At 62.9% G+C, this 55,990-nt stretch carries 53 protein-coding genes (2 of these 53 only partly in view); 19 read left to right on the top strand and 34 right to left on the bottom strand.

Going from position 1 to position 55,990, the window contains the following annotated elements; translation table 11 throughout:
* The 3 genes in view from ABXR19_RS11765 to phnN are tightly spaced (each overlapping or abutting the next) and all read left to right on the top strand, a layout consistent with a single transcriptional unit that may run on beyond the window.
* Positions 1-907 carry the 3' portion of an alpha-D-ribose 1-methylphosphonate 5-triphosphate diphosphatase gene (locus ABXR19_RS11765; RefSeq protein ID WP_354601326.1) on the top strand. It extends 251 nt beyond the left edge of the window, so only the last 907 of its 1,158 coding nucleotides appear in the window; the start codon falls outside the window, past its left edge; its stop codon occupies positions 905-907.
* On the top strand, positions 900-1,622 hold the full coding sequence (locus ABXR19_RS11760) for a DUF1045 domain-containing protein (protein WP_354601325.1): 723 nt from the start codon (positions 900-902) through the stop codon (positions 1,620-1,622). Before ABXR19_RS11765 ends, ABXR19_RS11760 begins: the two co-directional genes overlap by 8 nt.
* The gene (phnN, locus tag ABXR19_RS11755; protein ID WP_354601324.1) at positions 1,619-2,164 is read left to right on the top strand and encodes a phosphonate metabolism protein/1,5-bisphosphokinase (PRPP-forming) PhnN; all 546 of its coding nucleotides are present in this window, start codon (positions 1,619-1,621) and stop codon (positions 2,162-2,164) included. Before ABXR19_RS11760 ends, phnN begins: the two co-directional genes overlap by 4 nt.
* 312 nt (positions 2,165-2,476) lie before the next feature.
* Here phnN and ABXR19_RS11750 read toward each other — a convergent pair whose 3' ends face one another.
* From ABXR19_RS11750 to ABXR19_RS11725, 6 genes are all read right to left on the bottom strand, one after another.
* Entirely contained in the window at positions 2,477-4,489 is a 2,013-nt protein-coding gene (locus tag ABXR19_RS11750) for a methyl-accepting chemotaxis protein (protein ID WP_354601323.1), read from the bottom strand.
* A 181-nt stretch (positions 4,490-4,670) separates the two neighbouring features.
* Positions 4,671-5,084 carry an ExbD/TolR family protein gene (locus tag ABXR19_RS11745; protein ID WP_354601322.1) on the bottom strand — a complete coding sequence of 138 codons (414 nt, stop codon included), beginning with the start codon at positions 5,082-5,084 and terminating at the stop codon, positions 4,671-4,673.
* Positions 5,085-5,086: 2 nt separating this feature from the next.
* Positions 5,087-5,740 (bottom strand): MotA/TolQ/ExbB proton channel family protein, encoded by a 654-nt coding sequence (locus ABXR19_RS11740; protein WP_354601321.1) that lies wholly within the window; start codon positions 5,738-5,740, stop codon positions 5,087-5,089.
* A 3-nt stretch (positions 5,741-5,743) separates the two neighbouring features.
* Positions 5,744-6,409, bottom strand: a complete 666-nt coding sequence (locus ABXR19_RS11735; protein WP_354601320.1) for an energy transducer TonB — start codon at positions 6,407-6,409, stop codon at positions 5,744-5,746.
* A complete protein-coding gene (locus ABXR19_RS11730) occupies positions 6,406-8,229 on the bottom strand; it encodes a phytase (protein ID WP_354601319.1) in 1,824 nt (607 codons plus the stop codon). The genes ABXR19_RS11735 and ABXR19_RS11730 overlap by 4 nt, the downstream gene beginning before the upstream one ends.
* A 48-nt stretch (positions 8,230-8,277) precedes the next feature.
* Positions 8,278-10,824, bottom strand: a complete 2,547-nt coding sequence (locus ABXR19_RS11725) for a TonB-dependent receptor (protein WP_354601318.1) — start codon at positions 10,822-10,824, stop codon at positions 8,278-8,280.
* Between the two features lie 321 nt (positions 10,825-11,145).
* Between ABXR19_RS11725 and ABXR19_RS11720 the strand changes: the two genes are divergently transcribed.
* The 3 genes from ABXR19_RS11720 (at position 11,146) to ABXR19_RS11710 (ending at position 14,077) form a co-directional block, all read left to right on the top strand.
* A complete protein-coding gene (locus ABXR19_RS11720; protein WP_354601317.1) occupies positions 11,146-12,051 on the top strand; it encodes a GGDEF domain-containing protein in 906 nt (301 codons plus the stop codon).
* Between the two features lie 14 nt (positions 12,052-12,065).
* Positions 12,066-13,094 (top strand): AraC family transcriptional regulator, encoded by a 1,029-nt coding sequence (locus ABXR19_RS11715; RefSeq protein WP_354601316.1) that lies wholly within the window; start codon positions 12,066-12,068, stop codon positions 13,092-13,094.
* A 461-nt stretch (positions 13,095-13,555) separates the two neighbouring features.
* Positions 13,556-14,077 carry a hypothetical protein gene (locus ABXR19_RS11710; protein WP_354601315.1) on the top strand — a complete coding sequence of 174 codons (522 nt, stop codon included), beginning with the start codon at positions 13,556-13,558 and terminating at the stop codon, positions 14,075-14,077.
* A 300-nt stretch (positions 14,078-14,377) separates the two neighbouring features.
* On the opposite strand, the gene ABXR19_RS11705 is transcribed toward ABXR19_RS11710, so the two are convergent.
* From ABXR19_RS11705 to ABXR19_RS11675, 7 genes are all read right to left on the bottom strand, one after another.
* Entirely contained in the window at positions 14,378-15,034 is a 657-nt protein-coding gene (locus tag ABXR19_RS11705) for a DapH/DapD/GlmU-related protein (RefSeq protein WP_354601314.1), read from the bottom strand.
* A gap of 2 nt (positions 15,035-15,036) precedes the next feature.
* Complete coding sequence (locus ABXR19_RS11700; protein ID WP_354601313.1) at positions 15,037-15,483, bottom strand: GNAT family N-acetyltransferase; 447 nt, start codon at positions 15,481-15,483, stop codon at positions 15,037-15,039.
* The gene (gene phnE / locus ABXR19_RS11695; RefSeq protein WP_354601312.1) at positions 15,480-16,280 is read right to left on the bottom strand and encodes a phosphonate ABC transporter, permease protein PhnE; all 801 of its coding nucleotides are present in this window, start codon (positions 16,278-16,280) and stop codon (positions 15,480-15,482) included. The genes ABXR19_RS11700 and phnE overlap by 4 nt, the downstream gene beginning before the upstream one ends.
* 68 nt (positions 16,281-16,348) lie before the next feature.
* Positions 16,349-17,329 carry a phosphonate ABC transporter substrate-binding protein gene (gene phnD, locus ABXR19_RS11690; protein ID WP_354601311.1) on the bottom strand — a complete coding sequence of 327 codons (981 nt, stop codon included), beginning with the start codon at positions 17,327-17,329 and terminating at the stop codon, positions 16,349-16,351.
* Between the two features lie 32 nt (positions 17,330-17,361).
* Positions 17,362-18,180 carry a phosphonate ABC transporter ATP-binding protein gene (gene phnC / locus ABXR19_RS11685; protein ID WP_354601310.1) on the bottom strand — a complete coding sequence of 273 codons (819 nt, stop codon included), beginning with the start codon at positions 18,178-18,180 and terminating at the stop codon, positions 17,362-17,364.
* Positions 18,181-18,362: 182 nt separating this feature from the next.
* Positions 18,363-19,166 (bottom strand): type I methionyl aminopeptidase, encoded by an 804-nt coding sequence (gene map / locus ABXR19_RS11680; protein ID WP_354601309.1) that lies wholly within the window; start codon positions 19,164-19,166, stop codon positions 18,363-18,365.
* On the bottom strand, positions 19,163-19,393 hold the full coding sequence (locus ABXR19_RS11675; RefSeq protein ID WP_354601371.1) for a ParD-like family protein: 231 nt from the start codon (positions 19,391-19,393) through the stop codon (positions 19,163-19,165). Before ABXR19_RS11675 ends, map begins: the two co-directional genes overlap by 4 nt.
* Positions 19,394-19,556: 163 nt before the next feature.
* Between ABXR19_RS11675 and ABXR19_RS11670 the strand changes: the two genes are divergently transcribed.
* On the top strand, positions 19,557-19,784 hold the full coding sequence (locus ABXR19_RS11670) for a DUF2835 family protein (protein ID WP_354601308.1): 228 nt from the start codon (positions 19,557-19,559) through the stop codon (positions 19,782-19,784).
* A gap of 285 nt (positions 19,785-20,069) precedes the next feature.
* Here the strand turns inward: ABXR19_RS11670 and ABXR19_RS11665 are convergent, their stop codons facing one another.
* The 8 genes from ABXR19_RS11665 to ABXR19_RS11630 form a co-directional block, all read right to left on the bottom strand.
* Positions 20,070-20,990, bottom strand: a complete 921-nt coding sequence (locus ABXR19_RS11665; protein ID WP_354601307.1) for a DUF2971 domain-containing protein — start codon at positions 20,988-20,990, stop codon at positions 20,070-20,072.
* 290 nt (positions 20,991-21,280) lie between these two features.
* On the bottom strand, positions 21,281-21,955 hold the full coding sequence (locus ABXR19_RS11660) for a DUF799 domain-containing protein (RefSeq protein ID WP_354601306.1): 675 nt from the start codon (positions 21,953-21,955) through the stop codon (positions 21,281-21,283).
* Positions 21,952-22,314 (bottom strand): DUF4810 domain-containing protein, encoded by a 363-nt coding sequence (locus tag ABXR19_RS11655; protein ID WP_354601305.1) that lies wholly within the window; start codon positions 22,312-22,314, stop codon positions 21,952-21,954. The genes ABXR19_RS11660 and ABXR19_RS11655 overlap by 4 nt, the downstream gene beginning before the upstream one ends.
* A gap of 17 nt (positions 22,315-22,331) precedes the next feature.
* Positions 22,332-23,003 carry a CsgG/HfaB family protein gene (locus ABXR19_RS11650; protein WP_354601304.1) on the bottom strand — a complete coding sequence of 224 codons (672 nt, stop codon included), beginning with the start codon at positions 23,001-23,003 and terminating at the stop codon, positions 22,332-22,334.
* Between the two features lie 219 nt (positions 23,004-23,222).
* On the bottom strand, positions 23,223-23,432 hold the full coding sequence (locus ABXR19_RS11645; RefSeq protein ID WP_354601303.1) for a hypothetical protein: 210 nt from the start codon (positions 23,430-23,432) through the stop codon (positions 23,223-23,225).
* Between the two features lie 29 nt (positions 23,433-23,461).
* Positions 23,462-25,006: a DHA2 family efflux MFS transporter permease subunit gene (locus tag ABXR19_RS11640; RefSeq protein ID WP_354601302.1), complete on the bottom strand. Its 1,545-nt coding sequence runs from the start codon at positions 25,004-25,006 to the stop codon at positions 23,462-23,464.
* Between the two features lie 10 nt (positions 25,007-25,016).
* On the bottom strand, positions 25,017-26,165 hold the full coding sequence (locus ABXR19_RS11635; protein ID WP_354601301.1) for an HlyD family secretion protein: 1,149 nt from the start codon (positions 26,163-26,165) through the stop codon (positions 25,017-25,019).
* Between the two features lie 38 nt (positions 26,166-26,203).
* Positions 26,204-27,655: an efflux transporter outer membrane subunit gene (locus tag ABXR19_RS11630; RefSeq protein ID WP_354601300.1), complete on the bottom strand. Its 1,452-nt coding sequence runs from the start codon at positions 27,653-27,655 to the stop codon at positions 26,204-26,206.
* Between ABXR19_RS11630 and ABXR19_RS11625 the strand changes: the two genes are divergently transcribed.
* Complete coding sequence (locus ABXR19_RS11625) at positions 27,634-28,368, top strand: TetR/AcrR family transcriptional regulator (RefSeq protein ID WP_354601299.1); 735 nt, start codon at positions 27,634-27,636, stop codon at positions 28,366-28,368. The two genes, ABXR19_RS11630 and ABXR19_RS11625, sit on opposite strands and share 22 nt — an antisense overlap.
* Before the next feature lie 83 nt (positions 28,369-28,451).
* Here ABXR19_RS11625 and nifJ read toward each other — a convergent pair whose 3' ends face one another.
* Positions 28,452-32,030 (bottom strand): pyruvate:ferredoxin (flavodoxin) oxidoreductase, encoded by a 3,579-nt coding sequence (nifJ, locus tag ABXR19_RS11620; RefSeq protein WP_354601298.1) that lies wholly within the window; start codon positions 32,028-32,030, stop codon positions 28,452-28,454.
* A 244-nt stretch (positions 32,031-32,274) separates the two neighbouring features.
* Between nifJ and ABXR19_RS11615 the strand changes: the two genes are divergently transcribed.
* Complete coding sequence (locus ABXR19_RS11615; protein ID WP_354601297.1) at positions 32,275-33,513, top strand: cystathionine gamma-synthase family protein; 1,239 nt, start codon at positions 32,275-32,277, stop codon at positions 33,511-33,513.
* Positions 33,514-33,560: 47 nt separating this feature from the next.
* Here the strand turns inward: ABXR19_RS11615 and ABXR19_RS11610 are convergent, their stop codons facing one another.
* Positions 33,561-33,836: a metal/formaldehyde-sensitive transcriptional repressor gene (locus ABXR19_RS11610; protein ID WP_354601296.1), complete on the bottom strand. Its 276-nt coding sequence runs from the start codon at positions 33,834-33,836 to the stop codon at positions 33,561-33,563.
* Between the two features lie 60 nt (positions 33,837-33,896).
* On the opposite strand from ABXR19_RS11610, the gene dmeF reads away from it, so the two are divergent.
* Complete coding sequence (gene dmeF / locus ABXR19_RS11605; protein WP_354601295.1) at positions 33,897-34,835, top strand: CDF family Co(II)/Ni(II) efflux transporter DmeF; 939 nt, start codon at positions 33,897-33,899, stop codon at positions 34,833-34,835.
* Between the two features lie 205 nt (positions 34,836-35,040).
* On the opposite strand, the gene ABXR19_RS11600 is transcribed toward dmeF, so the two are convergent.
* On the bottom strand, positions 35,041-36,012 hold the full coding sequence (locus ABXR19_RS11600; protein ID WP_354601294.1) for a magnesium transporter CorA family protein: 972 nt from the start codon (positions 36,010-36,012) through the stop codon (positions 35,041-35,043).
* Between the two features lie 159 nt (positions 36,013-36,171).
* Between ABXR19_RS11600 and ABXR19_RS11595 the strand changes: the two genes are divergently transcribed.
* Positions 36,172-36,873 carry a hypothetical protein gene (locus ABXR19_RS11595; protein ID WP_354601293.1) on the top strand — a complete coding sequence of 234 codons (702 nt, stop codon included), beginning with the start codon at positions 36,172-36,174 and terminating at the stop codon, positions 36,871-36,873.
* 106 nt (positions 36,874-36,979) lie between these two features.
* Here the strand turns inward: ABXR19_RS11595 and ABXR19_RS11590 are convergent, their stop codons facing one another.
* The 5 genes from ABXR19_RS11590 to ABXR19_RS11570 form a co-directional block, all read right to left on the bottom strand.
* Positions 36,980-37,777 (bottom strand): DUF481 domain-containing protein, encoded by a 798-nt coding sequence (locus ABXR19_RS11590; protein WP_354601292.1) that lies wholly within the window; start codon positions 37,775-37,777, stop codon positions 36,980-36,982.
* A 253-nt stretch (positions 37,778-38,030) separates the two neighbouring features.
* Positions 38,031-40,679 (bottom strand): DNA topoisomerase III, encoded by a 2,649-nt coding sequence (locus ABXR19_RS11585; protein WP_354601291.1) that lies wholly within the window; start codon positions 40,677-40,679, stop codon positions 38,031-38,033.
* A 99-nt stretch (positions 40,680-40,778) separates the two neighbouring features.
* Complete coding sequence (locus tag ABXR19_RS11580) at positions 40,779-41,267, bottom strand: Smg family protein (RefSeq protein WP_354601290.1); 489 nt, start codon at positions 41,265-41,267, stop codon at positions 40,779-40,781.
* Positions 41,268-41,301: 34 nt separating this feature from the next.
* On the bottom strand, positions 41,302-42,348 hold the full coding sequence (gene dprA, locus ABXR19_RS11575) for a DNA-processing protein DprA (protein WP_435594323.1): 1,047 nt from the start codon (positions 42,346-42,348) through the stop codon (positions 41,302-41,304).
* Positions 42,349-42,392: 44 nt separating this feature from the next.
* The gene (locus ABXR19_RS11570) at positions 42,393-43,448 is read right to left on the bottom strand and encodes a LysM peptidoglycan-binding domain-containing protein (RefSeq protein ID WP_354601289.1); all 1,056 of its coding nucleotides are present in this window, start codon (positions 43,446-43,448) and stop codon (positions 42,393-42,395) included.
* 187 nt (positions 43,449-43,635) lie between these two features.
* Between ABXR19_RS11570 and def the strand changes: the two genes are divergently transcribed.
* The 4 genes from def to htpX all read left to right on the top strand — a co-directional run bounded on the left by def (position 43,636) and on the right by htpX (position 46,896).
* Positions 43,636-44,139: a peptide deformylase gene (gene def / locus ABXR19_RS11565; RefSeq protein WP_354601288.1), complete on the top strand. Its 504-nt coding sequence runs from the start codon at positions 43,636-43,638 to the stop codon at positions 44,137-44,139.
* 65 nt (positions 44,140-44,204) lie between these two features.
* Positions 44,205-45,140 (top strand): methionyl-tRNA formyltransferase, encoded by a 936-nt coding sequence (gene fmt, locus ABXR19_RS11560; protein ID WP_354601287.1) that lies wholly within the window; start codon positions 44,205-44,207, stop codon positions 45,138-45,140.
* An 80-nt stretch (positions 45,141-45,220) separates the two neighbouring features.
* Positions 45,221-45,922, top strand: a complete 702-nt coding sequence (aqpZ, locus tag ABXR19_RS11555; protein WP_354601286.1) for an aquaporin Z — start codon at positions 45,221-45,223, stop codon at positions 45,920-45,922.
* Between the two features lie 134 nt (positions 45,923-46,056).
* Positions 46,057-46,896 carry a zinc metalloprotease HtpX gene (htpX, locus tag ABXR19_RS11550; RefSeq protein ID WP_354601285.1) on the top strand — a complete coding sequence of 280 codons (840 nt, stop codon included), beginning with the start codon at positions 46,057-46,059 and terminating at the stop codon, positions 46,894-46,896.
* Between the two features lie 305 nt (positions 46,897-47,201).
* On the opposite strand, the gene ABXR19_RS11545 is transcribed toward htpX, so the two are convergent.
* The 3 genes from ABXR19_RS11545 to ABXR19_RS11535 are packed head-to-tail and all read right to left on the bottom strand — an operon-like array spanning position 47,202 to position 50,350.
* Positions 47,202-48,251 (bottom strand): protein-glutamate methylesterase/protein-glutamine glutaminase, encoded by a 1,050-nt coding sequence (locus tag ABXR19_RS11545; RefSeq protein WP_354601284.1) that lies wholly within the window; start codon positions 48,249-48,251, stop codon positions 47,202-47,204.
* A 17-nt stretch (positions 48,252-48,268) separates the two neighbouring features.
* Positions 48,269-50,020, bottom strand: coding sequence for a chemotaxis protein CheA (locus ABXR19_RS11540; RefSeq protein ID WP_354601283.1), 1,752 nt, complete (start codon positions 50,018-50,020; stop codon positions 48,269-48,271).
* 33 nt (positions 50,021-50,053) lie between these two features.
* Positions 50,054-50,350: an STAS domain-containing protein gene (locus ABXR19_RS11535; RefSeq protein WP_354601282.1), complete on the bottom strand. Its 297-nt coding sequence runs from the start codon at positions 50,348-50,350 to the stop codon at positions 50,054-50,056.
* Between the two features lie 148 nt (positions 50,351-50,498).
* Between ABXR19_RS11535 and ABXR19_RS11530 the strand changes: the two genes are divergently transcribed.
* From ABXR19_RS11530 to ABXR19_RS11515, 4 genes are all read left to right on the top strand, one after another.
* On the top strand, positions 50,499-51,377 hold the full coding sequence (locus ABXR19_RS11530; protein ID WP_354601281.1) for a spermine/spermidine synthase domain-containing protein: 879 nt from the start codon (positions 50,499-50,501) through the stop codon (positions 51,375-51,377).
* Between the two features lie 5 nt (positions 51,378-51,382).
* The gene (gene hemW / locus ABXR19_RS11525) at positions 51,383-52,588 is read left to right on the top strand and encodes a radical SAM family heme chaperone HemW (protein WP_354601280.1); all 1,206 of its coding nucleotides are present in this window, start codon (positions 51,383-51,385) and stop codon (positions 52,586-52,588) included.
* Between the two features lie 12 nt (positions 52,589-52,600).
* The gene (locus ABXR19_RS11520) at positions 52,601-53,125 is read left to right on the top strand and encodes a GNAT family N-acetyltransferase (protein WP_354601279.1); all 525 of its coding nucleotides are present in this window, start codon (positions 52,601-52,603) and stop codon (positions 53,123-53,125) included.
* 215 nt (positions 53,126-53,340) lie between these two features.
* Positions 53,341-55,035, top strand: coding sequence for a cation:proton antiporter domain-containing protein (locus tag ABXR19_RS11515; protein ID WP_354601278.1), 1,695 nt, complete (start codon positions 53,341-53,343; stop codon positions 55,033-55,035).
* 129 nt (positions 55,036-55,164) lie between these two features.
* On the opposite strand, the gene ABXR19_RS11510 is transcribed toward ABXR19_RS11515, so the two are convergent.
* Both ABXR19_RS11510 and ABXR19_RS11505 read right to left on the bottom strand, forming a co-directional pair.
* Positions 55,165-55,986, bottom strand: a complete 822-nt coding sequence (locus ABXR19_RS11510; RefSeq protein ID WP_354601277.1) for a polysaccharide lyase family 7 protein — start codon at positions 55,984-55,986, stop codon at positions 55,165-55,167.
* A 3-nt stretch (positions 55,987-55,989) separates the two neighbouring features.
* Position 55,990 carries a 1-nt sliver of a hypothetical protein gene (locus ABXR19_RS11505; protein WP_354601276.1) on the bottom strand. The gene runs 392 nt beyond the window's last position, so only 1 of the gene's 393 nt is visible here; its start codon lies beyond the right edge, outside the window; only part of the stop codon is in view: it crosses the right edge, with 1 base visible at position 55,990.

The following is a 55,990-nucleotide window of genomic DNA, read 5'->3' as shown; positions in this document are numbered from 1 at the left end:
GGAGACAGATCGCCAGCTGGCCGCGAATGGCATCACGACGGCCTTGCATGGCGTGACGCATTCCTGGGAAGGCGGGCTGCGGGGCGAGGCGACGGCGCGGGTGCTGTTCGCAGCGCTGGACCGGCTGGCGCCGCGTTTTCTGGTGGAGCACAAGGTGCATCTGCGCTACGAGGGGCATCACCTGGCGGGCGAGGCGGAGGCGCTGGGCTGGCTGAGTTCGGGGCGGGTGAGTCTGCTGGCTTTCAATGATCATCTGCCGGGCATGCGGCGCAAGCCGCAGAAGTGGCAGGAATGGGCGGATCGCGCCGAGACGGATCTGGTCGGTTTTGAGCAACGTCTGGAGGCCGCTGAGGCACGGGGCGCGGAGGTGCCGGGTCTGGTCGGGCGTCTCGCGGCGCATGCCCGTCTGCATGGTGTGCCGATGGCCTCGCACGATGATCAAAGCATCAGCGTGCGGGGAAGTTTTCAGAGTCTGGCGTGCCGGATTTCGGAATTTCCGCTGACCCTGAGCGTGGCCGAACATGCCCGCGCGCAGGGCTCGCCGGTGGTCTGCGGCGCGCCGAACGTGTTGCGCGGTGGCAGCCATGTGGGGGCTCCACGCGCGGCGGATCTGGCGCGTGACGGCTTGTGCAGCATTCTGGCCTCAGACTATTACTATCCGGCGCCGCTGCATGCCGCCTGCTTGTTGGCGGCTGATGAACTGTTGCCGCTGGAAGCGGCCTGGGCGCTGGTGTCGAAGAACCCGGCAGCGGCTCTGGGCTTTGAGGATCGCGGTGAAATTGCCGTCGGCAAACGCGCTGACCTGATCGTGCTGGATGTGCAGGATCTGCGCGCGCCGCGTCTGGTCGCCACCTTGAGCGGCGGGCGCATTGTTTATCTGGCTGAAGGAGAACGTCTGCATGGCTGAGCCCCGATATGCGGTGCATTACGCGCCACCGGAAGACTGCGCACTGGCGCAGGCCAGCGCGCGCTGGCTGGGGCGGGATGCGTTTTCAGGTGAGCTCTTCGAGCAGCCGGCCTTCGGCGCCATCAGCCCGGCGCGTCTGGCCGAGCTGACCGCATCGCCCCGGCGCTATGGTTTGCACGGCACGCTGAAGCCGCCGATCAGCCTGCGCGCAGGGCGCACGCTGGCCGAATTCGATCAGGCGGTGGCCGCGCTGGCCGCGCGCCAGGAAGCGTTCTCCTTCGAGGTGGAGATTGCACAGCTGTCAAAATTTCTGGCCTGGCGCCCACTCACCGAAGCGGCAAGGATCTCTGCGGTGGCCGCGGCCTGTGTGACGGAGCTGGACGAATTCCGCGCGCCAGCAGGGGAAACCGAGCTGGTAAGGCGCCGCGCGGCAGGCCTGAGCGAGCAGCAGGAATTGATGCTGCAGCGCTGGGGCTATCCGTATGTGCTGGATGAATTCCGTTTCCACCTGACCCTGAGCGAATCACTGCAAGGCGAGGAGGCGCGCCAGATGCTGGCGATGCTCAAGGCGGGCGGCGCCGGGCTGGCCATCGGGCCGCTGCGCTTCGATTCGCTGGTGATGCTGATGGAGCCCGCGCCGGGCGCGGATTTCCGCGCGATTGCGCGCTATGGCTTTGATGGCAGCGTGCGCCGTTACCCGGGCTGGCCGGCATGAGTGGCGCGGGCCTGGTCTATGTGGTTGGCGCCTCGGGTGTTGGCAAGGACAGTGTGCTGGCGCAATTACGAGAGCTGCTGCAGCTAGAGGACCGGGTCGCCGTGGCGCACCGCTACATCACTCGCGCCGCACACGCAGGCGGCGAGAATCATGTCGCCCTGAGTCAGCCTGAATTCCTGCTGCGGCGCGCGGCCGGTTGCTTTGCGCTGGACTGGGAAAGCCACGGCCTGCATTACGGCATCGGCCGCGAGATCGAACTGTGGCTCGCCCGCGGCATGCAGGTGCTGATCAATGGATCAAGAGCGCATGCCGTCGTGCTGCGCGAACGCTACCCGGCGGCCCGAGTGGTCGAGATCGTGGCGGATGAAGCGGTGCTGCGATCACGCCTGCTGGCGCGCGGGCGCGAAGATGCGAGCGCGGTGGAAGCCCGCCTGGCGCGCAATCGCCAACTGGCTCCCTGCCCGGTCGATCTGCAAATTGCCAATGAAGGCCCGCTGGAAGACGCCGCGCAGGCCTTGCTGCGCTTTGCGCGGGAGATCTGATCCTGAAGCGCATGCAAGGTGCGCGGCCATGGGTGAAAACCTTGGGCTTGAGGGTAGTCCCGTTTATTCAAGCTTTTGACATCAAAATTCCGTCGTTCCCGCCCTTCGACAAGCTCAGGACAGGCCGGGCTTTGCCCGAGCGGGAATCCTGTGGCGTTCGCGAAGTCACTGGGTTCCCGCCTTCGCGGGAACGACGTGGGAGTGCTTGTTTGTTCTTAAGTGGACTGTCTTCGGGCTTGAGGGGATTTTCGCCGGTCTTTGGTTGTAGTTTGTAAGTCCTCATGCCTTTCGAAAGGAGCGCGAGCCCTCCGCTCAGGGCGCCGTCTGGAAACGATCAATCCAGGCCTGCAGCTGATCGGCCAGCACCAGCAACTGGCGACTTTCGGCTTCGCTGGCCCGCGTGGCCTGTGCGTTGGCATGCGCATCCTGAACAATCTGACGCATGCTCGTCGCGATGTCTCCGGTGAGTTGCTGCTGTGCGCTGACCGCACTGCGCACGACGTTGGCGGCCTGATCGGCATGCTCGGCCTCGCCGTGAATGGTCTGGATCGCGTCCTGCAAACCGTCCAGTTCCTGCATGCCGGACAGTAGCTTGTCCGTCTCGCTGCGGATGCTGAGCACACTCGCGACGATGGCATCGGCAATCCCGGCAATCGTATTGTTGATTTCATGTGCCGCGCTGGAGCTGCGCTCGGCGAGGGTGCGCACCTCGTCCGCCACCACTGCGAAGCCCCGGCCATGCTCACCGGCGCGTGCCGCTTCGATGGCGGCATTCAAGGCCAGCAGATTGGTCTGCCGGGCCAGTTGCTCGATCAGGCCGGTGATCGAACGGATCTCGTCGGCCCGCTCTGCCAGGGCTTCTACATCGCGTGCGGCCTCGTCAAAGGAAGCAGCGGTGCGCTGCATGGTGGTGACCACACCGAACACCGCCTCGCCGCCCAGGCGGGTCTGCTCGCTGGTGCGACTGGCGGCGGCCCGGGTGGCCTGGGCCGATTCGTCGAGATTGCCGATATTCCCTTCCAGCCCGGCCACATGCACAGTGACTGCGGCCGCGATGACTTCGGTGCGTCCTGAGGCCTCCGCCAGCGCCTGGGTGGACGTCGACACCCGATCAGCCGCCACGCGCACCTGGCGCGCCCCCTGAGCGACCGCTGCGAGCAGCTCGCGCATGCTGGTCTGTGCCGCGTTGAGGGAGCACGCAACGGCACCGAGCTCATCGCGACTCTTCACCATGATCGCGCCGGAAAAGTCTCCATTCGCCATGCGTTCGGTCGCTGCGCACAGTGCCTTAACGCTCTGCCGGATATCGCTCTGCATGCCAAGGAAGAGATACAGCAGCAGCGCGACCAGGGTCAGCGCAAACAGGCTTTGCAGCAGGATCTGGCGCTCCAGTGCAGCCTGACGCTTGTCGATGCTCGATTCCAGCAGGGCTGAAGCCAGGCCCGAGACGGCCGCCACGGCCGCGCGCGCCTCGGCGACAGTGGTCTCGATGCCACTGGCGGGCACCGCGAAGTTTTCCTGCAAGGGCCCCAGACGCAGGGCTTCAATCGCCGCGGTCGCCTGGTTGAACAAGTGGTTCTGCGCTTCCAGCAAGGCATCGGCGCGCGTGCCATGCAGCGCGACAAGGAAGCGGATGCGCGCATCGGCCTCGGCCAGGCCACGCTCGATCAGGATGGTGGCGGCCAGCAGTTGCTGGCGATCACGCTCCACCAGGGTGGCGCTACGCATTGCGCTGACGCCCACGGCGCGCGCTTCTGCCAGCTGAAGATCCAGTTGCGGCAGGCTGTGCTGCACCAGCCCGGCGCTCAGATCGAAATCATGCAGCCGCGTGGCGAGCGCCTGCACGCCTTCGCTCAACTGCTGCTCCTCGCTGCGAAACCCCTGGTGGATCTTCCAGGCCTTCAAGGGCCGCGTATCCGCAGCCTGCGGCCCGATCTCCTGCCAGCGCGCCAGCGCCACTTCCGCCAGCGGACGCACAGAGTCGCTGGCCTGCACCAGCGGATCCGCCAGTATCTGTTGCAGACGCGCCTGCAGGCTGTCAGCCAGCTGATTGCGTTGCGCCGGGTCCGGCTGACTCATGCCGCCAACATCATGAGCAATGATCTCGCGGCGCAAGCGCTGGGCCTCGTTCATGCTGCGACTCAGCGTCAGGCTCTGCCGAGCTTCGGCCACCGCAGCGAGGCTTTGCCATTCCTGTCTGGCCAGCTCAATGATCGCCGGCAGGGAAGCCAAGGCCAGCAAGGCGCCGAGCAGGATGAACTTGTGCGCAAAGCGCAGGCGCTCAGACAGAAAGCGCGCGGGTTGGAATACTGCAGAGAAAGCCATAAAAGCCCCGGAATGATGTTCTTGGATGGAAGGGTCGAGCGCTTCACAGCAACGACCTCCGGGCTGGCCTCTGAAGGGCTGAAACAGATTAAATATTCGTGACAGCAAGCCCCTTACACGCATTTTTCGGCACGTGGTCTACGCTATTTCAGCGTGCATCAAGCGTGCTGCAGAAATGCCATCAGGATTCAGGCCGGGTCACGAAACCGATCTTGCTCAGCCCCGCCTGCGCGGCCTGGCTCATGATTTTCGCCAGCGGCTCGTAACGCGCGGCCTTGTCGGCATGCAGATGAACCTCGGTGAGCGGCTTCTCGCGGCCCAGCGCAGCCAGGCGTGCGGCCAGCTCGTCAGCCAGAAGCGGCTGTGTGTTCCAGTAGAGCTGCCCGGCTGCGTCGATGGAAATGTCTACTTTGTCGGCAGGCGGCTGATGGCTGGAGCTGGCACGTGGCAGGTCGAGTTTGACGGCGTGCGTGAGCAGCGGTGCGGTGATCATGAAGATCACCAGCAGCACCAGCATCACGTCGATCAGCGGAATCATGTTGATCTCGGCGCGCGGCACGCCGCGCCCGGCGGCACCGGGAGTGAGGAAGGCCATGCTCAGCCCTCCCGCACACAGGCCGGCAGGGGCTGGCCGGTGATCAGGTAGTGATGCAGATCGTGCGCCAGTGCATCGAGCTCGGCCAGCAGGTGCTGGCTATTGCGCGAGAAGGCGTTGTAGGCCAGCAGCGCCGGGATTGCCACCGCGAGGCCCAGCGCGGTCATGATCAGCGCTTCGCCGACCGGGCCGGCGATCTGTTCCAGCGAGGCGGCGCCAGATGAGCCAATCGCGGCCAACGCGTTATGCACGCCCCACACCGTGCCGAACAGGCCGATGAAGGGTGCCACAGCGGCGACTGTAGCGAGCAGGGTCTGCCCGTTGTCGAGCTTGGCGCCCTCTTCGCCGACCACGCGGTTCATGCAGCGCAGGAGCAGGTCTTCCTCTTTGCCGCTGCCGCTACGGGCGACTTCTTCGTGCACCTGCAAGGAAATGCGTGCCAGTCGTGCAAAGGGGTGAGACGCGGCGACTGCGGCCTCGCGCTCGCTGCCCCAGAAGGCTTGTTGAAAGCCGCGCGCGCGCTGGAAGAGCTGCCACATGCTGAAGGATTTGGAAAAGATGCAGCCCCAGGACAACAAGGACATCAGCGCCAGCAGGCAGAACAGGGTGGCGCCCAGGGCGTCGGTGTGGGCAAAGAAAAATTCGATGAGTTGCATGACTTACTCCAATGTGAAATCAACGGGGATCTGGACAAGGCTGGCGACAGCCCGCTCGCCCTCGCGAGCCGGATCGAAGCGCCAGTTGCGCACGGCCTCGGTGGCGGCCATGTCCAGACGCGGATAGCCGCTGCTGATATGCAGCTTGACTGACTGGGCGCGGCCTTCAGCGCTGATGGCCACCTCAAGCATGACCCGCCCGGTCTCGCCGGCCCGGCGCGACATGGGCGGATAAGCCGGCTCGGGATTATTGAGATAGGCCGCGCGATACACCGCCGGCCGCAAGGCCGGCGCAGCTGGCTTTGCCACTGGCGTTTCTGCGGGGGCGACTGCTTTGGCGACCGGCTCGGGCGGCGCGGGCGCTGCTTGAACTGCCGCCGCGCTTGGCTGGGCTGCCGTACTGGCCAGCACCGGAGCCGGGGCGGCGGGCGTGGCACGCGGCACCGGCTGGGCGCTTGCAGGGGCGGGCTGCACTGGCGCCACAGGCGGAGCGAGCTCGACCTGCGGCGCTGTCGGCAACAAGGCCATCATCACGGGCGGTGGCGCAGCAGGACGCGGAGCCTGCAGCGGCCCGATCAGCAACAGCACCAATGCATGCAGCGCCAGCGCCAGAAGCCAGGCGGCCCACTGCAAGCGCCTGCCCGGCAGGGTTTGTTTGCTTCGACTCACTTCAGGTCCAGACTCCGTGCGATGTCGCGCCAGGGCACGTACTTGAAGTTCTGCGCCGCATCCGGCAGACGCTTGTAGCCATCCTGCAGCACCAGCATGCCTTCGCTGAACGCGCCGCCGAAATTCCGTGCGCTGACTTCCAGCCCGTCGGTATCCGACACGCCATCGATGCCGGCCTGCGCATTGATGCCGACCCGGAAGCCGCCGCGATAGCGATAAGGCGGCGCGGCATCGACCACCACGTAGCTGTCATTGCCCTGGCTGGAGGCAATCAGATAGCTTGCGGACGCGCCGTGATAAATCGCCAGGCCTTCCACATCGGCCACCAGCTCACGGCCTACGCTCATGACGAGTTGCGGCGCATCCTTGCTGTCGGCCCGCGCCGATACGGCCCAGATGCCGCGATCTTCTTCGCCAACGAAGAGGCGTGCCGCACGGTCATCCACCACGCAGCCTTCGGGCTGGGTCGCCACGCGCAGCTCGCGCAATTTGCGGCCGCTGAAACGTTCGCCATCGAAGTCGATGCGGTAGTGCGCGATGCGCCCGTCCTTGTCGTTGACGAAGGCTTCCAGGCCACCCTCGGTGGGCTGATACAGACACACGCCGTAGATGTTTTCCAGCCCGGTCGCAATCCGCCCGGCATCACGCACCTGGCCGTTGGCATCGATCTGGAACAGGGCCAGGGCCAGTTCATCTCGCTGGGTGGCAACCGCTAGGTCGAGCTGCTGCGCACCGAAGCGCACCTGCTGGCGCACGTCCACATTGTTCAGCCGGCCGGCTTCGAGCAGCTGGGTCTCGCGGCCCTGCAGGTCGTAGCTCAGGAGGCCCTGTTTCTTGTTGGTGCCCAGCACGCGCGACAGTTTCGGATCGCCCGGGTGAATCCAGATTGCCGGATCGTCGGCCGCATCGCCGAAGCGCTGCACCGGATCGGTCTGCACCAGCGGCGCGATCACGGGCAGGTTGGCAACTGCCCGGCGTGCGCCCGGCAGCGGCAGGTTCTGGGCGCGCCAGCCCGCGGCTTCTTCGCGCAGCCACAACTGGCCGTCGATCAGCGCCATCGCTTCACTCGCCGGCACACGCCGGCTGTGCTGGATGCGCCAGCCCTGGGCCGTGCGCGTGAGCAGATGCAGACGTTCGCCGCCCGCCTCCAGCAAAGCCAGCCCGCCGGGCAGCACGGTGACCGCACCCGCACCCGCCTGCAGCTTGCCCAAAGGCTTAGGTGCAGCGATCACGCTGCGCGCAGGCACGCCCTCGCCGCCAGCGGCATAAGCCCATAGTGCGGCGCCCTGCTCGGCCACGTAGAGGATCTGACGGGCATCGTCGGCACTGCAGGAATCCGCCTGTGGCGGCAGCGCCAGCTCGCGCAGCAGACGCGCCGGGCCGCCGCTGAGCAGCCATTGCTGGGCGCGACCATCCTTGCCCAGCAGGTAAAGGTGATCGAGCTGTTGCACATCGCGGAACAGGCACAGGCTTTCCACCGACCAGGCGGGGGAAGGAATGCGGCCGCGCTCGGTGAGCTTGCCGCCCTGTACATCAAGCAGCAGGGTCTGCTGGCTGTCCGAATCGAGCAGCACGGCCAAGGCGCCCTGTGCCTGCGCCCGGGTTTCCAGATGCTTGCCGCGCACGGCCAGACTGGCCTGGGGATTGCCGCCAGCGTCGAGCAGACTCAGCCCCTTCTTGCCGGCAAGCAGCCAGCCGCCATCGGGCAAGCGCGCGATCTCGTCAGCCTTGCGCGCGGCATCGGGCAGGCTGGCCGCAGCCACCAGGCTGGAAACGAGCCCGCAAAACAGGCCCAGACAAATCAGAATGAAACGGTGCATGCGTATTTATCCTTGTCGCCCCGGCCGAGCCGGGGCGATTCATGACATTTAAAAAACGGTCTTCAAACCGAGCTTGTAGGTGCGGCCGTAGGATTCGTACTGCGCATTGCGGCTGGCATTGCCGGCATACACGTAGTACTTCTCGTCGCTCAGGTTGAGCGCCTCGAACACCACCTGCACTTGCTTGGTCACGCTGTAGCGGGCCGAGAAGTCGTAATGCGTCTGGGCGTCGACGTACTGGTCCTTGTCCGCATCGCCGATATCAACCACTTCGAGCAGGTATTTCGATTTGTGGTTGGCTGCCAGGCGCAGGTTCCAGGGCCCCTGGTCATAGCCGAGGGTGAAGTTGAGCGCACGCTTGGACTGGCTGGGCAGCGGGATATCCCGCGCGGCGGCGCTGCCACCCGACTGACCGGCGATGCGCGCCGAGGACTGGCTGAAGGTGGCGTTCGTGCCCACCAGCAAGCCATTCCAGGGCGCCGGCAGGAAGCGCAGCGGCTGGGAAAATGCCAACTCCAGACCGGTGACTTGCGCCTGATCCCCGTTGGCATAGGTATGGGCCGCATCGAAGCTGGCCCAATCACCCGTGCCGGCCAGATCGGTGTTGTAGACAAAGTTGCGGATCTGCTTGTGGAAGGCGTAGGCCGAGACCACCCCGGCATAGCCCAGACGGCGCTCGATGCCCAGATCAAAGTTGCCGGATTTCATCGGCTTCAGATCCGGATTGCCGAACTCGGCCTCGTCGCCGTCGATCACAAAACCCGGGGCGAGTTGCTCGAAGGTGGGACGCACCACCGAGTTGCTCCAGGCTGCGCGTACCGTGGTGTCATTGTCCAGATCGCGACGCACATGCAGGGCGGGCAACCAGTCGCGATGGCCACTACGGGCCTGGGTGGCGACGAAATCGCCATCGCGCACGCCGGTGCCTTCGGCCTGGAAGCGCGTGGCCTGATAACGCACGCCGCCGAGAATGCGCCACAGGCCGATGCTGTAGGTGTTCTGCAGATAGGCCGCATCGGTCTTCTCGCGCATCGTGAAATCATTCACGCGGGATTGTTCATCATCCAGGTAGTCCGCGAGGTTCACGCCGTTCAGCAAGCCCTTGACGCCCGTATCACTGATGCCGGGGCCATAGTCGCCCCAGGCGTAGTCGACATTGCTGCTCAGGCCGCTGAGGCTCGGGTTGCCCAGATCGCCGCCATCCACGTCCCATACGGTGAGTTCGTTGGTCTTGGTGCGCCGGCTCGATTTGGCGCCGAACTTGACCTGGTTGTCGCCGCCCATGGCCTTGAATTTGCGGCTGAGGTCGAAGCGCAGGTTGCGCTCGGTGTCGCGGGTGTTCTGTTCTTCAAGCTCGATCGAATCCAGTTCGTAGTCAGCCGCATTGTTGATGGCGCTGCTGCTCAGCAGTTCGGGGCGCTGCGAATTGCTGAAACCAGCGGTATAGGTCTCACCCGATTCAAACTTGGCCGCCGCGATATGGCGTGGGCTCTTCTCGCTGGCCCGGCTGAAACCACCCACCAGCGCCAGATCCCACAGGCCCAGCGTGCGCTCGCCACCGAGCACGATGGACTGGATATCCTGCGTCTCCTTGCGCGCCTTCAGTTCGCGCGAGGACTCGGCATCGCCCAGCTGGCCTTCGGCCTGCGCATCGTCGAACTCGATATTGTGACGCTGACGCACTTCCTCATCTTTGTAGCGGCTCAGCAGGGTGCGCAGGTAGTACTGCTGGCCCTTCTCCGGGCGGAAATCGAAATTCACGCCACCGCCCACGCGCTCACGGGTGATCTGGTAGTCACGACGCTGGAATTCTTCCAGCTTGTCGCCGTCCCAGGCACCGCCAGTCTCGGTATTGGTGGAGCCGAACTTGCGCTGCGAGGCGCTCAGTGCAGCGGCCACGCCGAGCTTGTCGCCCAGAAAACGGTTGCTCCAGGCTGCGCCCATATTGGGGCTGGTCTTGCTGACCAGGGTGTCGTGGCTCGCGCCCGCTTCGACCGATGCAAACTGGCCCGGATGATCAAATGCGGACAAGGTTTTCACGTCCACCGTGCCACCGATGGAATTGGCGTCCTGATCGGGCGTGAGCGTTTTGCTCACTTCAAGCGAACGGATCAGACCGGCCGGCAGCACGTCCAGCGCCACGGCGCGGCGGCCGCTCTCGGGCGAAGGCACCAGGCTGCCGTTGATGGTTACGGAATTGAGATCCGGCCCCAGGCCACGGATACGCACATAGCGGCCTTCGCCCTGATCGCGTTCCACCGAAACCCCGGGCACACGCTGCAGCGCTTCGGCGGCATTGCTGTCCGGCAGCTGGCCGATGGCGTCGGCATGGACCACGCTCACCACGTTGTCCGCCATCTGCTGCACGTCCAGCGCGCTATCGAGGCTGGCGGCCTGACCGACCACCTTCACCTCTTTCATCACCTGCACTTTTTCCTTGGTCGCGGCAGGCGCCGGCTTGGCCTTGTCGCCAGCCGGTGTCGCCGTCTGCGCCAAAGCCGGGCCGGCCAGCGCCAGGCTCAAGGCCACGAAGATCGCCTTGCGGCGCAGCCCGGCAGCGGTGGCTGCGGACGAAGTATTCTGTTGCTGATACACGGTGCTTCTCCCTGAACGCGGGAGGCTCTGAGCGGCCACCCTTGATTGCGAAAGATGCGCAGCCTAGGGAGACCTGATTACAGTCCGGTTACACCTTTAGTCGTATGCAGCCCGAAACCCGTCATTCCGGACGATTCAGGACGGGTTCTGAGCTTTAATGCCCCGGCTAAGGCCTGTGCAGTCCGCATTGGAGCGATGCCTGCGTGATTTCGCGCAAAACAACTGAGCTGAATTCACCCCCCGGAGTGAATTCAGCTCAATTGCAACGCAACTGTCACATCCGCTTCATACGATGGCGCACCTTTCTGCACCACCTGCGCCATGCCCATCCTGCCCCGCTCTGCCCTCATCGTGATGCTCGTCGTCAGCTGCCTGTGCGCGCTGCTCTATGGCAGCCTCGGCACCGCCAAGGCCATGGCCGTCTGGAACTGGATGGATATCGTCGGCGAAGGCGGCACGGCCGTGATGTCGGCTATCTGGGCCTTGCTGATCCTCGGCTCACGGCCCAGAGGACGCGTCACTTCACTGCTGGCTGGCGGGCTCGCGGCGATCATGCTCGGTGCCTGGGTAGATTGTCTGGATGAATTCTTCAGCATCCCGCAGCAACAGCTGTGGGACAACTGGCTCGAATCCCTGCTCACCCCCGGCGGCATGCTGGCCCTCACCGCCGGCCTGTATCACTGGCGGCAAGAGCAATGGTCGCTTAACGAGCACATGCAGAAACGCGAGCGTTTATTCCGCGAGCATCGTTCCTTCGACCGCATCACCCAGCTCGCCAACGCCGATTACCTCCATCGCCAGCTGCGCATGGAGCAGGCCCGCCAGCCCGATGCCACGTGCGCGCTGATCCTGCTCGACCTCGATCAGTTTCACCGCATCAACCGCGAGCACGGCCAGCGCGAAGGCGACCGCCTGCTGCAAGCGGTGAGCCACCTGCTGCTGCTGAACATGCGCCCACAGGATCTGATCTGCCGCTATGCCGGCGACCGCTTCGCCATCCTCCTGCCAGCCACCACGGCAGGCCAAGCCGCGCAAATCGCCCTCCACCTGCAGCGCGCGCTGGCGGGGCTGGCCCACCACACCCGCACGGGCGAGCACTGTCTGCGCATCACGGCGCGCAGCGTCTGGGGCGTGCCGGGGGACGACCTGGAAGCCTTCCTCGCCGGACTCAACGCCCGCCTCGAAGACGACAGCCCGGCCATGGCCGCCGGCCTGGCCAGCGCCTGAAGCACGGAGCCGACGTGCTGCCTTGCTATCAACTCCACACCCGCTTCATCCCGGCGCGTTACCAGGCCGCGCTGCTGCTGGAGTACGCCGACGCACAGGATCTTTCGTCGCAGCAGGTGCTGGCTGGCAGCGGCCTGCACGAAGCCGCTCTGCTCAGCCCCGACGCCCGCCTCAGCCCCGCCGAATACCTGCATCTGCTGCACCGGATCAACCAGTTGCTGCCCGGTGCAGAAACCGCCTTGCAGCTAGGCCAGCAACTGCTGCCCGGCCAGCTCGGCCCGATCAGCCATGCCCTGCTGCAAGCACCCAGTCTGGGGCATGCCCTTGACCTGCTGCTGCGCCAGCAAACCTGGCTCAGCCCCTTGCTGGCACCGCACCTGATGCAGCTGGGTGACCAGACGCTGCTCTACTGGACCGATGCCTGCATCAGCCCGCGTTTGCGTGGCTTCGTAGTGGACATGATGATGGCGGCCGTCACCGGCATGAGCCGCTGGCTCAGCGGTGAACGCCTGCCCTGGCGCTATCGATTCAACCGCACCCGCCCGGCCAGCCTGGAGCAATACACGGTGCATCTGGGCAGCGCACTGCAATTTGACGACTGCCTCAACGCCATGAGCATTCCCACCACCTGGCTCGCCCAAGCCTGGCCGCGTGGCAGCCAGGCGCGCATGCAGCTCGCCCTGGATGAAGCAAGCCTGCTCACGGCAGGCGGCCCACGGGAAAGCCTGCTGGCCGCGCTCTACGCTCATCTCTCCCGCCAGCTCCGCAACACCCCCTGCCTGGAGCAGGCCAGCGCCGCCTTCGCCACCAGCCCGGCCACCTTCAAGCGCCATCTGGCCCTGCATGGCACCCATTTCCAGGCCGAGCTGGATCAGGTACGCACCCATGTCACCCTGCAACTGATCCACAACCAGGGCTACTCCAACGAGCAGATCGCCGCCTGGCTGGGCTTTCACGACGCCACCAACTTCCGCCGCTCCTTCAAGCGCTGGACCGGGCTGACCCCCTCCGTGCTACGCAGCCGTCTGCTGCCGGGAATCTAGAAGCCGCCTGAAAAGCCTGCACAAGGCATGGCTGAAGAGCCGCTTGCAGCCTTGATCTACAGGCAGGCACGCCCACAACGCTCGTCCGTATTGCATATCCAGGCATGCAAGCCGAAGAAGTCCATCCGGTGCGGCTCTTCAGGCATATCGAAATCAAATCCCTTCCCTCTACGTGTCCTTGCCGGCTACGCGCGGCGCCTCCGTGGGCTGTCGTACAGACTCCGTGAGCCGCACCCGCCAGAGCGGCATTGACGAAGAATTGCTCGAGGTCGTGGCCGGGTTCGACACCACGACGCCCAATTTCTGTCACGTGCGGTTCGGTAACGAACAGTCAAGCAAGCTTAAGAAGACTATTTTGCTTCCCTAATCAGGCATTTCACATTTGCCGCAGAGGACGCCGTGTCTTTTATTGCGCGGATACGTTTGATGCAATTGACCTGCATGCAACCCAAGGAACCATCATGAACATCCGTGCCTTCTCCCTGACCCTCATCCTGGCTTTTGTCTTGTTGGCTGCGTTCGCGAGCCTGAACTGGTTGGCATTGGCAGCCCCCAGCACCCTGGATCTGGGGTTTAGTGAAGTCAACGCCCCGCTCGGCTTGATCATGCTGGCGTTCTCTACGGCCATCAGCGGCCTGTTCATCGTATACATCGTGCTCATGCAAGCTGGCGTCATCCTCGAAGAGCGACGCCTGACGAAGGAGCTCAAGGCCCAACGCGAGCTTGCAGACACGGCAGAGACTTCTCGCTTCACAGAGCTGCGGGTCTTGCTGGAGGACGAACTGCGCAGGATCGAAGCGCAGAGTGCCGAATCCAGCCGCGAATTCGACGCCAGGATGGAGCTGTCGGAACGGGGCATGCAGCAGAATCTGAATGAAGCAACCGCAACTTTGTCGGCCTATCTTGGCGAAATCGAGGACAAGCTCGATCGCGTGCTGGTTCCGGGACACGCATTGGGCATGACACCGCAAGCAACGCGCTGAGCGCTGCCGGAGCGCGTCGCCGCCGTATCGGCCGGCATGCGGTGCACGCGCGGTGCACACCCTAGTATTATTTCAACAAGACCTGCCTGAAGACCCGCTCGCAGCCTTGACCTACAGGCAGGCATGGGAAACACGTCCGCCCACAGGGCATCTGCAGGTATGCATGCCGAAGAAGTCCGTCCGCAATCCAGGGTGGGGCATGGCCGCAACGACAACCCACCATGGGCATTCGACGAATCGTGGTGGATTGCTTCGCAAAGAGGTGAACGGCATTGCCGCCCTTACCGCTTTCGCCAATCCTCAAGCGCTGCGAGGAGGCTCAACGTACTTGGCAAGAAAGCGGCGCATGTCGCGCAGGTCGTCCATGCGCTCGGTCAGCGTCGCGTGGTCCCAATCCCACCAAGCGGTTTTTTCGACGGCCTCGGCAATCGCGCGGGGCAGGCGCGGCTTGATGGCGCGGGCCGGGTTGCCGCCGACGATGGTGTAAGCCGGCACATCACGGGTAACGATGCTGCCGCTGCCGATGACCGCGCCATTGCCCACACGCACCCCGGGCATGATCACCGCGCCGTGGCCGATCCATACGTCGTGGCCGATGCTGACGCGCTGCAGACGGCGCCAGTGGAAGAGTTCGGGATCGTCTTCGCCCATGCCGTACATCGAGGCGCGATACAGCATGTGATGCTGGCTGGGGCGCTCGGTGGGGTGAAAGCCGGGGTTGATGCGCACCATCGCGGCGATGTTGACGAACTTGCCGATGTCAGTCGCCATGACATCGCAATGGTGGCCGATGTAGCTGTAGTCGCCGAACACGCTGTGGCTGATCAGGCTGGAAGCCCCGACCTCGGTATAGCGGCCGAAGTGGCTGCTGCGGATGCGGGCATCCGGCGCAAAGCTTGGCGCTTCGGACAAGTGCAGCGTTGTGGAGGGGTTCAGGTTTTCGACGTAGGTGCTCATGATCAAAGTCCGGTATCGATGGCAAAGCTCACGCCGTGGCGCTTGAAACCCATGCCGTCGTAGAAGCGGTGCGCATCCAGACGACGCAGGTTGCTTGAGAGCGCGAGTTTGTAGGCGCCTTTATCCGCGGCGATCTGCATGGCCGCACGCAACATGGCGCGGCCCAGCCCTTTGCCACGATGCGCCGGGCGGATCACGACCGCTTCCACCACCGCTTCGCTGGAGAGTCCGTGGGCGAAAACGGGGAAGATCAGCAGGCTCAGACAACCGACAATCTCGCCATCGCTTTCGGCAAAGTAGCCGTCGTAGTCGGGATAGCGCCGCATGGCATCCCAAGTCATGCGCACACTGTCGAGGGGCAAGGGTGCATCACCATCGAGTTCGGCCAGTATTTCGGCGAGCAGCGGCAGTTCGTCTTCGCGCAGCGGGCGCAGATTCAAGGCACTCATATCAGCACCTTGCGGATGCGCGCCGAGATGATGTCGATGCAGGTGACGAAGACGATGATGATCAGCATGACGGCGGCGGTCTGAGCGTATTCAAAGCTGCGAATGACTTCGTACAGGATCACGCCGATGCCGCCTGCGCCGACCATGCCGACCACGGAAGCCGAGCGTATATTCGATTCGAAGCGATACAGCGTGTAGGAAACCCACAAGGGAATGACTTGCGGGATGACGCCGTAGACGATCTCTTCGAGGGCATTGGCACCGGTGGCGCGAATGCCCTCGACCGGGCGCGGGTCGATGGATTCCACGGCCTCGGAAAACAGCTTGGCGAGAATGCCGGTGGTATGCACCCACAGGGCCAGCACGCCGGCAAAGGGGCCGAGGCCGACGGCGACGATGAAGAGCATGGCGAACACCATCTCGTTGATGGCGCGTGCGGCGTCCATCAGGCGGCGCACCGGCTGATGAATCCACGGCGGCGTGATGTTGGCTGCGCACAGCAGGCTGAAGGGGACGGCACAGATCACGGCCAGCAGCGTGCCCCACAGGGCGACTTGCATGGTCACGATCATTTCGGCGACGTAGATGCGCCAGTCCGTGAAATCGGGCGGAAAGAAGTCACCGGCAAAGCTGGCCATGTTTGCCGAATCGGCAATCAAGGCCATCGGGCGAATGTCTGCGCCGCGCCAGGACCATGCGAGAACGCCAAAGGCCAGCGCCCACAGCACCAGGGCGAGGATTGACTTGCGCGGAATGCCACCGCTGGGATCTGCAGGATTGGTTGTGACTGTTTGCATGTTCGGAATGCCGGATGTGGCGTGAAGAAACGAAAGGGGCCGAGCGTGTGCTCAGCCCCTCAAGCGATTTACTTCGCGGAGGCGATCTGCGCCTGCAGCTCAGCCAGCTTCTTGTTGATTTCGGCCAGCTTGGCTTGCTTGGCGGCCGGATCCATCCGGTCATCGTTGTCCAGCTTGGCCTTGTCCTTGAACAGCTCCAGCTGACGGAAAGGCACCAACTGCTTGTTGCTCGACTCGTTGAAGTTGCCGAAGGTCAGCTTGTTCATGTTGGCCAGTTCGCGCTTGGCGTCTGCCGAATCGCCACGGCCATAAGTCAGGAAAAAGGCTTTGACCTTGGCTTTCATGTCGGGCGACAGATCGTTACGCCAGACCATCGGGTCGGCTGCAATCAGCGGTGATTTCCACAGGATCTGGATGTTCTTGGCTTTGTCGGCTTCACGCTTCTGGAATTTTTCCCACACTTCGGTATTGGTAATCGCCACATCCACTTGCTTGGCGGCCGTGGCCATCAGGTTGGATTCGTGATTACCTACGCGCATGGCTTTGTAATGCGTCTTCGGATCGATGCCATTCAGTGCGTACAGGTAGTAGCCAGGCACCAGCGTGCCAGAGGTGGAGTTCGGATCACCCGCCCCGTAGTTGATCTCCTTGCCGCGCTTGAGCACATCATCCAGGGTCTTGTAGACGCTGTCCTTGTGGGTGACGAGCAAGGACCAGTAACCCGGCGAACCATCCGCGTAGGTCATTTGCGCGAAGACTTCACCGTTGGCGCGATCAACCGCTTCCATGGCGGATTTGTTGCCCATCCAGGCCATCTGCACCTTGTTGAAGCGCATGGCTTCGATGATGCCGGCGTAATCATTGGCGAAGAAGGCCTTGATCTTGTAGCCGGTCTTTTTCTCCATGTCTTCCAGCACGGGTTGCCAGTCGGCCTTGAGGTTGGCGGCGGATTCAGTCGAAATGACGCCGAAATTAATTTCCGGATCGGCAGCGTGGGCTGCGGTGCAGGCCAGGCTCGCCAGGGCGATGGACAAGAGTTTGCGCAACATGGGAATTTCTCCTTGAAAAACGGGGTGGAAGGTCAAGCTGCTGCCGCGACGGCAACGGGTTGGAAAAGAGGCGTGACATTGCTGTCTTCGGCATAAGGTGCATCGTTCTCGCCGCGGTACAGCTCTGCCAGAAAGGCCGGACTCAGGTTTGCGCTGGGGCCGTCATACACGATGCGGCCCTGCTGCATGGCGATGATGCGCGGGCAGAATTTGATGGCGATCTCGACCTGATGCAGTGACACCAGCACGGCGCAACCGTGGTCGCGATTGACGCGGGTCAGCATCTCCATGACCTTGCGCGAGGACTCCGGATCGAGTGAGGCAATCGGTTCATCAGCCAGCACGACTCTGGCGCCTTGCACCAGCGCACGGGCGATGGCGGCGCGCTGCTGCTGGCCACCCGACAGCGTCGAGGCGCGCTGAAAGGCATAGTCGTCTATACCAACTTCGGCTAAAGCCTTGAGGCCGAACGCGCGTTCTGCAGCGGTAAACAGCCTGAACAGCGAGCGGTGATTCGGAATGCGGTGCAGCTGCCCCGTCAGCACATTGCTCAGCAAGCTCAAACGCCCCACCAGGTTAAACTGCTGGAACACAAAGCCGATCTGGGCGCGCACCGCACGAATGTTGCGGGCAATCCGTCCATCCGTCTGGATCAGCTCGCCGTGCACACGAATCTCGCCCGCGTCCGCCGCCACAAAGCCGGAAAGGTGACGCAGCAGGGTGGACTTGCCGGAGCCCGAGGCACCGATCAGCGCCACCATCTCGCCGGGGGCGACCGACAGGCTGACATCGTCGAGCGCGCGGCGCTTGCCGAAGGTTTTACTCAGATTACTGACACTGATTGCCTGCATGAAAGCTCCCGATTCCGAATGAACGCGGCAGATGCTAGGCAATCAATGTTAAGGATACGTGTCAGGCAGAAGAAGAGTTTGGCGGGGACGACACAGATCAGTTTGGGGCTGGTAACCGCGTTCAACGTGTCCGAGTGGGGCACAAAGCCCTGGCAAAGCACACCGCCCCTGCGCTCTGCGGGCTATCCTGGCAGGATGGGCGCGTAATCCCCGTAGCCATCCGGCCAGGGCGTAAGAACTTCGAAGCCACTCTCGGTCACGGCCACCATGTGTTCCCACTGCGCCGAAAGGGAGCGGTCCTTGGTGACGACCGTCCAGCCATCGGGCAAGTGCCTGACGGCTGCTTTGCCGGCGTTGATCATGGGTTCGATGGTGAACACCATGCCCGCCTCCAGCCTCAGGCCTTCACCCGGCCGGCCGTAGTGCGTGACCTGTGGCGCGTCATGATAGATCTGCCCAATCCCGTGGCCACAGTATTCACGCACCACGCTGAAGCCCTCCCGCTGGGCGACCGTCTGGATGGCGTGGCCGACATCCCCGAGCGTGGCGCCCGGGCGCACCTGCAGAATCCCCGCGCGCATGGCGTCATAAGTCGTACGGACCAGGCGTTTCGCCAGGATGCCGGGTTCGCCGACGAAGTACATGCGGCTGGTGTCGCCAAACCAGCCATCCTTGATGATGGCCACGTCAATGTTGAGGATGTCCCCATTCTTCAGCTTCTTGTCCGCAGGAATGCCATGGCAGATGACGTGATTCAGCGAAGCACAGATGGTCTTGGGGTAGCCGTGATAACCGATATTGGCCGGAATCGCCTGCTGCACCTTGACGATGTAGTCATGGCACAGCTTGTCCAGCTCATCGGTCGTGACGCCGGGTTTAACGTGTTCGGCAATCATCTGCAGAACATCCGCAGCCAGTTTGCCGGCACGCCGGGCCATGGCGATTTCGTCCGCGGACCTGATGCTCACGCGTCTGGACTCAGTCATGCGGCCGCTGCCGATACAGCAAGAAATGCGCTCGTTTCAGCGGCCGCTTGCTGTTCCGCCTGTATCAGCAATTGGCAGATTTCCCCGTAGCAAAGCTTCGGATTCAGCTCCGCAAGCATGCCGACACGCAGCCAATGCTCGGCCTGCGCATTGATGGAGCGGCTCAAGGCTCCACTGGTCAGACGCAAATTCTCATGCATCTGTTCTGAAATTTTGACGATTCCCACCGCGATCACCTTGTATATGGTTTGCAGTCGTTTCATATACTAACAAAACCGCAGGCGAATCGCCTGAAAAAACCCGGACGCCCTGATTTTCCACCGCAGGCCTCTGCAGCACTGGCATTCAGCCACCATCGTGAATCACTTGCTGCAGTGGCAGAATGCCTGCATGAAACGCTTTGAATTCCGCCTGAACATTTCGCCCGAGCAATACCTGCCCTATTACCGGGGCGAAGTGCGCATGGTCGTGGTGTCACTGCCCAACGGCCAGTCCATCAGCTTCCCGGCCAGCTTGTTACGCAAGTTCCTGCACGCCGAAGGCATTCACGGCGACTTCATCCTGAGTTGCGACGACCAGAACAGAGGCGCCGAACTGCAGCGCAAGCCGGCCGAATGAGGCGTTAGCCAGAACGGAAGGCTTTAGCAACAACAAAAAGCCCGCAGCGCAGCGGGATTTTTTGTAGGTGGCTGAAGAGCCGCGCGGGGCGGGCGTCTTGAGCTGGCCTGCTTGCACAGGCATGTCAGGAGCGGCTCTTCAGGCAGGCGTCGTTCCAAACGACGACCCACGCTGATCGGCAGAAGACGACCCATTACAAACACTCGGAAAGTTGAAAAGCGGACGTTTGAACGTCGGTATTGAGCGGCACGCGCAGCAAAACGCGCCACATCCACGCAGATTTCTTTAGCGAAGTGGTTCATCCGCAAGTTTGGACCTTTCGATAGGAACCGTGATTCCATGCGCCGTCGTTGCGGCCATCACTACGTTAAAGAACCAATCCTCAGCAAGCGGTGATACGACGACACGAGCAATCAGCTCGCTCAACCGACAAGGCACCACGACACCGGAAGACGGTTTGAGAGCTTCGATTTCGATCTCCGAACGACCAACAGTGATCTGCCCGGAACCACTTACATCTGGAACGATGTGATCTTCCCAGGTGAAGACTCCATTCATCGCATTGATCTTCTTGTGCGTGACGGAAGTATCCCAATGCACGAGACGATACTCACGTTCATGTGCAAAGCTTTGGCGCTTGCACAACACCGGTCTAAACGCATTTCCGTCGTCAATGGTGAACTCTCCGCTGCCGTAGTCCCCGTACTGCACACACCCCCCGTATACCTCGATTGGCGTTGCCCCAAGCGCAACTCGAATTCGAGCCTCGGATGAGACTATTGCGATGCCCTCGTTGGCCCGGGAGTAGAGAGACCACATTGCAGCTGATTCGTGCTCATTTTGGTGCCAGCAGTTCAAGAAAAATGAGCGGCGGTACGCGTAAGCTTGCCGAATGCGCAACTCATGAAGGTCTAACAACCGAGTAAATGCAATGCTCAGGTCTGTCTCACCTCGCTTCAAGTAGCCTGGAAGCTTTGATCTAACCTCTGGCGGTAGTTGCTCAAGTGACCTCCATGCACGGTGTGCGAATCGAGTGGGAGGCAAGGTCCCTTCAAACGGGTCGGATCGTGCCAAGAACTCAAGGCTGGAAAAGAACAGTGCCTGCTGCTGCAGCAGTGACAAGAACTTTGGCAAGCTTAGGTAGCGCCACAAGGCTGCGTCCGGCGTGACAGCAGGAGCAAATTCCTTGTGCGGGAGCAGAGGCATTACTAGGTTCCTACTCGTTAATGAATTGAGGTGAGAGACCGCCGCAGGCGAAGGGGACTCAAAGCGCACCGCGTACGGCGCATACCAAATATTCCGGCACGACTCGTAGGGCGTCAATGAACGAAGCGAATTGCGCCGTATGAACATACGCGCCATCACTCCATCCGGCGCAATTCGCTTCGCTCATCGTTCCCTGCGGCGCCCTACGAATGACCGCTTGTGGCTCGCACATTGACCATCCGTTGATGGCCGATTGTACGCATTCGCCATTAGCTCCAAATACGCCACCCTCACCTCCCCGCCGCCTCATCCTTGCCGTAATACGGTGAGCGCGGGCCGTACAACACGCCGTAAGGGCGGGCCAGCAGCAGGCGCTGACTGGTGATGCCGGCAACCACGTGCCCTTGCTCGGTCAGGGTATTGACGATCTGGTCGATGGCCGCTTTGACCAGCATGCCGATCAGGCCGTTGTTGTTGTTCTGGTTCTCATTGTTGGAGGCCGAGGCCGCGCCGCTCCACAGGGTCTCACCGGTTTTCAGATCGACCAACTTGGCGTTGGCGGCGACGATGGTGTCGCTGGAGAGCACCATGTAGCGGGTGCCGTACTGGGTGATCTCGATATACAGCGCGGTGTCGGCGCCGAAGATTTCGCGCAGCTTGGCCGGTACCACGGCATGGATTTCTTCGGGCGCATTCAGGCCGTTCTGGCGGAAAACTTCATCCACCACAGCAACCGGGAACACGTAGTAGCCAGACTCGGCCAGCGGGTAGCTGGTGTAGGACAGAAAGCTGTAGCTGGCCTTGATGTCGGGCGATTTGTTGACCGGCGGCAGCACCAGAATCGACTTCGGATTGCTGCGCTTGAAGGCGCTGTAGTCGTAGGGCTTCTGCGTGGCACAACCGGTGACGAACGTTGCCAACAGCAGCACGGCGGCCAGCTTGAACAGGCGGATCGATTGGCTCATTTCTTCTCTCCGCTCATTTTGGCGAGCATGAAATCCATGAACGCAGCGGACTCCGGGAAGAGCGCTTTCTCGGTCTCCAGTTCCTGACGCGCCAGCTCCGGCTTGCCTTCGGAAATCTGCAGCATCGCCAGATGGGCGTGAAAGCCCGGCGGCACGGATTTGTTGGCGGCGCGGGCCTGCTGGATGATTTTCTCCAGCGCGAGGATCTGCTCGGCGTGGCTCTTGCCCTGCCCCTTCAGATACTCATACACCTGCGGCTGGTAATCGCCCCAGTAGTACAGCGTGGGCTTGCTGGCACAGCCGCTGGCGAGCAGCGCGCAGGCCAGCAGGCTTGCCGGCAGAAACTTTCTTGTCATCATCGTGCTGACGACTCCGCTCACTTGGCCGGGCGCCAGGCGCCGCTCTCGACGCCGCGCACCAGATTGTTGACCGCTTCGCGGATCGCCAGATCGAGCACCTTGCCGTTGAGGGTGGAGTCATAGCTGGCGGTGCCGCCGAAGCCGATGACTTCGCGGTTGGACAGGCTATATTCGCCGGCGCCCTGCGCCGAGAACACGACTTCGGAGGTCTGCACATTGACGATATTCAGATTCACCTTGGCATAGGCGACCTGTTCCTTGCCGCGCCCGAGGATGCCGAAGAGCTGGTGATCGCCAACTTCCTTGCGGCCGAATTCGCTGACATCACCGGTCACCACGTAGTCGGCGCCCTTGATGGCCTGATTCTGTTTATTGAAGCCGGCTTCCTGCGCGGTTTCCTTCAGGTTCTCGCGGTCCAGCACCATGAAGCGCCCGGTCTGCTGCAGATGGGTAATCAGGATGGTCTTGGCCTGACTGCCGAGGCGATCGACGTTGTCGGAGAAGATGCCGCGCATGTAGCTGGAGCGGTTGTCGAACTTGCCCACCGACAGCGGGCTGCGCACGCCGGCGTAAGGCTGGTTGGCGCTGTTGACCTTGGCGACGTCGAGCGAGCGCGAAGACTCGGTGGCGCAGCCGCTCAGCGTGAAGAGCATGACCAGCAGCAGCGGAAACAGGGAATTTTTTGGCATTTTCAGGCCCTCGGCAGAATCGGAAAAACGGCGCTGCGCCCATGCATAGCGACGAGCGCAGCGAGAAGGCCGGAAGCATACCCGATCCGACCGGCGACTCGCCTGCCTGTGCGCGAAAGTCAGCCTTTTTGGCAGCTTGCTGGAGAGCCTCTCCCAGCGCGGCTCTCCGGACAGAAATGCGGGAGAGGAAGGCGGGAAGCGGCTCTTCAGGCAGCCTCTTTATGGTCGCAAGCAATGCGCATCGGCCTGACAGGCTGACTGACGAGCCTGCTGCTGGTCACGCTCCTGTTCGCGGCCGACCATGCAGCCTCCGACGTAGGCGGCGAACAGCAGGGCCAGCAGCAACACCGCTACGCCGTACCAGTTGAATGCCGGCACACGCCAGCCCTGCAGGGGTGCGATGACACGGGGCGATTCATCAGGGCACATGGCTTGTCCTCCGGAAAATTTACGCTGCATCAATGCGCCGCCCCCGCGTCTACCACGCGTGTCGCGCGCGGGGCCAGCCAGATGCTGCAGGCCGCCACGAACAGGACCACGGCAATCAGCATGAACAGCTGATTGGTGGCGAGCATCACGCTCTGGCCTTCAACCATGCGTTCGAGCGCGCCGAGCATGCCGGCATCCTGCAGGCTCTGGGCGGCCGAACCGACAATATCGACCTGGTTGGTCGGATCGATACGCGCCACGATGTCCGCACGATTGAGCTGGATGCGATCTTCCCAACTCGCGGTGGTCATCGAGGTCGCAAAGGCCCCTGCCAGCGTGCGCAGGAAGTTCATCAAACCGGCGGCCGAAGCGGTTTCACGCTCTTCCACACTGCCCAGGATCTGACCGGTAAGCGGCACGAAGAAGAAGGGCATACCGACACCCATCACCAGCAGCGGCAGGGCGACCTGCCAGTAAGTCATGTCGGTGGTGCCGAAGGCACGCCACAGCGTAATCATCCCCAGCCAGGAAACGCCGAAGAAAACCAGCGGACGCGAATCTATCTTGCTGGAGAGCATGGCCGCCATCGGTGCGCACAACACGGCCAGCACGCCGCTCCAGGCCGTGGCCATACCGGACCAGGTGGCCGTGTAGCCCATGTGCTGCTGCAGCCACAGCGGGGTCAGCACGTTGGCCCCAAAGAAAGCGCCGAAGGCCAGAACCAGCGTGAGCACCCCAAATGAGTAGCCGCGATGACGGAATACACGCAGGTCCACAATCGGATAACGCTCGGTCAGCTCCCAGATCAGGAAGGCGATGAAGCCGATCGCCGCCACGACGGCCAAGGTGACGATAAGCGGCGAGGAGAACCAGTCGAGATTTTTGCCTTCGTCGAGCATGATCTGCAGCGCACCGACCCACACCACCAGCAGGGCAAGACCAACCTTGTCGATCGGTGCTTTTTCCAGCCCGGTCTCGTAGCGCTTGAGCAGACCCCAGCCGAACCAGGCGCAGATCAGCGCAATCGGCACATTGATGTTGAAGATCCAGGACCAGTGGCTCTGGTCACAGATCACGCCACCGACGATGGGGCCGAGGATCGGGGCGATCAGAGTGGTCATCGCCCACAGGGCGGTGGCCAGCGCGGCCTTGTCCTTGGGGAAAATGCGCAGCAACAGGGTCTGCGACAACGGCATGAGCGGGCCACCGGCCAGCCCCTGCAGCACGCGTGCGGCCACCAGCATGCCCAGCGAATTGGAGAAACCGCAGAGCATGGATGCCAGGCCGAACAGGGCCATGGACGTCACGAAGACGCGCACCGCACCGAAACGCCCGGCCAGCCAGCCGGTAAGCGGCACGGTGATGGCCTCGGCCACCGCGTAGGAGGTGATCACCCAGGTGCCCTGGCTGCTGGTGACGCCGAGGCTGCCGGCAATGGTTGCGACCGAGACATTGGCGATGGTCATGTCCAGCACGGCGATGAAGTTCGCCAGCGCCAGCACCAGCGCACCGAGGATCAGCATGCCGCCACGCAGCGGTTGCTCGCCATTCGGAAGAAGAGCTTGGGTACTCATGCGGGCAGCCTCAGTTTGCGCTACGGGTGTCGATGCTGGCGTGCATGGAAAGACCAACCTGCAGCGGATGCGCGGCAAGGTCTGTCGGGTCAAGCGCGATGCGCACCGGCAGGCGCTGCACGACCTTGATCCAGTTACCGCTGGCGTTTTGCGCCGGGATCGTCGCGAAAGCGGCGCCCGTGCCGCCGGAGAAGCCGGTCACGGTGCCGTGGTAGGTCACCTTGTCGCCGTAGATGTCTGCACGCAACTCGACCTTCTGGCCCAGGCGCACATCCTGCAGCTGAACTTCCTTGTAGTTGGCATCGACGTGCATGCGCCCCACCGGCACCACGGCAAGCAAGGACGCGCCCGCCTGAACACGCTGGCCGACCTGCACGGTGCGCTTGGCTACCACCCCATCCACCGGAGCACGGACCACGGTTCGCTCCAGATCGATGCGGGCCTGGTCTCGACGGGCACGCGCCAGTGCCACTTCCGGGTTGGTGTCCAGCGTGGCATCGTCGATCAGCACCGTGTTGGCGCTGCGTGAGCCGATCGCGGCAGTGCGATTGGCGCGGGCCTGCGCAGACCCGGCGCGGGCCACTTCCAGATTGGCGCGCGCCGTGGAAAACGCATTCTGGGCCCGCGTCAATTCATCGCCGGATACCGAGCCGGAGCCCGCCAATGCCTCGCGACGCTGCAGATCGATGCGGGCGCGCTCGAAGTCGGACTCGGCAGCGCCCAGCTGGGCGGCGGCACGCAACTCATCGGCATCCCGCGCGGCGACCTGCGCGACCAGACCGGTGTCATTGGCCTGAAAACCCCGCACCTTGCGCACGGCGCGGCCGTATTCGGCATCGGCCTGGGCGAGCAGCAGACGCGCATCGGCATCGTCGATGACCACCAGCACCTCGCCCTGCTTCACGGCCTGGGTATCGACCACTTTGACTTCGCGCACCGTGCCGCCCACCGAGGGCGTGACCTGCGAGATTTCGACGGCAGCGTAAGCATTGTCGGTGCTGACGAAATGGGACGCATGGAGGTACCAGTAACTGCCATAGGCAATGGCGGCGACAGCCACGACACCGCCCAGGGCACTGAACAGACGGCGGCGGCGTTGGCCGTTACGGGCGTCGATTTCGGCAACGGCGTGGGTTTCAATCGGAGAGATTTGGGACATGATGATTTCCTTGAAAACGAATTCGGGGGGAGAAGTTTTTATTCAGCGCGGTAGCCGCCGCCCAGCGCGCGCACCAGCGCGACATCGAGGCTGAAGGCGCGCGACTGCAGATCGGTCAGGCTGCGCAGATTGGCCAGCAGGCTGTCTTCGGCGCTGAGCACATCGAGATAGTTTGAAAGCCCGCCGTCGTAGCGGTTGCGGGCGATCTGCCAGGCCTCGCGGGCGGCATCGACGGCCGCGTTGCCACGCTCAAGCTGACGGCCCAGCGCGCGCTGGCTGACGCTGGCATCGGCCACGTCATGCAGGGCCTGGGTCACCGTCGCTTCGTAGTTCGCCACCGCTTCGTCGTAATCGGCGCGACGGCCCTTGTACTGCGCCTTGAGGCGACCGCTGCTGAAGATCGGCAGCGAAATCGCCGGGCCAGCGCTGCCGATGTCCGAGCCGGACTTGAACAGCTTGTCCAGACCGAGTGACTGCGCGCCGATGAAAGCCGACAGGTTCACGTTCGGGTAGAACTCGGCCTGCGCCGCATCAATGCGCTTGGCGGCGGCCTCGGCGCGCAGGCGGGAGGCCACCACATCCGGTCGGCGCCCGAGCAGATCCAGTGCAAGCCTTTCCGGCAAGCCGGGCGCTTGATCCAGCCGGATCGCCGGACGCGTGATGGCCAGACCACGATCCGGCCCGGCGCCCATCAGCGCGGCCAGGCGATTGCGCTGCAGGGCAATCTGTTCATTGACCGCCAGCAAGTCGCCCTCGGCGCTTGCCTGTCGCGCATCGGCCTGACGCACGCTGCCCAGGGTTTCCATGCCGTTATCGAAACGCTCGTGGAACAGGCTTGCCGTCTTGCTGCGCACTTCCCCGGCAGCGGCGGCCGTGTCGCGTGCGGCGAACAGCCGTGCCAGTTCGGCGTAAGCGCTGGCAATCGAGGTGCCGAGCACCAGACGGGCCTGCGCGGCATCGGCCACCGCGGCTTCGCGATCCGACGTGGCGGCGGCCAGTGCAGCGCGGTTGCGGCCCCAGAAATCCAGCTCCCAGCTGAAATCCAGAGTCATCCGGCCGTAATCGTTCCAGCCCACCGGGGACATGCTCCTGGGGGTCAGGTAGTTGTAGCTCTGCTTGGCCTCACTGGCCGAGGCATTGGCGCTGAGCTGCGGGCCGGAAGCTGCGTTGCTGGTTTGCACGCCAGCGTCAGCGCGATGCAGGCGGGCCTCCGCCACGCGCAGGCTGGGCGCGCTGCTGACCGCCTCCGCGATCAAGGCATCGAGCTGGGCATCGCCGTAGGACTGAAACCAGTTTTCCGCCGGCCATTGGCGGACTGACGCGCCTTGAGTCTGAGTGGCAGACCACGCGCTGGCGGGCTTGATCTGTGGCTGGGCCCCCATCTCTGGCACTTGGGCACAAGCACCCAGGGTCAGGACGGCCATCAGCGCGAGGGGGTAGCGCAAAACCGGGGCGGTGATAAATCGGATTGGAAAAGGGGCTTGGGTCATCGCTGCATCCATTAACTGAACTGTACGGTACAGTATTAGTTGACACAAAGCAGCTGTCAAGCAAAACTGTACTGACTAGTACAAAAAAGGTTTCAGCCATGCGCTGCAAGAGCGAGACAAAGCGCCAAAGCATCATCGACACCGCTGATGCGGTCTTCCGCGAACTGGGTTTCGAGGCCACTTCAATGTCCGAAATTGCCGCGCGGGTGGGCGGATCGAAGGCCACGCTGTACAACTACTTCAGCTCCAAGGACGAGCTGTTTGTCGCCACCATTCTCCAGTTTGCCCAAACGCATATGGAAGGCGTGTTCCGGCTGCTCGACCCGAATCAAGCCCTGGAGCACAGCCTGCGGACGTTCGGCGAAGCCTTCCTGCAGACGATCTGCCGCCCCGAGCTGGTCAGCGTTCAGCGCAACTTGCTTGCCGAATCCGGGAGAAGTGATGTGGGCCGCATTTTCTATGCGCATGGACCGCAGCAGGGGCAGGAACTTCTTGCTGCCTTCCTTGAAAAACGTATTGCGCAGGGCCGGCTGCGCCCGGCAAACGCCTTGGTTGCGGCACATCACCTGATTGGCTTGCTGAAGTCCGAGATTCTGGAGCCGCTCCTTCTGCGCGTGCATGACCAGATTGATCCGGCAGAGATTCCGCCAATGGTTGAGCGCGCGGTCGAAGTATTCCTGCTGGGATATGCACCGCAAAATAGCCCTGCCTGAAGAGCCGCTCTGGGCCTGCCTCTGCAGGCATGCCTGCTGAAGACGCATGCCGGGCGCAGCTGTACAGACAGGCTTGCGGATAGTCAGTGTGCTGGCGCGCCTGGGGCTGCGGGCGCCTGCCAGTGCTCGGCCAGCTGCTGGTAATAGCGGAAGCGCTGCCGCGCCTCGTCCTGCGCCTGTTGCAGAAGGCGCTCCGCGTCCTGCGGATGGGTCTGCCAGAGCCTGCTGAAGCGCGCCTCGCTGAGTGCGAAGTCGCGGTAGGGGATCGAGGGTTCCGGGCTGTCCAGATGCAGCGGGTTCTTGCCTTGCTGCGCGCGCCGGGGATCGAAGCGGAACAGGGGCCAGTGCCCGCTCCTGACGGCCAGATCCTGCTGCTGATGATTGAGCACCAGCTCGACGCCATGGGCAATGCAGGGCGCGTAGGCGATGATCAGCGCCGGGCCGGGATAGGCTTCGGCTTCGAGGACAGCGCGCAGGGTCTGCACATCCTTTGCGCCGTAAGCGATCTGGGCGACATACACATCCGGGTAGTTCAGCGCGAAGCGGGCCAGATCCTTGCTGGCGCGGGCCTTGCCGCTGGCCGAGAAACGGGCCACGGCGCCGCGCGGAGTGGCTTTGGAGGTCTGGCCGCCGGTATTGGCATAGACCTCGTTGTTGAGCACCAGAATGTTGACGTCCTTGCCGCTGGCCAGCACGTGATCCAGCCCGCCAAATCCGATGTCATAGGCCCAGCCGTCGCCGCCGATGATCCACACGCTGTGACGACACAGCTTGTCGGCGAGATCAAGCAAGGTGTCGGCGCGCGCATCGGGCACGGTCTTGAGCGCCGCGCGGAGCTGCGCGACGCGGGCGCGCTGCTCGTGCAGGCCGGCTTCGTCCGACTGATCGGCCTGCCTGATCGCATCGACCAGCGCGACAGGGAGTTGCTCGCGCAGCTGGCTGAGCAGCCTGGCCGCGGTCTGCGCCTGCTGATCCAGCGCGACGCGGATGCCCAGACCGAATTCGGCGTTGTCTTCAAACAGCGAGTTGCACCAGGCCGGTCCGCGCCCTTCGGCGTTCTGACTCCACGGCGTGGTGGGCAGATTGCCGCCATAGATCGAGGAGCAGCCGGTGGCGTTGGCCACGATCATGCGGTCACCGAAGAGCTGGGTGACGAGCTTGAGATAGGGCGTTTCACCGCAGCCCACGCAGGCTCCGGAGAATTCGAAGAGCGGCTGCAGCAGCATGGCACCCTTGATCGTGCCGCGATTGAGAGCGCGGCGATCATATTCCGGCAGGGACAGGAAGTAGTCCCAGTTGTCGCACTCGGCCGCGACCAGCGCGGGCGTTTTCGGCGCCATGTTGAGTGCCTTGCGCGCAGGCGTCACCTTGTCGCGAATCGGACAGATGTCGACGCACAGCGTGCAGCCAGTGCAGTCCTCCGGCGCCACCTGGTAACTGATCTGCCAGCCGGGCGGGAAATCCTTGCCGAGCGCCGCCACGTGTTTGAAGCGGGTCGGCTTCCCGCTCAGCGCCTCGGGCGGCACGGCCTTGCAGCGGATCGCCGCGTGCGGGCACACCAGCGGACATTTGCCGCACTGGATGCACAGATCGGCTTCCCACACGGGGATTTGCTGCGCCAGATTGCGTTTTTCGAAGGCGGCCGTGCCCAGCGGGAAAGTGCCATCGGCCGGCAGCCGGCTGACCGGCAGCGCGTCGCCACGCCCGGCGATGATCTCGGCGCTCACCTCGCGGACGAAGGCCGGGGCGCGGTCCAGACGCGCCATCAGGTGGGCGCGCGGCGGTGCCACCGGGCCGATTTCGATGCGCTGCAGATGGGCCAGGGCGTTGTCGATCGCCTGGCAGTTGAGCTCGATCAGGCGCCGCTCCTTCTTGCCGTAGCTTTTCTTGACCGAATCCTTGATCGCGGCAAGGGCCTGATCGCGCGGCAGGATGCCGGCAATCGCGAAGAAGCAGGCCTGCATGATGGTGTTGATGCGCGTGCCCAGGCCGGCCTGCTCGGCCACGGCGTAGGCGTCGATGGCGTACAGGCGGATCTGTCTGGCGACGATCTGGCCTTGCAGATCCGGCGGCAGGGCGGCCCACACCTGCGCGGGCGGCAGGGGCGAATTGAGCAGAAACACGGCCTGGTCGGCGGCCGTGTCGAGCAAGGCGTAGCGATCGAGCAGGAGGCTCTGGTGACAGGCGACGAAATTGGCCTCGCCCTCGCCGATCAGATAGGCCGAGTGGATCGGATCGGAGCCGAAGCGCAGGTGCGAGATGGTGACCGCGCCGGATTTCTTGGAGTCATACACGAAGTAGCCCTGAACGTAGCCCGGGGTTGCCTCGCCGATGATCTGGATACTGTTCTTGTTGGCGCTCACCGTGCCGTCGCTGCCCAGGCCATAGAACACGGCCTGGAAAGTTCGGGCGTGGGCATCGGTGCGAAAGCCTGCATCCCAGTCCAGACTGCTCTGGGTCACATCGTCGTGGATGCCGATGGTGAAATGCTTGTGCGGCCGCTCGGCACACAATTCGTCGAACACGCGTTTGACCATGCCCGGCGTGAATTCCTTGGACGACAGACCGTAGCGACCGCCGATGATGCGCGGCAGGCGCTGGCCGCTGGCCAGACAGTGCTGCGTCAGGGCGGCCAGCACATCCTTGTACAAGGGCTCGCCGTCCGCGCCGGGCTCCTTGCAGCGATCCAGCACGGCGATGCTGTGACAGCGCTCGGGCAAGGCTGCGATCAGCGCCGCGGCGTCGAAGGGCCGATACAGCCGCACCTTCAGCAGCCCGACAGCTTCGCCCTGACGTTCCAGATAGTCGACGGTTTCCGCGGCCGTTTCGGCGCCGGAACCCATCAGCACGATCACGCGTTCAGCATAAGCACTGCCGACATACTCGAAGAGCCGGTAGTGACGCCCGGTCAGGTTCGCGAAGCGGTCCATGGCGCCCTGCACGATGGCAGGAAAGCGCTCGTAATACGGATTGACGGCTTCGCGCGTCTGGAAGGCCACGTCCGGATTCTGCGCACTGCCGTGCAGCACCGGATGCGCGGGCGAGAGCGCACGGGCGCGGTGCGCGGCGATCCACTCCGGGCGGATCATTGCACGCAGCGTCGCAGCGTCCATGGCGTCGACCCTGGCCAGTTCATGCGAGGTGCGGAAGCCATCGAAGAAGTGCAGCACGGGGATGCGCCCTTCCAGACTGGCGGCATGCGCAATCAGGGCCAGATCCATGGCCTCCTGCGGACAATTGGCGCACAGCAGGCCGAAACCGGTCTGACGCGCGCTCATCACGTCGCTGTGGTCGCCGAAAATCGACAGGGCCTGAGTGGCCAGCGCCCGCGCGGCGACGTGAAAGACCGTAGGCGTCAGTTCCCCGGCAATCCGGTACATGTTCGGCAACATCAGCAGCAGGCCTTGCGAGGCGGTAAACGTCGTCGCCAACGCGCCGGCCTGGAGGGCGCCGTGAATCGCCCCGGCCGCGCCGGCCTCGCTCTGCATCTCGATCACCTGCGGCACGCTGCCCCACAGATTGGGATCACCCGCGGCGGCCCATTCATCGGCCCACTCGCCCATGGCCGAAGCCGGCGTGATCGGGTAGATGGCGATGACTTCGCTGAACTGGTAGGCGATGATGGCAGCGGCCTGATTGCCATCAATGGTGAGTTTTGTCATGGACGGGCCTCCTATCCACGCTCGGTTCCTTGAACTTGAAGGGTAGGACAGGGAATCTTTTAAGCACCCTCTCGCACAGCCGCGTTGCGCCTCACTGTGCACGCACATTGCCCGAAGATGCGCGCCCCGCGCGGGTCTACAGCAGACCTGTCTTATCGGGCACGCCCGGCCGCCACCGTTCGAGTCGCGGCCGACGCGAACAAGCCCTAGAATGGTGGCTTCCCCAGCACCTCCTGCGCCAGCCATGAAAGCCAAAGGTTTCACCACCGCCATCCTCCACAGCGACCGCGAAGGCGGTGTCGAACATGGTTCGCTGCACAAGCCGATCCACACCTCGATCACCTTCGGCCACGCTAGCGCCGCCGACATCGCCGCCGTGTTTCAGGGCCGCCAGGCGGGCTACACCTACGCGCGCCAGATCAACCCGACGGTAGTGGCGCTGGAGAAAAAACTCAGCCTGATGGAAGACGGCCTGGCCACCTGCTGCTTCGCCACCGGCATGGCGGCAATCAGCGCGACGCTACTGTCCCTGCTGAAGGCCGGCGATCATCTGGTGTCGAGCAGTTTCCTGTTCGGCAACACCAACAGCCTGTTCAACACGCTGCAGAATTTCGGCATCGAGGTGAGTTTTGTCGACGCCACCGACGCGGCCAACGTGGCTGCCGCGCTGCGCCCGAACACGCGCGCGGTCTTCGTCGAGACCATCGCCAACCCCTGCACCCAGATCGCCGATCTGGCCGCCATTGGCGAGCTGTGCGCCGCGCATGGTGTGCTCTACGTGGTGGATAACACCATGACCGGGCCCTGGAGCTTCCGCCCGAAGACGGTGAACGCCGGGCTGGTGATCAATTCGCTGTCGAAATTCATCGGCGGCCACGGCAATGCCCTAGGCGGCGCGGTGACCGAAACCGGCGTCTTCGACTGGAACTCTTTCCCCAACATCATCGAAAGCTACAAGACCGGCAACGCGCAGAACTGGGGCCTGCAGCAGATAAAGAAGAAGGGCCTGCGCGACACCGGCGCCAGCCTGTCCCCCGAATCCGCGCACCATCTGGCGGTCGGCGCCGAGACGCTGAGCCTGCGTCAGGAGCGCTCATCGAGCAATGCACAGACGCTGGCCGAGTGGTTCAGCGCCCGGCCGGAAATTGCCCGGGTATTTTTCCCCGGCCTGCCGACGCATCCGCAGCATGCGCTGGGCAAACAGCTGTTCCGCCACAGCGGCTCGCTGATGAGCATCGAGCTCAAACCCGAGGTGGATTGCTTCAAGTTCCTCGACGCGCTGGCACTGTGCGTGCTGACGACCAATCTGGGCGACAACCGCACGCTGGTGATCCCGGTCGCGCACACCATCTATTTTGAAATGGGCGCTGCACGCCGCGCCGAGATGGGGATTTCCGACGGCACGGTGCGCATGTCCATCGGCATCGAAGACATTGAAGATCTGCTCGCGGATTTTGAACAGGCACTGGCCGCGGCACGCTGATGCCTGTTTAAACATCATCCAGAATCCCGCCACCAGGCGGGATTTTTTCAGCGCAAATAGGACCGCAAGGCCGCCAACACCTCTTCCACGTCTTCGGTGCGCTCGGCAGGGCTAGCTTCCGGATTGCCCAGGTGTTCGCGGATATGGCCTTCCAGCACCTGGTTCATCAAGCCGGCAACCGCACCGCGCACGGCGGCAATCTGCTGCAGCACCGCAGCACAATCGCCGCCCTCATCGAGAGTGCTTTCCAGCGAACGCAGCTGCCCCTGAATGCGCCGCACCCGCGTCAGCAAGGGTTTTCGATCGCGTATGGTGTGAGCCATGGCTTGTCTCCGGCTTCATGTTTATACTGGGGGGGAGTATATACGCCGAGAGCCACATTCATGAATTCCCCCGCCGTTTTCCACCACTGCACGCACGCTGGCCAGTTCGACAAAGGCAACCCGCTGGCCGAGCGCAAGACGCGTTGGGCGGTCATCCTGACCGCGCTGATGATGGTCGCCGAGATTAGCGGTGGCTGGGTGTTCAACTCGATGGCGCTGCTCGCCGATGGCTGGCACATGAGTTCGCACGCACTGGCGCTGGGCCTGTCGCTGCTGGCTTACGCGCTGGCACGGCGCTTCGCGCAGGATGCGCGCTTCTCCTTCGGCGCGTGGAAATTCGAGGTGCTCGGCGGCTACACCAGTGCCCTGTGTCTGGTCGGCGTGGCGGGTCTGATGCTGTTCCAGTCGGTCGAACGCCTGCTCGCCCCGCAAGCCATTCACTATGACGAGGCGATCCTGATTGCCGTCATTGGCCTGATCGTCAATCTGATCTGTGCCTGGCTGCTGCGCGATGATCACCAGCATGATCACGGCCACGAGCATGGACACTCCCACGATCATCATCACGACCTGAATCTGCGCGCGGCTTACCTGCATGTGCTGGCCGACGCGGCCACCTCGGTGCTGGCGATCATCGCCCTGTTTGGTGGCAAGCTGTGGGGCGCGAGCTGGCTTGATCCGGTGATGGGCATCGTCGGCGCCGTGCTGGTGGCACGCTGGTCGGTCGGCCTGCTGCAACAGACCGGCCGCGTGCTGCTGGATGCGGAAATGGACGCGCCAGTGGTGGCCGAAATCCGCGAAGTCATCGCTGCCAGCCCGATCCCGGCGACGATCCGCGATCTGCATGTGTGGCGCATCGGCAAGGGCAGCTATGCCTGCGTGCTGAGCCTGCTGAGCAGCGCAGCCGCCAGCCCGGATTATTTCCGCGCACAGTTGCAGATCCACGAAGAGCTGGTGCACATCACGGTGGAAGTGCATGTGCCGGAGAGCGGCGTCTAGCAAGGATGAGCGGGCAGGCAGGCTGAAGAAGTCCGCTGGGCGAGGCTGTCCGGCCGCTTTCTGGACAAAGTGCCGCAGGTGCGAATCAGTCGCACAGCTTGCGCTGGCGTGCGGCTGAAGCCGCACCTACGAAAACCGATGTGCCAGACTGCCCCGGGTTTCACTCAGCACTCAGTCCTCAGTCCTCATTGCTCAGCCCTTCTTTTCAACGCTTGCGCAAGCGGCGTGGCCAATGCCAGCCCAGCCCCTGACCGCTGGCCAGGCGCACGATGAGGCGCAGGCCTAACCAGCCGGCAATCGTCATGCCGATGACAAGCAAGCCGTAGGACACGCGCCAGTCCAGCCTCGCCGTCCAGCTGCTGAATTCGGACATGCCACCAATGCTCGCCACCAGATTCAGCGGCAGGAAGATCACGCTGATCAGGGTCAGATTCTTCAGCAGGGTATTCACGTTGTTGTTGATGATCGCACCGCGCGCATCCATCAGGCCGGACAGCACGCTGCTGTAGATCGCCGCCTGCCGCCCGCACTGCTGCATGTCGATGACGATATCGTGCAGATCTTCAGCCTGCGCCGGATTCAGATCGAGACGATGCGCGGCTGCGCGCAGCTTGGTCAACACGGCGGCGTTGGCCTCGATGCCATCGACGTAGTAGATCAAGCTCTCGGACAAGGCCAGCATCTGCAGGTAGTAGCGATTTTCCATCGACACGCTGATCTTGCTGCCCAACTCGGCATTGATCTGCTTGATGACCTTGAGGTGGCCCAGATAGTGATGCACGGTGTACAGCAGGAGCTTGAGCAGGAAATCGTTGAGGGTGTGCACGCCGCGAAAATCTCGCTCGCCAAAATCCGGCTCACCATCGGCGGTAACCAGCACCAGGGTGTAGGGGCGAATGAACAGGCCCATCGAGGACACATCAAAACGCAGCTGGGCGCCGATGGAGACGTTCTTGGGGCGTTTCCAGATGATGTTGGCGCAGCCATGATCGCCGAACTCCAGACGCGGGATTTCCTCGGAATCGAGTGCAGCATCCAGATCGTATTCGTCCAGATTCAGCGCGTAACGCAGCTCCTCGCGTTCTTCGCGGGTCGGTTCCGAATAAACGTGAATCGGCGCATCGTCATCCTCGACACGATGCACCTCACCATTTCGAAAATCATATGAAGTCTTCAAACGGCTCTCCAATGTTCGCGCGTGGCGGCTCAAAGCCTTGCACAAGCCTGATTTTAGTCCTCGATGGACTAATCAAGCACAAACATCCGGGCAGAGCTGGCGCCATTCATCCTGCATCAACCATACTTCACAAACTCATCACCAAGCAGGAGCACCTCCGTGAAAACATCTGTGTGCAGTTTGATCCTCGTGTCAGCCGTGCTGTTGAACGCCTGTGGCTCCAAAGGCACAACCCAGAACAGTGAAGCCGCGCCTGCGGCCAAGGCCCCTGCGGAGGCCGCCCCAGCGCCCAAACCCGTGGTGAGCTGCGTGCCCTTCAAGGCCAGAGCCGAAACGCCACCCGCCAAGACCACGACCAAAGCGCCCACCAAATCCGCCGCCAAGAAAGCAACCAAAACCCCCGCCAGCACGCCCGCGACGGCCAAAGCATCCCCTGCACCCAGCGGCCCGATCAACCCGAACGCGGATGGATCGTGCCCCAGCGGCTACGACCGCATCGTGACCCAGCCTGAACCCGAAGCCGCACCGGCCGTGAACAGCAAGGATGACGGCTCACCACGCATGGTCAAATCGAGAGATGGCAGCTATGAAGGCGAGGTTTACGGCAGACCGGCCGCCGGCAGCAAATTGGCAAAACTGCAGATCGGCATGCCCCAGGCTGAAGTTGAAAAACTGATCGGCCGCCCGGATGACATCCGTGGCCACATCACCGGCAAGGCCTTCAACCCCTTCTACTTTGGCAGCGATGCGGCACGCGTTGAATGGATCTATCGCGGCCACGGCAGCGTCGCCTTCGATGCCGGCCACTGGGGCGGTGGCGGCGTGGTGATGATGATCAACCACGATCCGAAGATTCAGTAGATCCTGCCTGTAATGCCGCGCCGAGCCTCGCTATGCGCGACATCAGGCTGAAGAGGCAAGCTGAACGCGGCTTTGCGGGCAGTGCCGGCAAAGCCGCCGGACGACATCAAAAGGCCGTCGTAATGCCGGTAAACAGCACCGTATCGGCGTGACTGTTCTCGGCGCGCACCTTCTCGCGATATTTCTGCAATACCGCCACCTGCAGGCCAAAGTGGGAATTGATCCGCGTGGTCAGGTCGCCCTGCATCGCATAGCGCGTACCGCCGCCAACCGAATCCGGGTACACGACCATGCGGTGCGTAATCCGGCTGGTAGGCGAAAGCTCGTAACGCAGCTCAGAGCCCAGCACGCCTTCAAAACCCCGCGCATCCGGCTCGTTACGGTAACGCTCCCAGCTATAGGCCAAACCACCATACACGTTCAACGTCAGGGCTTCGGTATTCAGCCAGTGCACGCCCACCCCGCTGGAGAGGCTGCCGCGCAGGCTCAGATCCTGCAGCATGTCGCGCTCGGCACCCGCGCCGGCAAAGCCGAACATGTGCTCACTGATATTGCGCTCGCCCCGGAAATCCGCGTTGGCGGTGTCGCCGCTGCGCTCGCCGTTTTCCGCACTACGCACCGCGATGGCATTGGCCAGCAGGCGGCTGTCACGCATCTCGCGCACCGCATCCAGCGACAAACTACCCTCGGTCGAATTACTGCTGCCACGCCGCATGGTCAGACCCAGACCGAAGGAACCCTCCCACTTGCCCGAGCTTTCCTCCTTGAGTTCCGGTGCCCGTGCCAGCTTCTTGAACAGCGGATCAGCCACCACTTTGGGCGTCTCGGGTAACGCAGGCTCCTGTGCCTGAACCAGTTGCGGCGCGCACAACGCTGCCAGCAAAACGAACTTCTTGGCCTGCATTTGAATCTACCTTCTTGTAAGTGTGGTGATCAGACGCACCACAACGCTAGTGAGTTCCCGGGCAATGCCTTGCAAAGCTGCTTCCGACCTGTGTTTTCAGGCATATATACCTGACCGCCGCACTGCGCCTCGCTCTCCGGCATGATCTGCCAGAGAGGCAAGCCAGGTGCGGCTCTCCGATGGGCATCCGGAACATCCAATAAAAAGGCCTGCCGCATGGGCAGGCCTTGGTGTTTCACAGCGAACAAGCGGATCAGGCCTCGGCCTTCTTCGCGCGTGGCGCCTTGGCCGCCGCCGGAGCTTTGGCTGCAGCAGGTTTCTTGACCGCCGCTTTTTTCACCGCCGGCTTCTTGGCGGCAGCAGGCTTCTTCGCCGCGACTGCCTTGGCCGGCTTTTCGGCAGCAGTGGCCTTGGCAGCAGCCGGCTTCTTCTCGGCCGCGCCAGCCTTGGGCGCACGCGGTTCGAATTCGAAGCTGACCTTGCCGGCCGTCGCATCCCAGCTCAGAAAGGCCGAGAACTTGCGGTGCGTGCGCGAGGATACGAAATTGCGCAACAGATCGGTCTTGCCGGTGGTGAGCAGCTTCTGCATCTGTTCGACTTCGATCGGCTGCTGCAGGATCACCTTGCCAGAGCGGAAATCGCAGCTCTTCTCCGGTCCGAGACTCTTTTCGCAAGTGTAAGTCGTGCCGTGTTCATACACGCCAGCACCGCACTTGAGACAGGCGCCCAGACTGGTCTGATCGGAGAAGTCCGGCGCTTCCGAGCCCTCGCCATCGCGCGGCTGGCCAAAATCGAACTCGGGCAGCTTGTCGTCGTTCAGGCGGATCTCGGCGTTGAAGGCGCGGCCCATCTTGTTGCGGAAGCCCAGCAGCGGACCGACCTTGCCGACGGTCAGCAGGGTTTCGATTTCCTGCGGCTCGAACTGACGCCCGGCCACGATCTTCCACAGCGCGTACTCACAACCCGAACACTGGAATTTCTTGTAGTTCTCGCGAATCACGCCGCCACACTTGGGGCAAGGCGCGGCGAGGATGCCGAAATCGCCAGGGATGGTGTCGGAATCATAGGTCTTGGCGCGCTCGACGATCTCGCGCGTCATGGCCTCGATGTGGCCCATGAAATCGGCGCGCGTGAGCAGGCCTTTTTCCATCTGGGCCAGCTTGAATTCCCACTCGCCGGTCAGCTCCGCCGAGGACAGCTCGGTGATGCCCAGACCCTTGAGCAGAGTCACCAGCGAGAAGGCCTTGGCGGTCGGGATCAGCTCGCGACCTTCGCGCAGGATGTAGGTTTCGGCGATCAGATTCTCGATGATCTGCGCGCGCGTCGCTGGCGTGCCGAGACCACGGCCACCCATGGCGGCACGCAACTCTTCGTCGTCGACCAGCTTGCCGGCGCCTTCCATGGCGGACAGCAGCGTGGCTTCGTTGTAGCGGGCCGGCGGCTTGGTGACGCTGGCCTTGACGCGGATGTCTTCGGTCGTCGAACTTTCACCAGCCTTCACCGGCACCAGCGAGCCGGTGGCTTCTTCGCCTTCGAGTGCGACTTCCTTGCCATACACGGCCATCCAGCCGGAATTGACGAGCACCTTGCCTTCGGTCTTGAAGGCTTCGTTTTCGACGCGCGTGATCCGCACGGTGACCTGGAACTCGGCCGCCGGGAAGAACACGGCGAGGAAGCGCTTGGTGACCAGATCGTAGATCTTGTGCTCGGCTTCGGTCAGATTCTTCGGTTCGGTGCCGGTAGGAATGATGGCAAAGTGATCCGAGATCTTGGTGTTGTTGAAGATGCGCTTGTTGGGCTTGACCCAGCCGCGCTTCAGAATCTCGGTGGCGTGGGCGTTATACACATCCGGCAAGGCGCCGAGAATGCCCGGCACGGTGGCCACATAATCTTCCGGCAATGCGCGTGCGTCGGTTCGCGGATAGGTCAAGACCTTGTGCTTTTCGTACAGGGCCTGGGCGATCTGCAGCGTGGTTCGCGCCGAGAAGCCAAAACGGCCGTTGGCCTCGCGCTGCAGGCTGGTCAGGTCATAGAGCAGCGGCGAAAGCTGGGTGGTCGGGCGCGACTCTTCCTCAACCGTGCCCGGCTTGCCGGCGCACTTGGCGTGGATCGCGTCAGCCTTGGCCTTGTCCCAGATGCGCGGCGCGGTGGCGTGCTCGTCATCCTCGGGCTTCTTGAATTTCTCGTCGAACCAGCGCCCGGCGTATTCGCCAGCGGCCACGCCGAAGCTGGCTTCGACTTCCCAGTAATCGCGCGACTTGAACTTGCGGATGCGCTCTTCACGCTCGACCATCAGCGACAGCGTCGGCGTCTGCACGCGACCCACCGTAGTCAGGTGAAAGCCACCGCTCTTGGAGTTGAAGGCGGTCATGGCGCGCGTGCCATTGATGCCGATGAGCCAGTCGCTCTCGGCGCGGCACATCGCGGCTTCGCGCAGGCCGCTCATGTCATTGGCGGTGCGCAGGTGCAGGAAGCCATCGCGGATCGACTGCGCGGTCATGCTCTGCAGCCACAGGCGCTGGATCGGCTTGCTGGTGCCGGCGTGCTGGGCCACATAGGTAAAGATCAGCTCACCTTCACGTCCCGCGTCACAGGCGTTGATCAGGCCGGTGACGTCCTTGCGCTTGATCAGCCGGGTCAGCAGACGCAGACGCTCGGCACTCTTCTCGATCGGGTTCAGCGCGAAGTGCGGCGGAATCATCGGCAGATTGGCGAAGCTCCACTTGCCGCGCTTGACCTCGAACTCCTCAGGCACCGCCAGTTCGAGCAGGTGACCGACAGCCGAAGAGAGGACGAAATCATCGCTCTCGAAGAAATCGCCTTGGCGAGTGAAGCCACCGAGCGCGCGGGCAATGTCCTGAGCGACGGAAGGTTTTTCGGCGATGATGAGCTGTTTGGTCATGGGCTTGAGGTTAGGGACAAAATAAATCGCGGCTGGAAGGCCGCGATGCAATGCTGTAGATAATAGAAGCGCCTTGCCCGCTGGCGCAAGCTTTAACGCCTAATGGACATGAATGGCTTCCTGCCATTCGTCCTCAAACTCGGCGACCTCATCGGTCAGCAGCTCGTCGAGAATCAGCGCATCGACACTCGCGCGCTCTTGCCACAAGACCATCAACACGATCACCTTGAACTGCGACAGATTCACCTCGGCGTCCGGCAAAGCCAAAGCGCGTTCGATGATCAGCTCGCGCCGGCGCAGATCGATGAGCCCGGTATTTTCCAGAAAAGCCAGAAAACCACGCGCGGCGACATCCACGCGCACCTGCTCGGAATCACTGAAAATCCGGATCGAACCACGCCCGGCGGGCAATTGTGGCGTCAAACGACCCGCCGCCAAACGCAGACCGCCGAGCCACTCGACGGCATCGGAAATGTCGGCCTCGTCAAACCCGGCAGACGCCAGCTTGCGCGTCAGTTGTTCGGGCTCCTCCGGACAGGCGTCGGCGTATCCATAAGTTTCAAACAGATAAACCAGTATGTCGATCATGGCTGTCCCGGCTGGCACTGCCCGCAAGCAGCGCTCAATTGATACGTTGGAATCGGCCACCCGGCAGGCGCGCAATACGCCCATCGAGTTCCAGCACGGTCAGGATGGCGAAGAGCGCTTCCGGCGTCAAGCCCGCCCGCGCAACAAGTGTGTCAGGCGTGATCGGGTCGAAACCCATTTTGGCCAGAAAATCGGCGTCCTCGCCCATAGGCTGAAGATCCGCGCCCGCCAAGGCTGTCACGGCAGGCATGCTGGAGGGCCGCGCCCAGCGCAGTTCTTCGAGCACGTCCTCGGCGCTTTCGACGAGCTTGGCGCCCTGCTTGATGAGTTTATGGCAGCCGCGTGACAGCGGCGAATGGATAGAACCGGGGATCGCGAACACATCGCGATCCTGCTCGGCCGCCATCCGCGCGGTGATCAGCGAACCACTGTCCACGGCGGCCTCGACCACCAGCACCCCGCGCGCAAGTCCGGAAATGATGCGATTGCGACGCGGGAAGTTGTAGGCCGCTGGCGGTGTGCCGAGTGGAAATTCCGACAGGATCACACCGTGCTCGGCGATCTCGCGCGCCAGTTTGGCGTTGCGCGCCGGATAGATACGGTCTGCGCCGGTACCGACCACGGCAATCGTGCCGCTAGCCCCTTTCAGTGCGCCACGATGGGCGGCGGCATCCACCCCCAAAGCCAAGCCACTGATGATCGTCAGCCCGGCCTGCGACAAGGCCTGGGCAAAGGCTTCAGCATTCGCCTCGCCCTGCGGCGTGGCGGTGCGCGCGCCGACAATCGCCAAAGACGGGGCATTCAGCAGCGCAACACGACCCTTCACGTAAATCAGCGTCGGCGGATCGGGAATCTGCAGCAAGGCTTGCGGATATGCGGCATCGGCCAGACTCAGGATCGCATTGCCGGATTCGCCAGCCCAAGCCAGCGCTGCTTCAATCTGCGCGACGTTATCGTGCTTTTTGAGGGTTTCCGCCAGACGTTCGCCGATGACCTGCGCCAATGCAAACTGCCCGACAGAAAAAATCCGCTCGGGCAGTCCGAAAGAAGCCAGCAGCTCGCGCTGCCGCTCCGGGCCCACGCCTGGCACAAGGCACAGGCGCAGCCAGTAGTGAAGATCAGCGCTCAGGGATTAGCGACCTTGTCGCCAATCTTGACCGGACCGGAAGCTTCCATGATCAAGCCATATCCGACACGATTGAAGACGCGGAAGATGTAGAGCAAACCAGTACGCGTATCCGGCATGTTTACGACTTCAGCCTTGCTGTCACCGCGATAGATCGTACTACCGTTATTGCGACTGATAGCGAGCACATGACCAGGTTCCAGACCCGCATTCTTGCCCGCGCTGACCGCAATGACCGAATTGCGCCCGCCGACATCGACACCACCATAAATCGACACTACAGATGCGGCGATAGCAGTCATTGGTGCATGCGGCGGAGCAGCCAGCAGCTCAGACTTGCCCGCCGGCTGCAAACGATCCGAAGGCACGATCTCGTGCTTGGACGTCATCACACGCATCTCGGCAGCCTTGTCACCATTCGCCGGTATGGTCACGCGGGCAGTCGCCACGTATTGAGCTTCATAACCCAGCACTTGCTTGCTGACGGGATCCTTGAGTACCTTGGCGCGGCGATACACATGCCAGGCATCGATCGGGTTGCCATTCAGATTCTTGGCGTAAATCACATCGCCGGCACCGGCAAGTACGCGCTCCTGGTCAATTGCCACCACGGTCGGCTCGGTCGGTGAGTCTTCCGTCTCCGAGACCAGTGGTTCAGTCAGGAAGGGACGAATCGCATCCAGCGGAATACTCGCAATCGGCGAAATCACATCCTTGGAATAAACCTGCGGCGAGAGTTTTTCGACACCGTTCACCCCACCACTGACCTGACGGCCCATCGACAGCGTATTGGAGTTGCGATCCAGCACCACGATCTGACCTGGATAAATCAGATGCGGATTGCGGATCTGATCCTGATTCATTTTCCACACTTCCGGCCAGCGCCAAGCATCCCGAAGAAAAACTCCGGAAATGGCCCACAAGGTATCGCCTTTCTTGACGACATAGCTATCCGGCGCATTCGCGGCAAGCTCCGCCTTATCGGCAGCAAAAGTGGTGGCCGTCATGAGGGCCAGAGACAAACCAATAACAGTCCTGCTGAAAACTTTGATCATTGCAAACCCCGTCGATGGTTGATCGCGACCCGGTCACGTGCGGCGCAAAGCGCTAAACTACGTAGTCTGGCGGCAAGCCAATCTGCAGCGTATCCGATACATTTGAGGATGGCCGGTAGCTGCAGATATTCAAGTTTTACGTTAGATTCTGCCCGTAGCATACTCATACATCAAGGTTTTCTGACAAATGGCGCTATTGCCCATCCTCCATTACCCCGATCCCAGACTGCATACCAAGGCTCAGCCGGTAGCCGTCGTCGATGAACGTATCCGCCAACTGGTGCGCGATATGGCTGAAACCATGTACGCCGCACCGGGTGTCGGCCTCGCCGCCACGCAGGTCAATGTACATGAACGCGTGATCGTAATCGACACCTCCGAAGACAAGAGTGGCCTGCTCGCCCTGATCAATCCCAAGATCATCGCCCGCGATGGCGAACAGGAATGCGAAGAAGGCTGCCTGTCGGTGCCCGGCATCTACGACATAGTTAAACGTGCCGAACACGTACGCGTGCGCGCCCTGAACGAAAAAGGCGAGCCCATCGAGTTCGACGCCGACGGCCTGCTCGCCGTGTGCGTACAGCACGAGATTGATCACCTTGAAGGCAAGGTCTTCGTCGAATACCTCTCACCGCTCAAACAGAACCGCATCAAGGCCAAAATCGCCAAGCGGGCGAGAATAACGGCGTAATCGGTAATGGGAACTCGGAACTGGGTTCCCTGCCCCCAGTTCCCAGTCCCCAATACCTAGTCCCCATGAAAATCGCCTTTGCCGGAACGCCGGAATTCGCTGCCATCGCCCTGCGCGCCATCCTTGACGCGGGCTTCGAAGTGCCACTGGTGCTAACCCAGCCGGATCGCCCCGCCGGGCGCGGCATGCAGCTGCATCCCAGCGCGGTCAAGCAAGTCGCGCTGGCCCACGACATTCCGGTAGATCAACCCGAAAAATTGCGCACGCCCGAACAACAGGCGGCGCTCGCGGCCTGCGGCGCCGATGTGCTGGTGGTTGCCGCTTACGGCCTGATCCTTCCGCAGGTAGTGCTGGATCTGCCGCGTCTGGCTTGTCTGAACATTCACGGCTCGCTGCTGCCGCGCTGGCGTGGTGCGGCACCGATTCACCGAGCCATCGAAGCCGGCGACACGGAAACCGGCATTACTATCATGCAGATGGAAGCCGGTCTGGATACCGGACCAATGCTGCTGAAACAAGCCCTGCCGATCTTGCCCACCGACACCACCGCCAGCCTGCATGACAAGCTCGCCGCACTGGGGGGCACGATGATCGTCGAAGCCTTGCGCACGCTGGAAAAAGGCCCGCTGCCGGCGACGATCCAGCCCGCTGAAGGCGTGACTTACGCCCACAAGATCGACAAGAGCGAAGCCGCACTGGATTTTCGCCAGAGCGCCGAAGTATTGGCGCGCAAGCTGCGCGCCTTCGACCCGTTTCCCGGCGGTGCGGCGACCATCAATGGCACGGCGCTCAAGCTGTGGGCCGGTGAAGCCGTGAGTGGCAGCGGCGAGCCAGGCACAGTGCTCAGCGCGGATGCCCACGGTGTCGTCGTCGCCTGCGGTGAAGGCGCATTACGCCTGACCGTGCTGCAAAAACCCGGCAGCAAACGCCTGCCGGCGGGAGATTTCCTGCGCGGCTTCGAACTTGCTGCAGGCATTTCCTTCCTGTACACAGCGCCCTGACACACATCGCATCCGGCATCGTAGAATAGGCTCGCCTCATGCTTCGGTCATCCCCGGGGCGGCTCATTCAGGGAAAAAAAATGAAAGCATATTCTGCAGAATTTATCGGCACCTTCTGGCTGGTACTGGGTGGTTGCGGCAGCGCCGTACTGGCCGCAGCCTTTCCGGGCGTCGGCATCGGCCTGCTCGGCGTATCACTGGCCTTCGGCCTGACTGTACTGACCATGGCTTTTGCCATCGGCCACATTTCCGGCTGTCACCTCAACCCGGCGGTTTCGATTGGTTTGTGGGCCGGCGGGCGTTTTGAGGCGGGCAAGCTGCTGCCCTACATCGTCGCCCAGGTGCTGGGCGCAATCGCGGCCGGCGGCGTGCTGTATCTGATCGCATCCGGCAAGGCCGGCTTTGATGTCACCGCCGGTTTCGCCTCGAACGGCTACGGCGAACACTCGCCCGGCGGCTACTCGCTGCTCGCCGCGCTGGTGTGCGAAGTGGTGATGACCGCCATGTTCCTGGTGGTCATCCTCGGTGCCACTGACAAGCGCGCACCGGCCGGCCTCGCCCCGATTGCCATTGGCCTGTGCCTGACCCTGATCCACCTGATCAGCATTCCGGTGACCAACACCTCGGTCAACCCGGCACGCAGCGTCGGCGTCGCAATCTTTGCTGGCGGCTGGGCGATCGAGCAGCTGTGGCTGTTCTGGATCGCACCGGTTGCGGGCGCCTTGCTGGGCGCGACGATCTATCGCTTCATCGGCTGCGACAAGGTCTGCGAAAAAGTCTGATCGAGATATCTCCCAACAGCACAAGCCCGGGCCTGTCCCGGGCTTGTGCTTTGTGGATTGAATCTTTCTGCCCCAGCCCCATCTAACCCCTGCGTGCATGAGCACGGGTACTTTCTGGAAGGCAGGTTAAGACAATGTTCAACTGGCTCAAGACTTCGATCCTGATGGCGGGCATCGTGGCCTTGTTCGGCGCGGTCGGGATGATGATCGGTGGCGAGCGCGGCATGCTTCTGGCGCTGATCTTCGGCGGCGGCATGAATGTGTTCTCGTATTGGTTCTCGGACAAGCTGGTCCTGCGCATGTACAACGCGCAGGAGGTTGATGCCGCCAGCTCGCCCTACCTGTATAACATGGTCAAGCAACTCGCCCAGCGCGCCCAACTGCCAATGCCGAAGGTCTACCTGATCAACGAGCAGCAGCCGAATGCTTTCGCCACTGGTCGCAATCCGCAACATGCGGCAGTGGCCGCCACCACCGGCATCCTGCAAATGCTCACCGAGCGCGAACTGCGCGGCGTGATGGCGCATGAACTGGCCCACGTAAAGCACCGTGACATCCTGCTGTCGACGATCTCCGCGACCATGGCCGGAGCGATTTCAGCGCTTGCCAACTTCGCGATGTTCTTCGGCGGGCGTGACGAGAACGGCCGTCCAAGCAACCCGATCGCCACGATTGCCGTGGCCCTGCTTGCCCCGATGGCGGCGATGCTGATCCAGATGGCGATTTCGCGGGCGCGCGAATACGAAGCAGATGCCGGCGGTGCCACCTTCTGCGGCGACCCGAACGCCTTGGCTGATGCGCTGCAGAAGATTGACTACTACGCGCGCGGCATTCCGATGCCGAGCGCCGAGGCGCATCCCGAAACCGGCCAGATGATGATCATGAATCCGCTCTCGGGTCGCGGCATGGCGGGGCTGTTTTCGACGCACCCGCCGACTGAGGAGCGTATTCGCAGATTGCGGGCGATGGCGTAATTCGCTGATCGCAAGTCGCAAGTCGCAAGTCGCAAATCGACAATTCCAGGTCAAAGGCTTCAAGAGCCGCGCGGGATGGGCTTCTTCAAGGCATGAGTCTGAAGAGCATTGCTGGCAAAGGCTTTGTGGCATGGCATGCTGCAGAGCACGTATGGGCGAGGATCTGCGGGTCGTCGTTGGTGCTGACTCGACCCTCTCCCAGCCCTCTCCCTGCCGGGAAGAAGGAGCCGCCCGAGCCGCTTTTACGCCTTTGCGACTTGCGACTTGCGACTTGCGACTTGCGACTTGCGACTTGCGACGCCAGCCTACCTCGCCCACTCGATCAATTTCCCGGCGATCTTGTGCAGCGGCAGGATGTCGCGCACGCCGCCGCGCTGGATCGCGATCTTGGGCATGCCGAAAACGACACAGGTTTCCTCGGATTCGGCCACGGTCGCGGCGCCCGCGTCGAACATTTCCTTCAGACCCAAGGCACCATCATCACCCATGCCGGTCATGATCACGCCTATGGCATTGCGCCCGGCGGCTTTGGCGACGGAGCCGAACAGGCAATCCACCGAAGGTTTGTGGCGATTGATCACCGGGCCGTCGATCACTTCCACCGTGTAACCGTTGCCACTCTTCTGCAGGCGCATCTGCTTGCCCGCCTCAGCCACCAGCGCGAGGCCACGCTCCACCGCCTGGCCGTTCTGCGCTTCGCGCAGTTCCAGACGCACATCGCGATTGAGGCGATCGGCGAATTTCCTGGAGAAACCAACGGGCATATGCTGCACGATCACGATGCCTGGCAAGTCCGGCGGCAAGGCGGTCAGCACGGTTTCCAGCGCCTGCGTGCCGCCCGTGGAAGCGCCCAGCGCAATGACCCGGCTGTCACTGCCGCCGGCGATGCGCGGCGTCTTCACCACCGGCGGCGCGATGGGCCGTTCAGCACTCGTCGCGATCTGGCGCAGTCGCGTCAGATTGGTCTGGGCGGCGGCACGCACGGCAGCGACGATGCTGTCGCTTTCATCCTCGAAAAAGCTGCTGACGCCCAGCCTGGGTTTGGTAATCAGACTCACCGCGCCGGCCGCCAGAGCATCAATACCGACCTGCGCGCCGTTGCCCACCAGCGTCGAGCAGATGACGACCGGCGTAGGTCGTTCGGCCATGATTTTCTTGAGGAAGGTGATGCCATCCATGCGCGGCATCTGGATGTCCAGCACGATTACGTCCGGCCATTCCTTCTTCATCTTCTCCATGGCAAACAGGGGATCCATCGCCGTATCCATCACGCGGATGCCCGGCTGCTGCTCAAGAAGCTGTTTGGCGGCCTCACGCACGAGAACGGAGTCGTCAACAATCAGGACATTAATCATATTCAGGCCTTCCGAAATCAGTCGATGGGGCTCAAGCAGACATTTGTTGCGGTGAACATTTCTTCCTCGCCGGTATTCAGCGCCGGCACGCGAATTTCGAAACGGCTGCCCAGGCCCGGCGCGCTATGCACGCTGATTTCACCACCAAGGGCGAGCACGGCATCGCGCACGACATCCAGGCCCACGCCGCGACCGGAGTAGTGGGTCAACATCGCGGCAGTGGAGAAGCCGGGCTCGAACAACATGGCATAAACCGCTTCGGCATCGAGCCTCGCGCCCGTCGGCAAAAGGCCACGCGCATGCGCGACGGCGCAAACCTTATCGACATCAATGCCTGCACCATCATCGGAAACGCTGAATATCAGCCAGTCGCCCTCCACGCTGGCTTCCACGCTGAGATTGCCATGCGCCGGTTTGCCCGCCTGCAGGCGCAGCGCGGGGGTTTCCAGACCATGATCGATGGCGTTGCGCAGCAGGTGCATCAGCGCATCGCCGAGCAGATCTGCCATGGATCGCTCCAGCACGATGTCGCTGCCCGTCAACTGCAGATCCACGCGTTTGCCCAGCTCCTGGGCGGTGTCGCGAACCACCCGGTGCAGGCGGCGGAACTGCTCGCCAAAATGCGTGCTGCGCAGGTCCTCAACCAGGCGCCGGGCATCGCCAAGGCCATGCTGCAGTACTGATAATTCCGCCTGTGAAACATTGCCGCCGCGCTGCGTCAGGCCGACGACCACGCATTGCAAGGCACCGATACGCGCAGCCAATGCTTCCAGCTGTTCGGTCGACACCCGCAGCTGGCTGTTTTGCCGCGCCTGCTCCTGCTTGATCTGATCCTGGCGAGCGAGCACCGCGCTGACCAGTTCCGGCTTCACGAAACCTTCGTCGACCAGAATCGAGCCCAGCGGCTTGCCCTCGGCGCTGCGCTGCACACGCAAGCCGTCGGCCAGCTCGTCCGGCGTCAGGGCGCCGACGCGCAGCAACATCTCACCGGTATGCAGATCTTCGTCCGGCAAAGCCTGAATGCGTTCCACATAGCCCTGCACCTGGGTGGCGGGTGGTGTGATCTGCAATTCGCAGCTGTCGCGCACAAACGAGAACACGTCCTCGATGCTCTGCCGGTCGGCCGGGCTATCCAGAAAGATCTCGAAGTGCAGATAGCACAACTCGGGATCGTAGTCGGGCGGCTCGGGCAGCGCATCCGTGAAGGTTTGCAGACTAAAGATCCGCCCCAGTGAGGCCAGATGCTGCAGGAAGTAGGCCGGGTCCATGCCCTGACGCAGCACATCCGGCGCAAAGCGCGCTGTCAGACGCCAACACGCATCGGCGCTCGTCGCCAAAGCCTGTTCCGGCTGCGGCGCAAGGGGCTCGACGCTGGCCTCTTCGCCCTCAAGATAAGGCACCAGCAGGCCGATCAGGCGGGCCCGGTCGGCCTCGGCAAATTCAGGGCTGACGGGTTCCTCCAGCGCACACATGCCGACCAGAAAACGTAAGTGATCGCAGCAGGAGAGCAGCACCGAAATCAACTCAGCATCGCCCCACAAACTGCCGTCGCGCAGTCGCGCCAGCACGCTCTCGGCAATATGCGCGAACCACTCCACCTCGCCCTGATGCACCACCATCGCATTGCCCTTGATGGAGTGCGCAGCGCGAAACACCGCATCCAGTACGGCGTGATCGGCCGGATTACGCTCAAGCGCCATCAGTTGCGTCTCCAGCGTATCCAGCTGGGTTCCGCAATCCGCTATGAAAAGGGCAAGCGCCTCGTCCATTCCTGCATTCATCCTGACTTTTCCGATGCGTACTCAGGTCGACAGCAAGCGGGCAGGCGCCTGGAGCAGGCTGCCGAGCTGGTAAAAAGTCACCATCTCGCTCACCACACTACTGGGGCGATCAAACTCCAGATGCGTCAGCGAACGCGCGGCCTCACGCCGCAAGGTCAGCAGCAACTGGATGCCGGCCGTGTCGATATGGCTCACTTCGGAAAGATCCAGATTCAGGGACGCGCCGCTGCGGGCGGCCTGGATCAGCGTGGGCGCGAGCGCGCGCACATGATGGACGGTGAATTCTTCAGGGGCGGTCAGAGCTTGAGTCGGCATCATTTACTCACCTTGGCTGGTTTTTCTGCCCACTGGTCGCACACACGGGTCGGGCAGATCGTGTTCTTATTACGGCTCACAAGCGGCGAACTTGCGAGTTCGACTGACACGCTTTCCCTTATAGACAGGGCCACCGGGCCGCCCCAAAACCATGCAGAATGAATTGCCTCTCGCCGCATCAGACGCCTTCCGCGAAGCCCTTGGCCCACGCCTGGAGAGCCTGTGCGGCGGGCATCTGCTGGCCGGCGGACACAGCGAATATCAGAATTGGGAGGTGTGGGACACGCCCGCCTTCGGCCGCCTATACCGGCTGGGCGGACGCAGCATGGCCAGCGAGCGTGATGCCTTCCTGTGCCACGAACCACTGGTGCATATCGCCGCACTGGCCCACCCCGATCCGCGCCGGGCGCTGATCCTTGGGGGCGGCGACGGTGCCTCGGCCGCCGAACTGCTGAAATTCCCGGGCATCGAGGAAGTAGTACTGGCCGAGCAGGATCCGGAAGTCATCACCCTGAGCCGCGAATTCCTGCCGATGCTGCATGCGGGCGCGCTGGACAACCCGCTGCTCTCGCTGCGACTGGGCGATGCGGCAGCCTACGTGCACGACTGGCAACCCGCCGACGGCCATTTTGACCTGATCGTCTTCGATCTAACCGATCCCGACACAGCCGCCGCGCCGCTCTTCTCCGTCGATTTTTTCCGCGCCTGCCAGTGCCTGCTCGGCCCGCACGGTGCACTGAGCCTGCATCTGGGTTCACCGTTTCATCAGCGTGAACAAGTCGAAAGCCTGCTCGCCCGTCTGCGCGAAGTCTTCGCCCTGGTCACCCCTACCTTCCCGACGATCCCGCTGTATGGCGGGCTGTGGAGTATGGCGGTGGCCTCCGACACGCTGGACCCCGGCGCCGTGCCACCGGCCATGCTGGCCGCGCGCATCGAAGGCCTGCTCGGCAATCTGCGCCTGATCGACGTGAGCCAGTATCATGCGCTCCTCGCCTGCCCGCCCTGGCTGGAGTCGCTCGAAGGTTTCTGACCCCCATGTCCCGCATCATCCCCATCATCCCCCGCGCCGCCTCGCTCAAGACCCACGCTCCGGCGCTGACGGCACCGCCGCCGCTGTCGCTGTACATCCACTACCCGTGGTGCGTGAAGAAGTGTCCGTATTGCGATTTCAACTCGCATAACGTGAAAGAAGCCGGCATCCCGGAGCAGGCCTACATCGACACCCTGATCGCCGATCTGGAAGCGGCCCTGCCGCGCGTGTGGGGCCGGCGCGTGCACAGCATCTTCATAGGCGGCGGCACGCCCAGCCTGCTCTCACCCGAGGGGCTGGATCGGCTGCTGACCAGCGTGCGCACCCTGCTGCCGCTGGAGCCGGGTTGCGAGATCACGCTGGAGGCCAATCCCGGCACCGTCGACACGGCGCGTTTTGCGGCCTTTCACGCGGCGGGCGTCACGCGGGTGAGCGTAGGCATCCAGAGCTTTGACGAAGGCCACCTTAAGGCACTCGGGCGCATTCACGACCGCGCCCAGGCCATCCGCGCGCTGGAGGCTGCCGCGACGCATTTCACGACCTGGAATGCCGACCTTATGTATGCCCTGCCCGGCCAGACGCTGGCCGAGGCGGCGGCCGATCTGGAACAGGTGCTGAGCTTCGCGCCGCCGCATCTGTCCTGCTATCACCTGACCCTGGAGCCCAACACCCTGTTTCACCGCGACCCGCCCAGCCTGCCGGATGACGAAACCTCGGCCGACATGCAGGAAATGATCGAAGCGCGGCTCGCCGAAGCCGGCTACAACCACTATGAGACCTCGGCATTCGCCCGGCAAGGCCACAAATGCCGCCACAACCTGAATTACTGGCGCTTTGGTGACTATCTGGGCATCGGTGCCGGCGCGCACGGCAAGCTCTCCGATCATCTGGGCGTGCATCGCCAGATGCGCCACAAGCATCCGAACACTTACCTTGATCAAGGCGCGGCCAGCGATTTCATCCAGGAACAGCACACCGTGGAAGCCCACGAACTGCCCTTCGAATTCATGATGAACGCCTTGCGCCTGACCGAAGGCGTGCCGCGCAGCCTGTTCGAGGAGCGCACCGGCCTGCCACTGGAGGTGATCGAAGACAAGATCATCGCCGCCCGCCAGCGCGGCCTGCTGGAAGTGACCGACACGCTGATCCGCCCGACCGAGCGCGGCCAGCGTTTTCTCAACGATTTGCTGGAACACTTTCTGGCGCATTGAAACGACACGACCATGAGCAACTCAAGCAACGACAACTCTCTCGACGACGCCCCCTTCGGCAGCTTCAGCAGCCGCGACTACCGCCCGGCCGATGCGCCGGCACTCGCGACAATCTATCGCGCCGCCATCCTCGAAACCGGGCGCGAAGCCTACAGCGCCGAGCAGTGCGCGGCCTGGGCCGCCTGCGCCGACGATGCCGCGGCCTGGGCGCAGCGCCTGCAGGACAACTGGGTACGCGTAGCGGTCGAAGAGGACGAAAACGGCAACGAGGAGATCATCGGCTTCGGTGGCATCCTGATGCCCGGCCACATCGACCTGCTGTTCACCGCGCCGGATGCAAATCGTCAGGGCGTGGCCAGCCTGATCCTCGAAGACTTGCTGGAGCTGGCAGGCGCCATGGGCACGAAGAAGATCACGGCCACTGCCAGCGAACTGGCCAAGCCTTTTTTCGAAAAACAGGGTTTCAAGCTGGTCGAGAGCGGCGAACACGAACGCTGCGGCCAAAGCCTGATTTGCCACAAGATGCTGAAGGGCTGAAGCAGGAGAGCCGGATTCGGCCAGGGCATGACCCGAAAACCCTCTACCAGACTTGATCTTCAGGCAGGCGCCCGTCTCAGGCAAGTACAGAGCGCATCTTCAGGCGGCCTGCCTGCAGAGCCTTTCTACAAAAGGCTCTGCAGGCAGGGAACCACAGGCTTTTCCCGCCAGTCGTAGCTTGTGACAAAAATTGATCGCTCAGCCGGAATCCTGCCATGCCCCACGAAATCACCCTGATCACCACGATTGCTGCTGCGCTCGGGCTGGCGATGATTTTCGGTTATCTTGCCGCGCGTCTGCGCATGCCGCCGCTGGTGGGCTACCTGCTCGCCGGCATCCTGATCGGGCCGGCTACGCCCGGCTTCGTCGCAGACATGGGGCTGGCCTCGCAGCTGGCTGAAATCGGCGTGATGCTGCTGATGTTCGGTGTCGGTCTGCATTTCTCGCTGGCGGACTTGCTGGCCGTGCGCCGCATTGCGGTGCCCGGCGCAATCGTCCAGATCGGTGTGGCGACGGCACTCGGCTTCGCCACCGCGCATTTCTGGGGCTGGCGTCCGGGTGAAGCATTGGTATTCGGGCTGGCCTTGTCCTGCGCCAGCACGGTAGTGCTGCTGCGGGCGCTGGAAGATCGCGGCGTGCTCGATTCGGTGAACGGGCGTATCGCGGTGGGCTGGCTGATCGTGGAAGATCTGGCGATGGTGCTGGTGCTCGTGCTGCTGCCGCCGCTGGCCGGCCTGCTCGGCGGCCAGGCACAGGAAAGCGCGATTGGCGGTGCATGGATCACCCTGGCGTGGACCCTGCTCAAGGTCGGCGCCTTCATCGCCTTGATGCTGCTGGCCGGCCGGCGCGTGTTCCCGGCGCTACTCGGCATGGTGGCCAAGACCGGCTCGCGCGAACTCTTCAGCCTGTGCGTGATCGCCACCGCCGTCGGGGTGGCTTTCGGTTCAGCCAAACTGTTCGACGTATCCTTTGCGCTGGGGGCCTTTTTCGCCGGCATGATGATGCGCGAATCGGAATTCGCCCACCGCGCAGCCGACGAATCCCTGCCGCTGCGCGATGCGTTTTCGGTGCTCTTCTTCGTCTCCATCGGCATGCTGCTGGACCCCACCGTCCTGCTGCGCGAGCCCCTGCAGATTCTCGGCGTGGTGGCGATCATCATGTTGGGCAAGACGCTTGCCGCTTTCGTACTGGTACTGGCATTCCGCTATCCGCTCAATTCCGCATTGACCGTGGCGGCCAGCCTGGCGCAGATTGGCGAGTTCTCCTTCATCCTGATCGGCCTGGGCGCCCAGCTCGGCCTGTTCCCGCAGCAGGGCGCCAGTCTGGTGCTGGCCGGCGCCTTCATCTCTATCGCCCTCAACCCGCTGATGTTCGCCGCCATCGAACCACTGCGCCGCTGGGCACTGGCGCGATCGGCGCTGGCCCGCAAGCTGGAAGCCCGCACCGATCCGCTGGCAGAGTTGCCGCAGAGCGTAGACCAGCTTCACCTAAGCGGCCAGGTTGTGCTGGTGGGCTACGGTGCGGTTGGTCAACGCATTGCCGAGACCTTCGATGCAGCGCAGGTTCGCTACGTCGTCGCCGATGACAACCGGGAACAAGTCGAAGCCCTGCGTGCGCGTGGCGTACCTGCAGTTTGCGGCGACCCGGCCGACCCGATGGTGTTGGTGCAAGCCCACATCGCCCGCGCCAGCATACTGCTGGTGGCCTCACCGGATTGCTTCGAGGTGCGCAGCATGATCGAAACAGCCCGCAGCCTGAACCCGGGCATCGAGATCATGGTGCACACCCTGACCGACAGCGCCGCGACGGCATTGCCAAAGGAAGCCGGCATCCGCATCTTCGTCGGTGAAGACGAGCTGGCCCGCGCCATGGCAGCGCATGTGCTGGCACGGGCGGCAGGCACACACTGAGCTACACCTGCCTGAAAACCCGCTTGCAGCCTTGATCTTCAGGCATGCATGGCAGAGATGCGCGTCCTGCATTACTGACAGAGTATGTATCCTGCGAAGCCTTTCTCAGGGCGGCTCTGCAGGTAGGTTCTATTTCAGATCAATGCGCCGGACCAGCAGCTCTGCGTAAGCCTCAGGCGCATCGTAACGGGCATCGGCCCAAGCCTTCTTCGCGCATGCGACGTTGGGTTTACCATCGCTATCAATGCGACTGCAGGCTTGGATGTAGACCCCGGCCTTGAAGTAGCAGGCGCCGACAATGCTGGCCACATCCAGCTGCGCACTGACCCGCTTTTCCAGCCCGCTGGCCAGGTTGCGATAGATCACCCTTAGCGTGCCCTGATCGGCAGCGATCCGCACCTGCATTGGTTGGCCGAGGGCGTAGGCCTTGTCGAGAATGTCGCGCTGGGCCGAATCAGACCATTGCAGCTCGATGCGGCCGGTATCGCTGCGTCCATTGGCTTTCGCCGGTCCGATGTACTTGAGCATCAGGTTATCGTTCTTGGCATCGTGGATCTGGCCGATGGTCACCTCGGGCTTGGCCGTGGTGCTTGCCAGCAGCGTTTGTTCGAGGGTGAGGCTGCGTTTGTCCTGCAGGCAATCCCAGGCAGCCAGACGGCCAGCTTCGTCCATCTCGCGCAATTCGGAACGCGCATACGCCGTATTGCCGCTGGTGCGCGCGCCGCCCGCATGGGCGCGGAAGACGATGCCGTCCGGCGTAGCGTGGAACCAGGGCGAATTGCGGTAGCCCCACAAACTCGTAACCTCGTCGGCCTTGCCGTCACCATTCACATCGACCGGCAGGGTCAGCTTCCAGCGGCTCAGGCCGCTCGTGCTCAGCGGCGCCTCCTCAGCCACCGCCGCACCACAGGCCAGCAAGGCGACGCCAGCCAGAATCGCCTTGAACCACATCTTT

Origin of the sequence: Uliginosibacterium flavum, assembly GCF_040566545.1 — a bacterium.
GTDB classification, from domain to species: Bacteria; Pseudomonadota; Gammaproteobacteria; order Burkholderiales; family Rhodocyclaceae; genus Uliginosibacterium; species Uliginosibacterium flavum.
Note: the sequence above shows the minus strand (reverse complement) of the source record. Positions and strands in the feature narration are given on the sequence as shown.

Bases quoted from the DNA above. Each gene is read 5' to 3' on its own strand.
- ABXR19_RS11760 (WP_354601325.1), top strand. From the start codon at position 900: ATGGCTGAGCCCCGATATGCGGTGCATTACGCGCCACCGGAAGACTGC.
- phnN (WP_354601324.1), top strand. From the start codon at position 1,619: ATGAGTGGCGCGGGCCTGGTCTATGTGGTTGGCGCCTCGGGTGTTGGC.
- ABXR19_RS11750 (WP_354601323.1), bottom strand. From the start codon at position 4,489: ATGGCTTTCTCTGCAGTATTCCAACCCGCGCGCTTTCTGTCTGAGCGC.
- ABXR19_RS11745 (WP_354601322.1), bottom strand. From the start codon at position 5,084: ATGGCCTTCCTCACTCCCGGTGCCGCCGGGCGCGGCGTGCCGCGCGCC.
- ABXR19_RS11740 (WP_354601321.1), bottom strand. From the start codon at position 5,740: ATGCAACTCATCGAATTTTTCTTTGCCCACACCGACGCCCTGGGCGCC.
- ABXR19_RS11730 (WP_354601319.1), bottom strand. From the start codon at position 8,229: ATGCACCGTTTCATTCTGATTTGTCTGGGCCTGTTTTGCGGGCTCGTT.
- ABXR19_RS11720 (WP_354601317.1), top strand. From the start codon at position 11,146: ATGCCCATCCTGCCCCGCTCTGCCCTCATCGTGATGCTCGTCGTCAGC.
- ABXR19_RS11710 (WP_354601315.1), top strand. From the start codon at position 13,556: ATGAACATCCGTGCCTTCTCCCTGACCCTCATCCTGGCTTTTGTCTTG.
- ABXR19_RS11705 (WP_354601314.1), bottom strand. From the start codon at position 15,034: ATGAGCACCTACGTCGAAAACCTGAACCCCTCCACAACGCTGCACTTG.
- ABXR19_RS11700 (WP_354601313.1), bottom strand. From the start codon at position 15,483: ATGAGTGCCTTGAATCTGCGCCCGCTGCGCGAAGACGAACTGCCGCTG.
- phnE (WP_354601312.1), bottom strand. From the start codon at position 16,280: ATGCAAACAGTCACAACCAATCCTGCAGATCCCAGCGGTGGCATTCCG.
- phnD (WP_354601311.1), bottom strand. From the start codon at position 17,329: ATGTTGCGCAAACTCTTGTCCATCGCCCTGGCGAGCCTGGCCTGCACC.
- phnC (WP_354601310.1), bottom strand. From the start codon at position 18,180: ATGCAGGCAATCAGTGTCAGTAATCTGAGTAAAACCTTCGGCAAGCGC.
- map (WP_354601309.1), bottom strand. From the start codon at position 19,166: ATGACTGAGTCCAGACGCGTGAGCATCAGGTCCGCGGACGAAATCGCC.
- ABXR19_RS11670 (WP_354601308.1), top strand. From the start codon at position 19,557: ATGAAACGCTTTGAATTCCGCCTGAACATTTCGCCCGAGCAATACCTG.
- ABXR19_RS11665 (WP_354601307.1), bottom strand. From the start codon at position 20,990: ATGCCTCTGCTCCCGCACAAGGAATTTGCTCCTGCTGTCACGCCGGAC.
- ABXR19_RS11660 (WP_354601306.1), bottom strand. From the start codon at position 21,955: ATGAGCCAATCGATCCGCCTGTTCAAGCTGGCCGCCGTGCTGCTGTTG.
- ABXR19_RS11655 (WP_354601305.1), bottom strand. From the start codon at position 22,314: ATGATGACAAGAAAGTTTCTGCCGGCAAGCCTGCTGGCCTGCGCGCTG.
- ABXR19_RS11650 (WP_354601304.1), bottom strand. From the start codon at position 23,003: ATGCCAAAAAATTCCCTGTTTCCGCTGCTGCTGGTCATGCTCTTCACG.
- ABXR19_RS11645 (WP_354601303.1), bottom strand. From the start codon at position 23,432: ATGTGCCCTGATGAATCGCCCCGTGTCATCGCACCCCTGCAGGGCTGG.
- ABXR19_RS11640 (WP_354601302.1), bottom strand. From the start codon at position 25,006: ATGAGTACCCAAGCTCTTCTTCCGAATGGCGAGCAACCGCTGCGTGGC.
- ABXR19_RS11635 (WP_354601301.1), bottom strand. From the start codon at position 26,165: ATGTCCCAAATCTCTCCGATTGAAACCCACGCCGTTGCCGAAATCGAC.
- ABXR19_RS11630 (WP_354601300.1), bottom strand. From the start codon at position 27,655: ATGACCCAAGCCCCTTTTCCAATCCGATTTATCACCGCCCCGGTTTTG.
- nifJ (WP_354601298.1), bottom strand. From the start codon at position 32,030: ATGACAAAACTCACCATTGATGGCAATCAGGCCGCTGCCATCATCGCC.
- ABXR19_RS11615 (WP_354601297.1), top strand. From the start codon at position 32,275: ATGAAAGCCAAAGGTTTCACCACCGCCATCCTCCACAGCGACCGCGAA.
- ABXR19_RS11610 (WP_354601296.1), bottom strand. From the start codon at position 33,836: ATGGCTCACACCATACGCGATCGAAAACCCTTGCTGACGCGGGTGCGG.
- dmeF (WP_354601295.1), top strand. From the start codon at position 33,897: ATGAATTCCCCCGCCGTTTTCCACCACTGCACGCACGCTGGCCAGTTC.
- ABXR19_RS11590 (WP_354601292.1), bottom strand. From the start codon at position 37,777: ATGCAGGCCAAGAAGTTCGTTTTGCTGGCAGCGTTGTGCGCGCCGCAA.
- ABXR19_RS11585 (WP_354601291.1), bottom strand. From the start codon at position 40,679: ATGACCAAACAGCTCATCATCGCCGAAAAACCTTCCGTCGCTCAGGAC.
- ABXR19_RS11580 (WP_354601290.1), bottom strand. From the start codon at position 41,267: ATGATCGACATACTGGTTTATCTGTTTGAAACTTATGGATACGCCGAC.
- ABXR19_RS11570 (WP_354601289.1), bottom strand. From the start codon at position 43,448: ATGATCAAAGTTTTCAGCAGGACTGTTATTGGTTTGTCTCTGGCCCTC.
- def (WP_354601288.1), top strand. From the start codon at position 43,636: ATGGCGCTATTGCCCATCCTCCATTACCCCGATCCCAGACTGCATACC.
- fmt (WP_354601287.1), top strand. From the start codon at position 44,205: ATGAAAATCGCCTTTGCCGGAACGCCGGAATTCGCTGCCATCGCCCTG.
- aqpZ (WP_354601286.1), top strand. From the start codon at position 45,221: ATGAAAGCATATTCTGCAGAATTTATCGGCACCTTCTGGCTGGTACTG.
- htpX (WP_354601285.1), top strand. From the start codon at position 46,057: ATGTTCAACTGGCTCAAGACTTCGATCCTGATGGCGGGCATCGTGGCC.
- ABXR19_RS11545 (WP_354601284.1), bottom strand. From the start codon at position 48,251: ATGATTAATGTCCTGATTGTTGACGACTCCGTTCTCGTGCGTGAGGCC.
- ABXR19_RS11540 (WP_354601283.1), bottom strand. From the start codon at position 50,020: ATGGACGAGGCGCTTGCCCTTTTCATAGCGGATTGCGGAACCCAGCTG.
- ABXR19_RS11535 (WP_354601282.1), bottom strand. From the start codon at position 50,350: ATGATGCCGACTCAAGCTCTGACCGCCCCTGAAGAATTCACCGTCCAT.
- ABXR19_RS11530 (WP_354601281.1), top strand. From the start codon at position 50,499: ATGCAGAATGAATTGCCTCTCGCCGCATCAGACGCCTTCCGCGAAGCC.
- hemW (WP_354601280.1), top strand. From the start codon at position 51,383: ATGTCCCGCATCATCCCCATCATCCCCCGCGCCGCCTCGCTCAAGACC.
- ABXR19_RS11520 (WP_354601279.1), top strand. From the start codon at position 52,601: ATGAGCAACTCAAGCAACGACAACTCTCTCGACGACGCCCCCTTCGGC.
- ABXR19_RS11515 (WP_354601278.1), top strand. From the start codon at position 53,341: ATGCCCCACGAAATCACCCTGATCACCACGATTGCTGCTGCGCTCGGG.
- ABXR19_RS11510 (WP_354601277.1), bottom strand. From the start codon at position 55,986: ATGTGGTTCAAGGCGATTCTGGCTGGCGTCGCCTTGCTGGCCTGTGGT.